Source organism: Lysinibacillus sp. NPDC097868, from assembly GCF_044761135.1.
In the GTDB taxonomy this organism is placed as follows: Bacteria; Bacillota; Bacilli; order Bacillales_A; family Planococcaceae; genus Lysinibacillus.
Genome location: NZ_JBIWBS010000004.1, coordinates 193,050 through 250,720 on the forward strand (window position 1 = coordinate 193,050; position 57,671 = coordinate 250,720).

The 57,671-nt window shown below is 36.3% G+C and carries 56 protein-coding genes (2 of these 56 cut by a window edge); 42 read left to right on the forward strand and 14 right to left on the reverse strand.

What is annotated here, in order from left to right; genetic code table 11:
• The 9 genes from ACIQXJ_RS20030 to ACIQXJ_RS20070 form a co-directional block, all read left to right on the forward strand.
• A protein-coding gene (locus tag ACIQXJ_RS20030) for a M20 peptidase aminoacylase family protein (protein WP_403056887.1) crosses the window boundary here: on the forward strand, positions 1-411 show its 3' end. It extends 717 nt beyond the left edge of the window; the window shows 411 of its 1,128 coding nt (coding positions 718-1,128); the start codon falls outside the window, past its left edge; the stop codon is at positions 409-411.
• Between the two features lie 15 nt (positions 412-426).
• Positions 427-1,251: a GNAT family N-acetyltransferase gene (locus ACIQXJ_RS20035; protein ID WP_403056890.1), complete on the forward strand. Its 825-nt coding sequence runs from the start codon at positions 427-429 to the stop codon at positions 1,249-1,251.
• Positions 1,252-1,272: 21 nt separating this feature from the next.
• Complete coding sequence (gene menC, locus ACIQXJ_RS20040; RefSeq protein ID WP_403056893.1) at positions 1,273-2,382, forward strand: o-succinylbenzoate synthase; 1,110 nt, start codon at positions 1,273-1,275, stop codon at positions 2,380-2,382.
• Positions 2,383-2,455: 73 nt separating this feature from the next.
• Positions 2,456-3,511, forward strand: a complete 1,056-nt coding sequence (locus ACIQXJ_RS20045; protein WP_403056896.1) for a YkvI family membrane protein — start codon at positions 2,456-2,458, stop codon at positions 3,509-3,511.
• A 285-nt stretch (positions 3,512-3,796) separates the two neighbouring features.
• On the forward strand, positions 3,797-4,747 hold the full coding sequence (locus ACIQXJ_RS20050) for an ABC transporter permease (RefSeq protein ID WP_401013068.1): 951 nt from the start codon (positions 3,797-3,799) through the stop codon (positions 4,745-4,747).
• Complete coding sequence (locus ACIQXJ_RS20055) at positions 4,740-5,693, forward strand: iron chelate uptake ABC transporter family permease subunit (RefSeq protein WP_403056899.1); 954 nt, start codon at positions 4,740-4,742, stop codon at positions 5,691-5,693. The genes ACIQXJ_RS20050 and ACIQXJ_RS20055 overlap by 8 nt, the downstream gene beginning before the upstream one ends.
• On the forward strand, positions 5,690-6,451 hold the full coding sequence (locus ACIQXJ_RS20060) for an iron ABC transporter ATP-binding protein (RefSeq protein WP_401013065.1): 762 nt from the start codon (positions 5,690-5,692) through the stop codon (positions 6,449-6,451). The genes ACIQXJ_RS20055 and ACIQXJ_RS20060 overlap by 4 nt, the downstream gene beginning before the upstream one ends.
• Positions 6,452-6,509: 58 nt before the next feature.
• Complete coding sequence (locus tag ACIQXJ_RS20065; RefSeq protein ID WP_403056902.1) at positions 6,510-7,517, forward strand: siderophore ABC transporter substrate-binding protein; 1,008 nt, start codon at positions 6,510-6,512, stop codon at positions 7,515-7,517.
• Position 7,518: 1 nt separating this feature from the next.
• The gene (locus ACIQXJ_RS20070; RefSeq protein WP_403056906.1) at positions 7,519-7,833 is read left to right on the forward strand and encodes an antibiotic biosynthesis monooxygenase family protein; all 315 of its coding nucleotides are present in this window, start codon (positions 7,519-7,521) and stop codon (positions 7,831-7,833) included.
• Between the two features lie 323 nt (positions 7,834-8,156).
• Here ACIQXJ_RS20070 and ACIQXJ_RS20075 read toward each other — a convergent pair whose 3' ends face one another.
• Positions 8,157-8,792 carry a hypothetical protein gene (locus tag ACIQXJ_RS20075; RefSeq protein WP_403056909.1) on the reverse strand — a complete coding sequence of 212 codons (636 nt, stop codon included), beginning with the start codon at positions 8,790-8,792 and terminating at the stop codon, positions 8,157-8,159.
• Positions 8,793-9,168: 376 nt separating this feature from the next.
• Between ACIQXJ_RS20075 and ACIQXJ_RS20080 the strand changes: the two genes are divergently transcribed.
• The 8 genes from ACIQXJ_RS20080 to zupT all read left to right on the forward strand — a co-directional run bounded on the left by ACIQXJ_RS20080 (position 9,169) and on the right by zupT (position 16,508).
• Positions 9,169-10,071, forward strand: coding sequence for a polyprenyl synthetase family protein (locus ACIQXJ_RS20080; RefSeq protein ID WP_403056912.1), 903 nt, complete (start codon positions 9,169-9,171; stop codon positions 10,069-10,071).
• Between the two features lie 11 nt (positions 10,072-10,082).
• Positions 10,083-10,241, forward strand: coding sequence for a competence pheromone ComX (comX, locus tag ACIQXJ_RS20085; RefSeq protein WP_139860011.1), 159 nt, complete (start codon positions 10,083-10,085; stop codon positions 10,239-10,241).
• Between the two features lie 47 nt (positions 10,242-10,288).
• Positions 10,289-12,532, forward strand: a complete 2,244-nt coding sequence (locus ACIQXJ_RS20090) for a sensor histidine kinase (RefSeq protein WP_403057067.1) — start codon at positions 10,289-10,291, stop codon at positions 12,530-12,532.
• On the forward strand, positions 12,516-13,130 hold the full coding sequence (locus ACIQXJ_RS20095; RefSeq protein WP_401013446.1) for a response regulator: 615 nt from the start codon (positions 12,516-12,518) through the stop codon (positions 13,128-13,130). Before ACIQXJ_RS20090 ends, ACIQXJ_RS20095 begins: the two co-directional genes overlap by 17 nt.
• 441 nt (positions 13,131-13,571) lie before the next feature.
• Positions 13,572-14,471, forward strand: coding sequence for a hypothetical protein (locus ACIQXJ_RS20100; RefSeq protein ID WP_403056915.1), 900 nt, complete (start codon positions 13,572-13,574; stop codon positions 14,469-14,471).
• A gap of 37 nt (positions 14,472-14,508) precedes the next feature.
• Entirely contained in the window at positions 14,509-14,643 is a 135-nt protein-coding gene (locus tag ACIQXJ_RS20105; protein ID WP_340821996.1) for a hypothetical protein, read from the forward strand.
• Positions 14,644-14,732: 89 nt separating this feature from the next.
• Positions 14,733-15,338, forward strand: a complete 606-nt coding sequence (locus ACIQXJ_RS20110; RefSeq protein WP_403057070.1) for a phosphatase PAP2 family protein — start codon at positions 14,733-14,735, stop codon at positions 15,336-15,338.
• A 360-nt stretch (positions 15,339-15,698) separates the two neighbouring features.
• On the forward strand, positions 15,699-16,508 hold the full coding sequence (zupT, locus tag ACIQXJ_RS20115) for a zinc transporter ZupT (protein WP_403056918.1): 810 nt from the start codon (positions 15,699-15,701) through the stop codon (positions 16,506-16,508).
• A gap of 56 nt (positions 16,509-16,564) precedes the next feature.
• Here zupT and ACIQXJ_RS20120 read toward each other — a convergent pair whose 3' ends face one another.
• Genes ACIQXJ_RS20120 through thrC form a run of 3 tightly spaced genes read right to left on the reverse strand, consistent with a single transcriptional unit; the run spans position 16,565 to position 19,225 of the window.
• A complete protein-coding gene (locus ACIQXJ_RS20120; protein ID WP_403056921.1) occupies positions 16,565-17,230 on the reverse strand; it encodes a 2-hydroxy-3-keto-5-methylthiopentenyl-1-phosphate phosphatase in 666 nt (221 codons plus the stop codon).
• 52 nt (positions 17,231-17,282) lie between these two features.
• The gene (thrB, locus tag ACIQXJ_RS20125; protein WP_403056924.1) at positions 17,283-18,176 is read right to left on the reverse strand and encodes a homoserine kinase; all 894 of its coding nucleotides are present in this window, start codon (positions 18,174-18,176) and stop codon (positions 17,283-17,285) included.
• Positions 18,173-19,225, reverse strand: a complete 1,053-nt coding sequence (gene thrC, locus ACIQXJ_RS20130) for a threonine synthase (RefSeq protein WP_403056927.1) — start codon at positions 19,223-19,225, stop codon at positions 18,173-18,175. The genes thrB and thrC overlap by 4 nt, the downstream gene beginning before the upstream one ends.
• Before the next feature lie 204 nt (positions 19,226-19,429).
• Here thrC and ACIQXJ_RS20135 point away from each other — a divergent pair, with 204 nt between their 5' ends.
• Together ACIQXJ_RS20135 and ACIQXJ_RS20140 are read left to right on the forward strand one after the other, a co-directional pair.
• Positions 19,430-20,644: an MFS transporter gene (locus ACIQXJ_RS20135; RefSeq protein WP_403056930.1), complete on the forward strand. Its 1,215-nt coding sequence runs from the start codon at positions 19,430-19,432 to the stop codon at positions 20,642-20,644.
• A gap of 357 nt (positions 20,645-21,001) precedes the next feature.
• Positions 21,002-21,868, forward strand: a complete 867-nt coding sequence (locus ACIQXJ_RS20140; protein ID WP_403056932.1) for a MurR/RpiR family transcriptional regulator — start codon at positions 21,002-21,004, stop codon at positions 21,866-21,868.
• Positions 21,869-21,990: 122 nt separating this feature from the next.
• Here the strand turns inward: ACIQXJ_RS20140 and ACIQXJ_RS20145 are convergent, their stop codons facing one another.
• Entirely contained in the window at positions 21,991-22,797 is an 807-nt protein-coding gene (locus ACIQXJ_RS20145; protein WP_403056935.1) for a GNAT family N-acetyltransferase, read from the reverse strand.
• 329 nt (positions 22,798-23,126) lie between these two features.
• Here ACIQXJ_RS20145 and ACIQXJ_RS20150 point away from each other — a divergent pair, with 329 nt between their 5' ends.
• The gene (locus tag ACIQXJ_RS20150) at positions 23,127-24,053 is read left to right on the forward strand and encodes a manganese-dependent inorganic pyrophosphatase (protein ID WP_403056937.1); all 927 of its coding nucleotides are present in this window, start codon (positions 23,127-23,129) and stop codon (positions 24,051-24,053) included.
• 268 nt (positions 24,054-24,321) lie between these two features.
• Here ACIQXJ_RS20150 and ACIQXJ_RS20155 read toward each other — a convergent pair whose 3' ends face one another.
• A complete protein-coding gene (locus ACIQXJ_RS20155; protein WP_403056940.1) occupies positions 24,322-25,701 on the reverse strand; it encodes an FAD-dependent oxidoreductase in 1,380 nt (459 codons plus the stop codon).
• A 127-nt stretch (positions 25,702-25,828) separates the two neighbouring features.
• On the opposite strand from ACIQXJ_RS20155, the gene ACIQXJ_RS20160 reads away from it, so the two are divergent.
• From ACIQXJ_RS20160 to ACIQXJ_RS20170, 3 genes are all read left to right on the forward strand, one after another.
• The gene (locus tag ACIQXJ_RS20160) at positions 25,829-26,539 is read left to right on the forward strand and encodes a DsbA family oxidoreductase (RefSeq protein WP_403056943.1); all 711 of its coding nucleotides are present in this window, start codon (positions 25,829-25,831) and stop codon (positions 26,537-26,539) included.
• Between the two features lie 242 nt (positions 26,540-26,781).
• Positions 26,782-27,408: an FMN-dependent NADH-azoreductase gene (locus ACIQXJ_RS20165; RefSeq protein WP_403056946.1), complete on the forward strand. Its 627-nt coding sequence runs from the start codon at positions 26,782-26,784 to the stop codon at positions 27,406-27,408.
• Between the two features lie 306 nt (positions 27,409-27,714).
• Entirely contained in the window at positions 27,715-30,075 is a 2,361-nt protein-coding gene (locus ACIQXJ_RS20170) for a bifunctional 2',3'-cyclic-nucleotide 2'-phosphodiesterase/3'-nucleotidase (RefSeq protein ID WP_403056949.1), read from the forward strand.
• A gap of 119 nt (positions 30,076-30,194) precedes the next feature.
• Here the strand turns inward: ACIQXJ_RS20170 and ACIQXJ_RS20175 are convergent, their stop codons facing one another.
• Positions 30,195-31,058 (reverse strand): VOC family protein, encoded by an 864-nt coding sequence (locus ACIQXJ_RS20175; RefSeq protein WP_403056952.1) that lies wholly within the window; start codon positions 31,056-31,058, stop codon positions 30,195-30,197.
• A 143-nt stretch (positions 31,059-31,201) separates the two neighbouring features.
• On the opposite strand from ACIQXJ_RS20175, the gene ACIQXJ_RS20180 reads away from it, so the two are divergent.
• The 13 genes from ACIQXJ_RS20180 to ACIQXJ_RS20240 all read left to right on the forward strand — a co-directional run bounded on the left by ACIQXJ_RS20180 (position 31,202) and on the right by ACIQXJ_RS20240 (position 43,669).
• Positions 31,202-31,507, forward strand: coding sequence for a winged helix-turn-helix transcriptional regulator (locus tag ACIQXJ_RS20180; protein WP_173479393.1), 306 nt, complete (start codon positions 31,202-31,204; stop codon positions 31,505-31,507).
• A gap of 286 nt (positions 31,508-31,793) precedes the next feature.
• Positions 31,794-32,708: a UDP-N-acetylmuramate dehydrogenase gene (murB, locus tag ACIQXJ_RS20185; RefSeq protein WP_401013022.1), complete on the forward strand. Its 915-nt coding sequence runs from the start codon at positions 31,794-31,796 to the stop codon at positions 32,706-32,708.
• A gap of 55 nt (positions 32,709-32,763) precedes the next feature.
• On the forward strand, positions 32,764-33,519 hold the full coding sequence (locus ACIQXJ_RS20190) for an exodeoxyribonuclease III (RefSeq protein ID WP_403056955.1): 756 nt from the start codon (positions 32,764-32,766) through the stop codon (positions 33,517-33,519).
• 216 nt (positions 33,520-33,735) lie between these two features.
• Entirely contained in the window at positions 33,736-36,099 is a 2,364-nt protein-coding gene (locus ACIQXJ_RS20195) for a penicillin acylase family protein (RefSeq protein ID WP_403056958.1), read from the forward strand.
• 358 nt (positions 36,100-36,457) lie between these two features.
• Positions 36,458-36,829, forward strand: a complete 372-nt coding sequence (locus ACIQXJ_RS20200) for an ArsR/SmtB family transcription factor (RefSeq protein ID WP_403056961.1) — start codon at positions 36,458-36,460, stop codon at positions 36,827-36,829.
• On the forward strand, positions 36,810-38,933 hold the full coding sequence (locus ACIQXJ_RS20205; protein WP_403056963.1) for a heavy metal translocating P-type ATPase: 2,124 nt from the start codon (positions 36,810-36,812) through the stop codon (positions 38,931-38,933). Before ACIQXJ_RS20200 ends, ACIQXJ_RS20205 begins: the two co-directional genes overlap by 20 nt.
• A gap of 170 nt (positions 38,934-39,103) precedes the next feature.
• On the forward strand, positions 39,104-39,382 hold the full coding sequence (locus tag ACIQXJ_RS20210) for a late competence development ComFB family protein (protein ID WP_403056966.1): 279 nt from the start codon (positions 39,104-39,106) through the stop codon (positions 39,380-39,382).
• Positions 39,383-39,522: 140 nt separating this feature from the next.
• Positions 39,523-39,942: a transcriptional regulator MntR gene (gene mntR, locus ACIQXJ_RS20215; protein ID WP_173479397.1), complete on the forward strand. Its 420-nt coding sequence runs from the start codon at positions 39,523-39,525 to the stop codon at positions 39,940-39,942.
• Between the two features lie 181 nt (positions 39,943-40,123).
• Entirely contained in the window at positions 40,124-40,981 is an 858-nt protein-coding gene (locus ACIQXJ_RS20220; protein WP_403056969.1) for a CvfB family protein, read from the forward strand.
• A 133-nt stretch (positions 40,982-41,114) separates the two neighbouring features.
• Entirely contained in the window at positions 41,115-42,029 is a 915-nt protein-coding gene (locus ACIQXJ_RS20225; protein ID WP_403056971.1) for a DUF1002 domain-containing protein, read from the forward strand.
• 193 nt (positions 42,030-42,222) lie between these two features.
• Entirely contained in the window at positions 42,223-42,504 is a 282-nt protein-coding gene (locus ACIQXJ_RS20230) for a GNAT family N-acetyltransferase (RefSeq protein WP_403056974.1), read from the forward strand.
• Between the two features lie 328 nt (positions 42,505-42,832).
• A complete protein-coding gene (locus ACIQXJ_RS20235) occupies positions 42,833-43,282 on the forward strand; it encodes a GNAT family N-acetyltransferase (RefSeq protein WP_403056976.1) in 450 nt (149 codons plus the stop codon).
• 75 nt (positions 43,283-43,357) lie between these two features.
• Entirely contained in the window at positions 43,358-43,669 is a 312-nt protein-coding gene (locus ACIQXJ_RS20240; protein WP_340822027.1) for a hypothetical protein, read from the forward strand.
• A gap of 204 nt (positions 43,670-43,873) precedes the next feature.
• On the opposite strand, the gene ACIQXJ_RS20245 is transcribed toward ACIQXJ_RS20240, so the two are convergent.
• The 3 genes from ACIQXJ_RS20245 to ACIQXJ_RS20255 all read right to left on the reverse strand — a co-directional run bounded on the left by ACIQXJ_RS20245 (position 43,874) and on the right by ACIQXJ_RS20255 (position 47,600).
• The gene (locus ACIQXJ_RS20245) at positions 43,874-45,025 is read right to left on the reverse strand and encodes an MFS transporter (RefSeq protein WP_403056979.1); all 1,152 of its coding nucleotides are present in this window, start codon (positions 45,023-45,025) and stop codon (positions 43,874-43,876) included.
• A 106-nt stretch (positions 45,026-45,131) separates the two neighbouring features.
• A complete protein-coding gene (gene scpC / locus ACIQXJ_RS20250) occupies positions 45,132-46,652 on the reverse strand; it encodes a succinyl-CoA:acetate CoA-transferase ScpC (RefSeq protein WP_403056982.1) in 1,521 nt (506 codons plus the stop codon).
• A 297-nt stretch (positions 46,653-46,949) separates the two neighbouring features.
• Positions 46,950-47,600, reverse strand: coding sequence for a LytTR family DNA-binding domain-containing protein (locus ACIQXJ_RS20255; RefSeq protein WP_173479405.1), 651 nt, complete (start codon positions 47,598-47,600; stop codon positions 46,950-46,952).
• A 504-nt stretch (positions 47,601-48,104) separates the two neighbouring features.
• Between ACIQXJ_RS20255 and ACIQXJ_RS20260 the strand changes: the two genes are divergently transcribed.
• From ACIQXJ_RS20260 to ACIQXJ_RS20275, 4 genes are all read left to right on the forward strand, one after another.
• Positions 48,105-48,899, forward strand: a complete 795-nt coding sequence (locus tag ACIQXJ_RS20260; protein WP_173479406.1) for a helix-turn-helix transcriptional regulator — start codon at positions 48,105-48,107, stop codon at positions 48,897-48,899.
• Positions 48,900-49,127: 228 nt separating this feature from the next.
• Positions 49,128-49,889, forward strand: a complete 762-nt coding sequence (gene yidC, locus ACIQXJ_RS20265) for a membrane protein insertase YidC (protein ID WP_402890953.1) — start codon at positions 49,128-49,130, stop codon at positions 49,887-49,889.
• A 56-nt stretch (positions 49,890-49,945) separates the two neighbouring features.
• Complete coding sequence (locus ACIQXJ_RS20270) at positions 49,946-50,194, forward strand: hypothetical protein (RefSeq protein WP_340822033.1); 249 nt, start codon at positions 49,946-49,948, stop codon at positions 50,192-50,194.
• Positions 50,195-50,538: 344 nt separating this feature from the next.
• Entirely contained in the window at positions 50,539-51,309 is a 771-nt protein-coding gene (locus tag ACIQXJ_RS20275) for a M15 family metallopeptidase (protein ID WP_403056985.1), read from the forward strand.
• A 313-nt stretch (positions 51,310-51,622) separates the two neighbouring features.
• Here ACIQXJ_RS20275 and cls read toward each other — a convergent pair whose 3' ends face one another.
• The 3 genes from cls to ACIQXJ_RS20290 form a co-directional block, all read right to left on the reverse strand.
• Positions 51,623-53,080 carry a cardiolipin synthase gene (gene cls, locus ACIQXJ_RS20280; protein WP_403056988.1) on the reverse strand — a complete coding sequence of 486 codons (1,458 nt, stop codon included), beginning with the start codon at positions 53,078-53,080 and terminating at the stop codon, positions 51,623-51,625.
• A gap of 295 nt (positions 53,081-53,375) precedes the next feature.
• The gene (locus tag ACIQXJ_RS20285; protein WP_403056991.1) at positions 53,376-54,173 is read right to left on the reverse strand and encodes a YwqG family protein; all 798 of its coding nucleotides are present in this window, start codon (positions 54,171-54,173) and stop codon (positions 53,376-53,378) included.
• Between the two features lie 97 nt (positions 54,174-54,270).
• Positions 54,271-55,431 carry an MFS transporter gene (locus ACIQXJ_RS20290; RefSeq protein WP_401012987.1) on the reverse strand — a complete coding sequence of 387 codons (1,161 nt, stop codon included), beginning with the start codon at positions 55,429-55,431 and terminating at the stop codon, positions 54,271-54,273.
• A gap of 478 nt (positions 55,432-55,909) precedes the next feature.
• On the opposite strand from ACIQXJ_RS20290, the gene ACIQXJ_RS20295 reads away from it, so the two are divergent.
• Positions 55,910-56,047 (forward strand): Lmo0850 family protein, encoded by a 138-nt coding sequence (locus tag ACIQXJ_RS20295; protein ID WP_004232019.1) that lies wholly within the window; start codon positions 55,910-55,912, stop codon positions 56,045-56,047.
• A gap of 69 nt (positions 56,048-56,116) precedes the next feature.
• Here the strand turns inward: ACIQXJ_RS20295 and ACIQXJ_RS20300 are convergent, their stop codons facing one another.
• The gene (locus tag ACIQXJ_RS20300) at positions 56,117-57,304 is read right to left on the reverse strand and encodes an FtsW/RodA/SpoVE family cell cycle protein (RefSeq protein WP_340822040.1); all 1,188 of its coding nucleotides are present in this window, start codon (positions 57,302-57,304) and stop codon (positions 56,117-56,119) included.
• 172 nt (positions 57,305-57,476) lie between these two features.
• On the opposite strand from ACIQXJ_RS20300, the gene ACIQXJ_RS20305 reads away from it, so the two are divergent.
• On the forward strand, positions 57,477-57,671 hold the 5' end (the start) of the coding sequence (locus ACIQXJ_RS20305; RefSeq protein WP_403056994.1) for a hypothetical protein. Its footprint extends 558 nt past the window's final position; 195 of the gene's 753 nt are visible here — the first part of the coding sequence; it begins with the start codon at positions 57,477-57,479; the stop codon falls past the right edge of the window.

Here is a 57,671-nt window from a genome sequence, read left to right on the forward strand (position 1 = left end):
ACGATTGATATAAGAGCACAACGAAATGATGTAATGGATACACTCGCTCAAGGTGTTAAACGTGTAATTGATTCTTCGAAAATTTTGCATAAAGTGCAAATTGAGTTACGTACAGTTGCTAATATTGTGGCAGCGGAGGTAGACACAACTGCTCAATATGTTATGGAGCAAGCCATTGTAAAGGCAGCGGGATTATCTAATTTACGAAAACCTGTGCATACACCAGGAGGAGAAGACTTTCACCATTATGCAGTTCAACGTCCACATTTAAAATCGACGATGCTTGGACTAGGCTGCGGATTAACACCAGGACTACACCATCCGAAAATGAAATTTAAGCAGGCAAGACTTGTAACCGGAGTGGAAATTCTTACAAACGCTGTATTAGGAGCATTAGAACTCGAAACATAAAGGAGGCATCAGATAATGTTAGAAAACGTTTCTATTAAAAAAATGATGACACCTGAGGAAATTGCTGAGGTGCAATTCTTAAATGTTGAAATTTGGGGAAGTCAGGCAATTCCCTCACATCAAATGCTAGCGGCTGTTCAAAATGGCGGATTACTACTTGGTGCGTATTTAGAAGGTCGACTAATTGGGTTTAATTACTGCTTTGTAGGTTACCGCGAAGGAAAAATGTATCTACACTCACACATGATTGGCGTCGAAAAAACATATCGTGAACAAGGTGTAGGAGAGTTATTGAAGCATGCCCAGCAAGAATATGCGCGCGAGAATGGGTTTCAGCTTGTCCGCTGGCTAATTGATCCGTTAGAAGCGCGTTTGGCAAATTTATCATTTTTAAAGCTAGGTGCATTTAGCAATCAGTATGAAATAGATTATTACGGTCCGTTGCAAGATGATTTTAATGATGGACTGCCCTCAGACCGCATTGCAGTAGAGTGGTGGGTTGAGCGCAAGCATGCAGATGATAGTTTGGATGAGCTGGAAGAAGCGGCAGAACAAGTAGTGTCGTGGTCATTGACGGTTGATGGATTACCTGTGCTCGATAAAGATAGTGAGTTTCAAAGTAACCAAAGATTTTATAAGGACGCTTATTTAGTCCCAATTCCACAGTATTTACAAAAGATGAAAGTGGAAAGTCCGAAACTGGCAGAGGACTGGCGTTATAAGATTCGTACAATATTAACTACTTTTTTTGATCAAGAATATGCAATTGTTCGGGTGAAAAAGCAAAAAGAATATATTCATTTTTATCTGTTAGTCAGACGCTCTTTATTGGCTTTATAATAAAGCTAAGGAGTGAATTTTGTGAGAATAGAAGAAATTACAATAAGACATTTAAAAATGCCTATGAAGGCGCCATTCACAACAAGTTTTGGTACTGTGAGTGAAAAAGAGCTATTGCTTTTAGAGGCGAGGGATGCGTCTGGAACGATTGGATGGGGAGAGACAGTTGCTTTTGTAGCACCATGGTACACAGAGGAGACATTAAAGACGACATGGCATATGTTAGAGGACTTTTTAATGCCTACCTTGCTACATAAAGAGCTGTCGCATCCAGATGAGGTTAGTGCCTTGTTTGCTCCTATTCGGCGTAATTGTATGGCCAAAGCATCTATTGAAGGGGCTGTGTGGGACATTTATGCCCAGCAAACGAAACAGTCCCTTGCCCATGCGTTAGGTGGAAGCAAAGATTATATTGATGTAGGAATTAGTTTAGGAATTCAAGCTAGCACTGAAAAACTTTTAGATGTGATAAAGGTCTATGTAGAAAAGGGTTATAAACGAGTAAAGGTAAAGATAAAACCTGGGTACGATGTCGAAGTAATTCGAGCTATCCGTGCTACATTTCCTGATTTGCCATTAATGGCAGATGCAAACTCAGCGTATACATTAAAAGATATAAAAGTGCTACAACAGTTGGATGCATTTAACCTTCTAATGATTGAGCAACCACTTGCAGCTGACGACATAATAGATCATGCTAAGCTTCAAAAGCAGTTGGAAACACCAATATGTTTAGATGAAAGTATTACATCACTTGAAGATGCCCGTAAAGCGATCGAGTTAGGTAGCTGTGGTGTCATTAATATAAAAATTGGGCGTGTAGGTGGTTTAACAGAGGCTAAGAAAATTCATGACTATTGTCAAGAGCATGATATTCCTGTTTGGTGTGGTGGCATGTTGGAAGCGGGAATCGGACGAGCGCATAATATCGCATTAACAGCACTCTCCAATTTTATATTACCTGGTGATACAGCAGGATCAAGCCATTATTGGTATGAGGATATTATTATGCCTGAGGTCGTAGTAGAAGATGGTGTTATTCGTGTGCCTCAGAGCGTTGGCATAGGCTATAAGCCGGATATGACTGTCATTGATAAATTAACAATTAGCAAGAAAGTCTATACAGAGTAGCTTTAACAGATGGAGGCCGCCTTTTCCTCCTTCTGTTTGTCAGTACGGGATAAATAGTCGAGGAGAGAAGTGATTGAAAAAGAGCTTGCAAATCGGCGGTGCTTATGTAGGAATTATCGTCGGTGCTGGGTTTGCATCAGGGCAAGAAATCATTCAGTATTTCACAAGTTATGGCAATAAGGGGATATTAGGTGCTCTTTTAGCGACACTCTGGTTTGCCTTTGTGGGAATGTGTACAGCGCAAATTAGTTCAAGGCTGCGGACAACGTCTCATAAGGATTTGATTTATCAAATTTCAGGTAAAACTATCGGCTTTATAATGGACTTTGTTCTATCGCTTTTTTTGTTTGGTGTGTCGGTCATTATGTTTGCAGGAGCAGGCGCCACCTTCGAGCAAATGTTTGGACTACCAGTATGGCTAGGGAGCATTTGTATGATTGTCCTTACCATGATGACAGTTATGATGAATGTAAAAAGTATTATTAATATTATTGCCATTGCGACGCCTTATTTGTTAGCTGTTGTAACGATTATTGCCGTCTATTCAATAGCTACGATGGATCTATCATTTGCAGAGCAAGCAGTTATTGCTGAACAACAATTACAAACATCCTCAAAAAGCTGGTGGGTAACGGCTTTGCTATATATGTCTTTTAATATCGGCGTTTGCTTCTCTCTCCTCACGGTGATGTGTGGCGCTATTCGTAATGAACGAATTGCAGGCATGGGTGGAATTATCGGGGGACTAATATTAGGCGCGCTCATTTTACTTATACATTTTTCACTTCTCGCTAAAATGAACGTTATTGTTGGAATGGATATTCCAATGCTCGCATTAGCAAATGAAATTCATCCAATAGTAGGTTTATTAATGTCATTTTCATTATTAGGAATGATCTACAATACAGCGGTAGGAATGTTTTATTCTTTTACGGTACGGTTTTTTAAACCAACAAAGCCAAGCTTTAAGGCTGCTGTCATTTTTATGGGCGTTCTAGGCTTTTTTGCTAGCCTAGTGGGCTTTACGACACTCGTATCGAAATTATATTCAGTAATGGGCTATTTAGGCTTTATTTTAGTAGCGTCCATAATTTTTGCATGGCTACGAGGAATAAGAAGAGTAGCTTAATAAGGTGATTGAGAAGGGCAAGCTATGTCATTCTCAATTACCTTTTTATTTTACTAGAAATTTCAGAGGAAATAGAGCACTGCTTTCGAAAGAAAAACATCTCATTTTGTCGGTGTTTTTGTTGAAAAATCATAGTTTTTAAGTATTTCTAAATAAAGCGAGAACAATTCTCAATAGTAGGTTGACTGATAATAAAAAGATGCTTATAATGAGAATCGTGAGTAATGATAATCATTTTCAGCTGATTATTAATTACACTCAATAATGAATCTACCGGGGATTACAATGAAAATAAGATATCTTTTAACAGCAACTGTTGTGTTGTCTATTGTGTCACTATTCATTGGTGTAGTAAACATTAAACCAAGTGACTTATTAGACTTCGGATCAGAAGAAACTAGACTATTTTTAATTAGTCGTATACCAAGACTTGTGGCAATTTTGTTAGCAGGTGCAGGTATGAGTATTGCTGGTTTAATTATGCAAAGCTTAAGTAGGAATAAGTTCGTGTCACCAACTACAGCAGGAACTTTAGATGCTACGAAATTAGGTGTACTAATTTCAATGATGTTTTTTACAAACGTCACGTACTTTCAAAAAATTTCCTTTGCTTTCATATTTGCTTTAGCCGGCACTTTAATATTTATGCAAATATTAAATCGAATAAAGTTCAAAGATGCGATTTTTATACCGCTTATTGGCTTAATGTTCGGAAATATCCTATCTTCTATTACGACATTCTTTGCGTATAAGGCTGATATTATCCAAAACATTTCCGCATGGTTACAAGGAGATTTCTCATTGATAATGAAAGGTCGTTATGAGCTTTTATACATAAGTGTACCTGTTCTAATTTTAGCTTACATTTATGCAAACCGTTTCACAGTGGCTGGAATGGGTGAGGATTTTGCAAAAAATCTTGGTCTTTCCTACAAATTCGTTGTGAATTTAGGTTTAGTGTTAGTAGCACTAGTGACAACTACGGTGGTACTAACAGTGGGTGTGATTCCGTTTCTTGGTTTAATTATTCCAAATATTATATCGCTATTCAAAGGGGATAACCTTGCAAAGACATTACCACACACGGCTTTACTCGGTATGTCGTTCCTATTATTCTGTGATATTTTAGGGCGCGTGTTGATTTTCCCTTATGAAATTCCGATTAGTATGACGGTCGGCGTCATCGGAAGTGCAATCTTTCTAATTATGTTATTTAGGGGGAGAGCATATGCGTAACCGTACCAAAATGTTGATATTAATTGGACTAGCAGTAGTCGCTATGTTACTGTACGTCTTTTATGCACTTAATGGGAACTATCATTATGCATTCCCACGTCGCCTTATTAAAGTAGTAGCGATGACATTAACGGGAATTGCCATTGCATATTCAACAGTAGTTTTCCAAACAATTACACATAATCGTATATTAACACCAAGTGTTATGGGGCTGGATGCTTTATACATGATGGTGCAAACAATTATTTATTACTTCTTTGGCTCGATGTCAATATTTGTTATTAATGCGCAATACAATTTTTTACTAGCTGTTTCAGCAATGGTTATCTTCGCGTTAATATTTTATCGAGTATTGTTTAAAGAAGGTAAACGTCCGATTTACTTCTTGCTGCTAGTCGGTATGATTGTCGGAACGTTTTTGGGAAGTGTCACAACATTCTTCCAAGTATTAATTGATCCTAATGAGTTCTTAAGCTTACAAAGTAAAATGTTTGCAAGCTTTAATAATGTGAATTCAGATTTAGTATGGTTAGCAGGGCTTGTAATTGTAGGTACTTTTATATATGGCTGGCGTCATATGAGTCAACTTGATGTTATGTCACTCGGTCGTGATACAGCGATAAATCTTGGAGTACCTTATGATAAGCTTGTACAACGCATGCTCATATTATCTTCAATATTAATCGCCGTTTCTACAGCTCTTGTTGGTCCAATTACATTCTTTGGCTTAATCGTAGCGAATTTATCGTATCAGTTTTTCAAGACGTACAAGCATTCTGTGTTAATTGCAGGTTCTTGTGTGATGAGTATTGTTGCTTTAGTCGGTGGTCAGTGGATGGTCGAGCGAATTTTCAATTTCGATACAACACTAAGCGTTATTATAAACTTTATAGGTGGTGTGTATTTCATCTACCTATTATTGAAGGAAAGTAGGTCAGCAGGATGATCCAAGTAAAAGAAATTTCTAAGTTTTTTGGGAAAAAGCCGGTCATTCAAGATGTTAGTGTAGACGTTGCGCCAGGTAAAATTACGTCCTTTATTGGACCAAATGGTGCAGGTAAATCAACACTGCTTTCAATGGTAAGCCGTTTACTTAATGCAGACACTGGTGAAGTATTACTCGATAAGTCAGACGTGCGTCGATGGAAATCTGATGACTTTGCAAAACGCGTATCGATTTTAAAGCAGTCAAATTACATGAATGTGCGCCTAACAATACGTGAACTTGTTTCCTTTGGTCGTTTTCCTTATTCAAAAGGAAATCTAAAACCAGAGGACGAGCAAAAAGTAGATGAGGCAATACAATATATGAATTTAGCGGATATTCAGCATAGTTATCTGGATGAATTATCAGGTGGTCAGCGTCAACGGGCATTTATTGCAATGGTCATTGCACAAGATACAGACTATATTTTACTAGACGAGCCACTCAACAATTTAGACATGAAGCATTCCGTGCAAATCATGAAAATACTGCGCAAGTTGGTGGATGAGCTAGGAAAAACGGTTGTCATTGTTTTACATGATATTAACTTTGCATCCGTATATTCTGATCATATCGTCGCTTTAAAAAATGGACGTGTTGTAAAAGACGGTCCTACTAATGACATTATTAACTCAGATGCGCTAAAGGAAATCTATGATATGGATATCCCTGTACAAGAGCAAAATGGTTGTCGCATTTGTGTGTATTTTAACTCTTAGTAACAATAGATAGTCATTACTATCTAAAAATATAAAAACAATTAAAGGAGATTTCACAATGAAAAATTGGAAATTACTTACTGTATTAATGGCAATGATGCTTTTAGTATTAGCTGCTTGTGGTTCTAAAGAAGAATCAAAAGAAGATGATAAAGGTTCAACGGATAATAAGCCTGCTGAAGAGCAAAATGAAGCTGCTTCTGCTTACCCAATTACAATCCCAGGTAGCACATCTGGTGAAAATACTTTTGAAGATGTAACATTAAAAGAACAACCAAAAAATGTTGTTGTATTTGACTATGGTTTCCTTGATACTTTAGATGCTTTAGGCGTTGAAGTTGCAGGGGTTCCACAACAATCAGTACCTAATTATTTAAGCAAATATGCTGACACTACTTACGTAAATGTTGGTTCTTTAAAAGAGCCTGACTTTGAAGCAATCTCTTCTATGAGCCCAGACATCATTTTCATCTCTGGTCGTCAAGCGTCTGCATACGCAGAATTATCTAAAATTGCGCCTACTGTATTCGTTGGTGTAGATAATAATAATTTCATGGAATCATTTAAAACAAATACTGAATTAGCTGGTAAAATTTTTAATAAAGAAAAAGAAGCTGCTGACGCATTCGCTGCATACGAAGCAAAAGTAGAAGAGCTTAAAGCGAAAACTGCTTCATCTGAAGACAAAGCATTAATCGTTTTAGGGAATGAAGGTTCATTATCTGCATATGGTCCGGGTTCACGTTTCGGTGTTATTCATGACGTATTTGGCGTAAAAGCTGCAGATGATAAAATTGAAGCTTCTACACATGGTGCTAACGCTTCATTCGAATATGTACGTGACACAAACCCAGATATTTTATTCGTAGTTGACCGTGACGCTGCCGTTAACCCAGAAGGTGAGTCTGGTACTAAAGCTGCTATTGAAAACGAAATCGTTGGTGCTACTAACGCTGCTAAAAACGGCAAAATTTATTACCTTGATCCAGAATATTGGTACCTATCTGGTGGCGGTTTACAATCAGAAACTGCAAAAGCTGAAGATATTTTAAAGGCGTTTAACTAATATGTTTGTACAAATTAAACGTATGGTCGTAACAGAGGGCAACGGAGATAAGGTTGTTGAACGATTTGGAGCTAAAAAAGACGGCCCATCATTACTTGAACAGCAACCAGGATTTATCGATAAGCAAATCCTTGTAAAAAAAGTACGCCGTGGAGATGAAGAAGTGCTAATTATGGTTCGTTGGGAATCAGAAGAAGCATGGAAAAATTGGGAGAAGAGCCCTGAGCATATTGCTGGTCATAAAGCTAATGCTGGTAAGCCTAAACCTGACTATATCATCGAAAGCGGACAAGATGTTTACTATGTAAAAGGTTAATAAAATCAGAGGTGTCTCACAAGTTAATTGTGGCACCTCTTTTTTTGTTATCTAACTTCTTAAATAGTGCAACATAATGCGATTGGGGTTTGAACAGTTAGGAATTAACTTAGGAGATAGTCGATTGATTGATTAGAAGTCTAAGTATTTTTGTTGGATTGGTGTTAAGGATTATTTTAGGAAATGATGGGACGGAAGGCAAGGAGTTTTTAGTTAAATTGCGCCACACCTCGCCACACATAGAAGGGTGAATTTTGAGGTAAACAATAAATTTCATTTAAATTAAGTAGCACCTAAAGCTGTGCATAACGTAAAATATCTGCTTAATGTTTAATGGAAGCTTTGCTCCAAATATTAAATGCTGAGTTAATGTTGAAGGAGATGCCGCTATTATTAATGAATAATCCTGTAATATTGGTTGGATAGTACTGATAGGCGTCATATTCCTCTGTAACTGTATGAACCATTTTTGAAGAGGTATTATGATTTATATTTTGGAAATCAGTTGGTGAGTCTTTAAAGCTGCTTAATTCAACGACATTACTGCTGTTTTGACCATTCTGCGTTCCTCTAGCATAAACAATGCAGTATTGTGAAGTTTTATAGAGCATCGGTGTATGGATATTCAAACCAGATGTAAAAGGGCTCACTAAAGACAATAATGGTAAATCTTTTTCTGGTACTTTTACAATGTCATGTTGCGCCATATATGTGTCTAGTTTTTGCTGAAAAGTATCTTCAAATCCAGGAATATCACAAATGAAGGAAATAGAAGACTTATGTTTATACTCTGCTAAAGCTTCTTGATAAGCTCGTTGTTCAGCTTGAATGATCAATTGTTCAATAGATTGTTGTTCATTAGAAGGCTTTTTAATAGTAATTTCTTCTGCAGAGACAGAAATTGTACAGGAAAAAGTTTCTGTAAGTATTAACACGTTGTCATTTACTCCATTAGTCATTTCAATCACTCCTTAATGTTGGAGAATATTTTATAGAGAACTTTAAAATATCATAAGGCTTAAATTGGAAATTGAGTCACATACAATACTAATAAATTTTACTTATCTTAAGCGTAACATCAGTCAGGACGCCATTTCAATGGTCAGTTAACGCCAAAAACTGGCGGTCACCTTTGGGACACCGCCATTTTTTTACTATTTCTTAGCAAAAAAATGGCGTGCTATCTATGAATACCGCCATTTTTTGGCGGTATTTATGTATTTATAATAATGATTAATAGAAAATAAGAGTGATTCATTTAACACATAAAGTCTAGAATTAATTCCCATTAATATGTATAATATTTAACAATATGTTTAGGGGAGTAGAGGACTATTGGGTGATATAGATGGACGTATTAATGATTCATTAGACAGTCTGATTGAAAATGATTTGGTGCTAGGTGATGAATTAAAGACAATGCTTAAAAGTTTTAAAGCAGAAAAGAAAGCAATGGGCTATTCATTTGGTAAACTCTGTTTTTGGCATTATGAAGCATTTGTTGATTGTTTGAATGAAGATATATATAAAGTTGCTGCAGCTATCGAACTTCTAATTTTGTCCTATGATATTATTGATGATTTGCAGGATAAGGATACAGACTATATTTGGAGCAAAACACCTGAACTTTCTTTAAATGCAGCACTTGCCTTGCTCGTAATGTCATCTAGAGCAATACATGACACTTCTTTTGAACATAAAGATATAGCCATTCGTTTACTTGAACAATATGCTTTACGTAGTATTAGTGGTCAGCAGTTAGATGTACTTAATGCTTGTCGAGATGAGCAATCCTACTTACAAATGATTGACCAAAAATCAGGGTCACTTACAGCAATGAGTTGTGTCATTGGTGAGGCACTTGCAAAAGGGAGGGTGACTGCTGAAATAGAGGAGTACGGGAAATACATAGGTATTATCCAACAAATTAAAAATGATATTCTAGATTTACAAACTTGGGGACCTAAAAATGATCTTTTAAACAGAAAGTATTCATTGCCAATTATTTATCTAATGGCACAAAAAAATAGTGTATCAAAATCTGTGATAAACTATTATAATAAAGATATAGTTACATTTTTGGATAATAATGTTACAGAAATTGAGTTGACAAATAGTGGTGCAATACGTTATGCGGTTGCAATTAAAAATCTCTATAAGATAAAAGCATTGAATAATCTTGAAAAAGTTGCTATAAACAAGTTAGGTAAAGAATACCTAATAAAACTAATGAAATGAGGAGAGATTTTATGATTAATGTAATTCAGTATCTAGAAGAAAACCCAGCACTAGTACCACTGTTAAAAGAGCAAAAAGTTGCATTAATTGGTGTTTCTGCAATTGAACAACAGGCAATACTTGACTCATTCGAAGATGTACTATGCTTAAGAGACCCTATTTGGAATTAAATTTATATAATCAAAAATGGTTTATGCTTGCTATAAGTGTTTACATAATGCTAGGTGTCTACCTGCTATATGTTCCTTATAGCAAGCCTTATTTGGGTATAGATTTGATAGAGGAAAAGGGAAACTGGGTAATAGAGCATTCACATGATCAAATAGTGGATGGTCAGAAAATATCTGCAGGGGATATTGTATTAAAAGTAGATAATATTGAAATTGAAGATATTTCTTATATTAAGTATGATTTTACAATTAGGGCTGCAAATTCACTAACAATATTAAAGTCTAACGGAGAAATAATTAATATTAAACCAAGTGGTTTAGATTTTTCGGAACGGTTTTATTATATATTGTTAATCCCTGCATGTTACTATTTTCTTACCTTATTTGTTGTATGTTATTTGCATTATAAACAAAAAAACAACTCGCTTTTAAGATTGCTCATTTTATTTATGCTAACTGTTTCCTTGGCATATGTGAGTATTGGTGCATCTGGTAGTCTCGACATCATAGGAATTATGGCCAATCGAGGTAGTATGTTGTTATGTTTAGTGTTACTGTTACATTTTTTAAGAAACTATTATTCATTTTTAAAAGCTAATTGGTTACTTTTTAACAATATTAAATTATTTTATTTATTGCCTATAATGGCGGTGTTACTTAGTTATGTTGGCATTATTAATAATAATTTGCATAACTTTCTTTCTTATGTTGTTTTAGCTACTTTTTTAATTTTACTTATTTTAATACTTATTATTTTATTGTTTAGTTATTTTAAATATAAATCACCTCAGTTAAAAATTTTATTGAATAGTGTAATGATTCCATTTCTTCCATTCCTATTTCTCTATGCACTTCCAAATATTCTTTTTCATCATCCCGTGCTTTCCGCCGAAATCAGTGCTTTATTTTTATTATTGATTCCTTTTAGTTTTATTTTTACACAACTAACGGAACGATTATTTGACATTGAGTATCATATTACAAGGCTTCGTTACTATGTCATATTTTCTGTAATTTTTACTGCATGGTTTACTTTTGGTTTGTATTGGATAGCGGGAAAATTTTTAACTATGACTATTATGTCAGGTGTTTCGTTATTTACTTTTTTATCGTTAATTGTTCTTTTCTACATAAAAGAAAAGGTAGATTATCGCAAGCGAAAAATTTTGTTTTCTACTAAAGGGGATTATATACATCAGTTATATACTGCTGTAGATAGAATTGGTAAGACGATTAAATTAGACGAGCTTCTAGAAAAGTTTGCTCAGGAAGTTTCGCTGCACCTAGAGCTTGAGCATGTATTTGTATTAACCTATGACTATGACACAAATCAGTTTACTTCAATGGTTGAGGGAAAGGTTCCGATAAATCCTATACTAATGGAAGATTTGAAATTAGGAGAAATACGGAAAATTGACAAAGTCTATCTAGCTTTCCTCCATCAAGATGCTCATTACAAAAGAGCCTTAGTATTGGGGCATAATAATTCAATTCATTTAAAAGATGAAGAGCTTTTATGGCTCGAATTGCTCCTGTTATATGTAAATAACTTTATTGAAAATACAAAAATGGTGGAAGAACTGTTAGAGGAACTAAAGCATATGAAGCAAGCAGATGAAGGTCAATTACCTTGGCTAAATAAGCTGTTATGGCTAAGGTTTGAAGAGGAGAAATATCAATTAGCTCAAGAGTTGCATGATACTAATTTACAAGAGCAACTCCATATTGCTCGTGAAGTAGATGTTTTAATAAATGCAAAGGATACTACAGAAATCCAACAAAAACTTGTCAAGATTCATAAACAAATGGTTGCATCTTTACATGATTTAAGAGCATATTGCGAGAATCTAAAGCCCCCATTATTAGACACATTAGGGCTGAATGCTGCATTAGAAAAGCTCATTCGAAAAGTAACAGAAAGAGCTAACTTTTTATTACTTTATACAATAGACCGCCTTTATTTAGAGGATGAACGAATGAATTTAATGATTTATCGTCTATTTCAAGAATTACTCAATAATGCTTTGAAACATTCCTATGCGTCAACAGTTGAAATTTACCTCAAGGAAATGGACAATGGATTTGAAATCATCTATAGGGATGATGGAGTAGGTTGTAATGTTAATGATATTATTGTTGCTGAATCGATGGGAATCCGTGGTATGCAAGAGCGTGTAAAAGCATTTGATGGACACTTTTACATTGATACTCAACTTAATGAAGGGATGTCTATTAGAATTAAAGTAAAAGAAGGAAGTGAAACACTTGATAACGATGCTCATAGTGGATGATCATCCTATTGTGTTAGAGGGAACGAAAAATTTATTTAAAGAGAATGAAGACATTTTAGTTGATACAGAGAGTGATGCAACTTCTGTAATACCAAAAATTAAGGACAAGCCATATGATATTTATCTAATTGATATCAATATGCCTTTAGAAAATGGCATTCATTTAGCGAGAAATATTAAAGCTATACAAATAGATGCTTCGATAATCCTTTATACGGGGGATGACATTACAGATTATTACCCACTAATTTTAGAAAAGAAAATAGAGGGGATTTTAGCCAAGACGGCTTCTAAAGAGCAGATCTTACGGACGGTTCGTGCGATTGCAAATGGAGAAATTGTTTTGCCAAAAAATTTCTTAGACTTTCTAGATAATCGATTTAAATTACAAGATGCTAAGCTCGATATACATTTAAATGAAAAAGAAAAGAAAATTTTGAGATTGATTGCTGAAGGGCATACAAATAAAGCGATAGCTATAGAATTAAACATTCCTCAACGAACAACTGAGAGATATTTAACACAACTGTTTTCCTTGCTAAATGTAGATTCGCGAACAGAAGCAGTAAATCTTGCTGAACGAATGAATTTACTATAGCATAGCTATATGCTAGTATGAAAGTTAATTGTTATATTTTTCTATAAAAGGATAGTATTTAGATGGTGTAAAGACACTATAATATTAATCAGGACAATTTCTTTTTGTTATATAACTAAATGCCTATAAAATCGAATGGACACCGCCACTTTTTGGCGGTGTTTTTTTCGTGACCGCCAAATCACGCCAAAAAAATAGCGAAGTCCGCCAAAAAACTGGCGTAAACCCAACATTGAAATGGTGGTATAAGTACTGGTACGCTTAGATTAATCGAGGTTAAGTAATTTTTTCCATAGTGAGTAATAGTTTAAGAGAATATATCGTTGAAATAAGCAGTTTAACTATTTAATTATATAGTAGAAAATGTAGTAGATTTTTTAAGGATGTTACTAGCTAGACAGCATACTCACGAAAAAACTTTAATAAAGGTAGGCGTATAATTTGAAAGTAGAACTTGAAAATTTAATCTCTATAGATGAATCTAACCAAGATCAAGTCATTAAAGTTTATAATCGCTACGGTATTTATGTAGGTGCGCCTGAAATCAGAAAAAGAAATTTGAAGGCATCTTTTAATCCTATTTTTACTTTAAATGAAGATGTGACGTATGAGCAGGTGGCAGCATTATATAAATCGTTGGAACATGAGTTGGGCATTGTATCTATTGGGGAACGTTTCTATTTTGACTTTTCAGACAGCGAATACGAACAAACGCCATTATTTACGTTAAACTCAACGGGCAACTCGCCAGAAATGTTTTTAGATGATCGAGGCACTTTATTTTCAATAAGTACATATTGTAAGCATTGTGGGCTTATGGAAAAAGAGCAACTTTCACCATTAGTTATTGATACTTCGCAAATGAAAGATCGTCATTTAGTCCATGTGAGTGGATACTGGGTGGCCTCTGAAGAATTAGTAGCATTAATGAAACAAGCAAATATTGAAGGCTATGAACTTCTAGAAGTAATTCATAGTGGATCAGAAGTAGGGAAGCAACCTGCATATCAAATAATACCTACACAAATGCTACCGTTTAGTAATGCTGAAAGAATAAAGCTGTATTTTGCAACTGAGCAGCCACCTTGCAAATGTGGGTTAAGTGGTGTAATTCTAGGCCCTGATATTTACGATGCTAAGGATATTATGAATTTAAATGGAGATGTATTCTATTCTTCAGAGTGGAGTCATGATGGCAGCTATCTTTACAGAAAAACAATATTCAGTAGAAAGTTTAGAGACTTAATTATTAATAATCATATTTCTCGAGAAGTTAGAGGGGAAAAGGATCGAAACTTCGGACCGAAAGATTGGTTATTCGACCCTGTATTATTGAAATAGTGTGAACTATGGAAGAATAAAAGGTGAGGGAGTGTTGATGTTGTTTAGAAAAATACTACCTATCGTTGCTATTTTATTTATCGTAGCATTAGCGCTTTCAAATTACTTTAATAAGCCGAATGAAGAATCCATTATATTAGCTAATATAATTAAGTACATTTTTATGCTATAAATCAGATGTCGTATATTTTCCTCAAGTTCACCTAATTATGGTATGATGTGAAAAAACATTGCATGAATGTGCTTTGAGGTGAAATTTTGATAAAAAAATGGTCATATCCATTAGCGATTTTAACACTTATTGTATTTTTTGCGTTACGCGTAACATACCAGAGTGACATGATTTTAAGTTTCGATAAAAAAGTGGCAGAAATACTGTTTGGCAATCGGTATATAGAGATTTTTCATTATATTGGTGAGCCGAAATTTGTAGTCGGGATCGCTATTATATTAATTTTATATTTAGCATGGAGAGCGAAAAATTACCGAGGCATGTTATTTGTAGTGTTAACATTTGCCGTAGGGAATGTGTTAAACCAAATGTTGAAAAAATGGGTGCAACGTCCGCGCCCTGATATAGAAGATCAATTAATATCATTCAGTTTTCCATCCGGACATGCTATGTCGGGCATACTGTATTTATTTACTGTTGCCTATTTATTATCTGAAAATAACACTAAGGCACGCCAAATACAGCTATGGATAGGTGCAATTGTGCTAACAATTCTTATTGGTCTATCACGAGTAGCAGGAGCGCGTCATTTTGCCTCCGATGTGCTAGCTGGGTGGAGTATAGGTTACACATGGTTCATCATTTGCGTTCTTTGGTATGAACGACGTAAGCGACTGTTTAAACCCAAAAACTAAGTGCCAGTCACCCAAACAATTCTGAATTCTTATAGCATTGCTAGCAGGTTATTTAAATATAGCTAAGATAAAAATCCACGAAGACTCCTGCAGGAACAGCACTAGAAGTAAGACGCAACAGGCACCGCGACAGCGACGGTTGCGTCTTACAAAATGCCCTGCGCGGAAAGCGAAGTGGATTTTTACGCTTTAGATAGCCCACATTATCCATTTGTCTGCAGTACCTATTCAAGGTGCTGCTTTTTTATGAAAATTTTTATGGGACATCCATTAAATATTTTCCTTACAAAAAAGAATTGCTTATAGGAAACTTTTAAGCTAAGATGAGTACAATAAAAAAAAGAGAAAAGGAAGAAGGAATTGGAAGGACAAATTTTATTTGCTTTAGGGTTAACCCTTTTTGCTGGACTTGCAACAGGAGTAGGAAGTTTAATTGCATTTTTTACCTCAAGAACTAATACTAAATTTTTATCAATAGCTCTTGGTTTTTCGGCGGGGGTTATGATTTATGTGTCACTTGTAGAAATTTTTGTGAAAGCAAAGGATGCATTAACCAATGCCTTAGGTACAACTAATGGTTATTGGATGACGATAGCGGGTTTCTTTGGCGGAATGTTATTTATAGCTTTGATTGATAAGTTTATTCCGAAATCGACTAATCCTCATGAAGTAAAGCTTGTGGAAGATGTTAATGCTATTAAACCACAGGTAGATGAAAGCCACTTAATGAAAATGGGCGTATTCACTGCACTTGCAATAGGAATTCACAATTTTCCTGAAGGCATAGCAACATTTATGTCTGCTATGAATGACCCGAATGTCGGTATTGCGATTGCAATTGCTGTAGCCATTCATAATATCCCTGAAGGAATTGCTGTCTCCGTTCCTATTTATTTTGCTACAGGAAATCGTAGAAAAGCATTTAAACTTTCCTTTTTATCGGGGTTAGCAGAGCCTGTTGGTGCGCTAGTAGCTTATTTGCTATTAATGCCGTTTTTATCGGATGTCATGTTCGGTATTGTATTTGCAGGTGTGGCAGGAATAATGGTATTTATATCATTAGATGAGCTACTACCAGCCGCACAGAGGTACGATGAAACACATTTATCAATGTATGGTTTAGTTGCTGGAATGGCAGTGATGGCTGTTAGCTTAGTATTATTAGCGTAAATGCTTAACTTGCTATTTAAAAAAGGAATCTAGTCTTATCGGCTAGATTCCTTTTATTATGCTTCTATTAATTCTTTAACTGTCTCTAAGCAGTCATAAAAAGTGTTAAAAGGCTTATAGGGGATATGTAAATCTTTACAGCGATCAATTAATTGCTCCCTAGCTAATACTAAATCTGCTTGTTTAGCAGCTTCAAAATCGGAAATAGAGTCACCGATAACGATTTTAAATTGATCGTGCTGTGCCATTTCTCGCATGACGGTTGGCTTGCAACAACCACAACTTTGTGTTGAAAATTTTGCACATTGCTCATCGCAGCTATGAGGATAGACAACAGTAATTTGCTCTCCAGAAAAGTCAGCACTATTGCAATAAATTCCTGAGAAGGGGCCGAATCTTTCAAGCAATGGTTGAATGAAAAAATCTACACCGCCACTCACAATGTAAAATGGAATGTCGTGCTCCTGTGCATAGCGGACAAATTCGCTAAAGCCCTCACGGATCACAGCGGTCTCCATCAAATATTGAATGATATCATCTTTTTGGTTAGTCGATAAAAGATCAAACATAGCAGTAATACCTTCTTTAAAGCTAATTGTTTGAGCCATCATTGCCTTTGCAATTTTCTCAGATTGCTCAGGAACGAAATGCGTCATTAGAGAGACAATATTATCTGTTTCTGTAATAGTGCCATCAAAATCGCAGAATATAATGGGTTTCACTGTATTTCCTCCTTCAAGAAAAAACGCCTACTTTGAAGTAGACGTTCTACACTTATTTTACTTGTACACCATGCTCATCGGCCTTCGTTAAGATAATTTGATGTTCTGGGAACATTGATTGCATTGTTGTCACAAAGTTATCAGCAATAGTAGTTGGAATAATGGAAATGAGTGTCGGACCTGCTCCACTTAATGCTGTACCGTATGCACCATGTGCTTTTGCAGCTTCACGGATTTCTGCATATTGAGGTATCAATGTTGAACGGAAAGGTTCATGGAACAAATCCGCTTCCATGTAGTGTCCTGCACGTTTAAAATCTCGTGACATTAAAGATGCAGCTAGCATATTAGCGTTTGCAGAAGCATGTACTGCATATGCTCGATCCAATTGTTTTGGTAAAACGGAGCGAGACTCACTCGTTTTTAGCTCAACATCTGGTACATACACAACAAAAGAAGCATTAATATCATTTACATGGAATGTATCTACTATTCCGTTTTCATCCATTGAGGAAATCGTCAAGCCGCCGAGTACCGAGGCAGTCGCATTATCAGGATGCCCTTCAATTTGAGAAGATAAATTTAGTTTATCCTGTATAGTTAACTTTAAATCGCATAATTGGTTGGCTAGCTCAATACCCGCTACAATGACAGCAGCGCTACTTCCTAAACCACGAGCTAATGGTAGTTCACTTGCCATTTTAATACGGCAAGCAGGTAAATGTTTATTATACTGATCAGCAATTTTTTTGGCGATAATGTATAGTAAATGTTGTTCTAGCTCAAATTCACTAGGACCGTTGTCATCGAGATGTATAATCTCCCAACTATCCTGAAGGGAAACATCTAATTTCAAATAAAGAGACAAGCCGAGTCCGATAGAATCAAAGCCAGGACCTAAATTGGCTGTGCTCCCAGGAACGGTAATTTGCCACTTTTTACTCATAGTACACCCTCGATATATTTACGAATTTCTTCTTCATCATTTTTAAGAGATACGACGTCTACTGTTGAAACATTCATTGCAGTATCTGGATCTTTTAGCCCGTTACCAGTAAATACAGTCACGACTTTTGAGCCTTTAGCAATTTTACCGTTTTCAACAGATTTAATAACACCTGCTAATGATGCAGCTGAACCGGGCTCAACAAAAATCCCTTCAGTTCCTGCGATTAGCTTGTAAGCTGCTATAATTTCTTCGTCTGTTACAGAATCAATAATACCGCCAGACTCATCACGAGCTGCTTCAGCAAATTGCCAGCTGGCAGGGTTACCAATACGGATAGCTGTTGCAATGGTTTCTGGGTTAGGGATTGCTTCACCTTTTACAATTGCTGCGGCTCCTTCTGCTTCAAAGCCGTACATCTTTGGTAAACCTGAAGCTTTCACATCGTTATATTCTTTAAAGCCTTTCCAGTAAGCAGTGATGTTTCCTGCGTTCCCAACTGGAATGCATAAATAGTCTGGAGCAGATCCTAAAGCGTCCACAATTTCAAATGAAGCTGTTTTTTGCCCTTCAATACGGTATGGGTTAACTGAATTGACAAGTGCTACTGGCGTCGTTTCACTTACTTGGCGAACAATATTTAAAGCATCATCGAAATTGCCATCGATTTCAATAATTTTTGCACCGTACATTGTCGCTTGTGCTAGTTTACCAAGGGCTACTTTCCCTTTAGGAATAACTACAATCGACTGAATACCTGCGCGAGTTGCGTAAGCTGCAGCTGCAGCGGAAGTATTTCCTGTTGAGGCACAAATTACACATTTACTACCGTCCTCAATAGCCTTTGCTACCGCAAATACCATACCACGGTCCTTAAAAGAGCCGGTTGGATTTGCGCCTTCTATTTTACCATAAAGCTCGATACCAAGCTGTTTTGATAGATTAACTAAATGTATAAGAGGCGTATTGCCTTCGTTTAATGTTAGAGCAGGTGTATTTTCTGTTACGGGTAAAAATTGTTTATATTCTTCAATAAGGCCTTTCCACATAACGTAACGATCTCCTTTTGTTCTCATAGAAAGAACAGTTGTTTTTGTATAAGAGACATTTTAACGCAAATGACTATATATTTTCAATAGCAATTATTAAATTGTCTAAACAATTCGGTCATTTGAATTTTACTTGTCACTTTCTCGAAACAACTGTATAGTAAACTCGTAATGTAAAGTCATGTGTAAAGACAGGTGGTTGTTATGACAACAATAAAGACAGAACAATCTATTTCACGTAACAAGCTCTTAGGTGTTGCTGGAGTTGGCTGGCTCTTTGATGCGATGGACGTCGGTATTTTATCTTTCGTTATTACAGCGCTAGCAGTAGATTGGGATTTAACAAAAAGTCAAATGGGCTGGATTGGTAGCATCAATTCTATTGGTATGGCAGTAGGAGCACTTGCATTTGGGATTTTTGCCGATAAAGTTGGGCGTAAGCAAGTTTTTATGTGGACACTAATTCTATTTTCCGTAGCAAGCGGCATTTCCGCATTTACGACAACATTAGTAGCATTTATGGCATTACGTTTTTTAGTAGGGATGGGACTCGGCGGAGAACTACCAGTAGCATCTACACTTGTTTCTGAGAGTGTAGAGGCGAAGGAACGTGGAAGAGTAGTCGTATTGTTGGAAAGTTTTTGGGCAGCAGGTTGGCTAATTGCAGCACTCATATCTTATTTTGTCATACCTACATGGGGATGGCGAGTAGCTTTATTATTAACAGCCATTCCTGCTGTGTACGCTATTTACCTTCGTTGGCATTTGCCAGATTCACCGCAATTTACTGCAAAGGCTGAATCTAAAAAGCGCAGTGTCTTTCTCAATATGCGGGAAGTATGGTCGAAAAAATATGCACGTTCGACATTAATGTTATGGGTGCTTTGGTTCACTGTTGTATTCTCGTATTACGGAATGTTCTTATGGTTGCCGAGCGTAATGGTAGGAAAAGGTTTTGATATGATTACTAGCTTTAAGTATGTACTGATTATGACGTTAGCACAGTTGCCAGGATACTTTACAGCTGCATGGTTTATCGAAAAGTTTGGACGGAAATTTGTACTTGTTTCCTATTTAATTGGAACGGCTGTAAGTGCTTTCATTTTTGGTAATGCAGAAACGATGGCAGTGCTTTTAATATCGGGTATGTTTTTATCTTTCTTTAACTTAGGTGCATGGGGCGCACTATACGCTTACACACCGGAACAGTATCCAGCAGTTATTCGCGGTACAGGTGCAGGCATGGCAGCAGCGGTTGGAAGAATTGGCGGTATTTTTGGGCCGTTATTAGTAGGATCCTTATTAACAGCAGGCTATGATATCGGCTTTATTTTTGCGATTTTCTGTGGTGCAATAATTATCGGGGTCATTGGCGTTATATTTTTAGGGACAGAAACAAAACAAATTGAATTAGAGTAAAAAAGAAAGTCTTGGATTCTAACTGAATCCAAGACTTTTTCAAATGCTCATCATTTAAAAAATAAAATAAGAGTTTATTTTTATACAAATTTTTCTGAAATATGTTAAAATTTCGAATTGAATATTGTATACAATTATATTATCAAGTTAATAAAAATATTTTCAATGTTGCGAATACATAAATTATATGTCAATTTATTACGAACTACCACATTAGTGTATTAATGTGTTAAAGATTTTTCTGAAAAGTCATTGTATTCAAATTGTAATCGTGATACTGTATTTTTAATCGAATTTAGAATCAGTAGGGAATAATCTCCATTCGTGATAATTTCTTTGAAAGAAAGGTTGTTAGGAATGAGTATAAAAGAAGATATAAAGAAAAGGTATGTAAGGCTGTCAAAAGGACAACGTAAAGTCGCGCAATTTGTTATGAGTAATCCAGCGGTTGTGATTGCCAATGGGGCGGCTGAAGTGGGTAGACAAGCGAATGTAAGTGAATCAACCGTTATTCGTTTTTGTTATGCAATGGATTTGTCAGGTTATGTCGAGTTGCAGGAGGAATTAAGAAGTTATTTAAACTCTCAAAATGAGGGAACGCCTCTTCAATCCACATATATGACGAGCAAGCAGAGGACTTCCAGCTTTGGTAAGGTAATGCAACGCGACATGCAAAACATTCAAGATACAATACATCTAATTAACGATAATATGCTTCAGAAAAGCTCCAAATGGATGCATGAAGCAGATACTATTTATATTTTAGGTGCACGCCAAGATGCTTCCGTTGCAAATTGGTTATCGTATACGTTGAAAACTTTACGAACAAATATAAAGCAGTTGCGTACAGATTCCGATGATCTTGTTCAACAAATAAATAGTATGAGCGAACGTACTACGTTAATCGTCTTTTCATGTGATAAACAATCCAATGATGTAAAAACAATTGTTGAAATTGCTAAAATGAAAAAGGTGAAAATCATTGCTATTACAGGTTCGGCGTTGTCTCCAATAAGGGATTATGCAAGTGCTTTGTTTGCATTAGGCTTGAAAAATCAATCTTCTTTGGACATTGTGCCTGTACTGTTTTCTTTTATGCATGCATTGATTGAGGAAATGATAAGCCAAGATAAAGAGCGGTATGAGCAATATCAACAATCGTATGAACAAGTAGAAAATAATTTATTGTTTTTAGATATTGCAAGAGAGAAGCAAGTATTTTAATAAAATACAGCGTATAGATTGGGGTACAACTGCTAATCTATACGTTTTTTGCGCTAGGTGATTTCGAATTAGAAGTAAAAAAAGATGTCCAAATAAGGCATTAGACATCCTTGGGAAATAATTTATAAAATTTTGCTAAAGCTATATTCGGCCTTAAAGGTATCTTTTAGTTTAATAGCATTGGCGCGGGTTCCTTCTTGCTGAAACCCATGTTTTTTAAATAACTGTAACGCAGCATCATTATGCTCCATAACGGATAATTCTAAGCGGGAAATATCTCTTTTGCTAGCCCAGTCTTCCACTGCATTCATAAGTGCTGAACCGATACCTTTTCGTTGGTGTTCTTTCTTTACGGCCATGTGAATTGATGCAACGTGTTTAGCTTTAGAATGCTTATAACCATGGATAACAGCATAGCCCGCAAATGTGCCATTTAAAATGCAAAGTAAAATCGTGCGGTTTTTTAATTGCTTCCAATAAGTTAGGTCTTTTCTTAGCTGCTGTACGGTTAGCTCTAACTCATTTTCTACATTATACAAAAAGTCAGTTTGCTGAAGGATTTCTTCTTGTAAAAGAATAAATGCTCTAGCATCTGTTGCTTCAATCGCTCGGATTATGTACGCAGAAGTATTTTCGTTATTTTCAGAAATATTGTCCGAAGGTATTTTCTCTTGTGTGCGAGAGAAAGTGACACTCGTGCCCAATTTGACATCAATGACATAATAACCTGCATTTGTCCAAGATAAAAAGTGCGTAAGAGGGGGCTTTGTTTTTTTCCACCAGCTCTTATTCAAGTATGCAGCATTGGGTAAAGCTTGTCCCATAATGTTTTCTAATGCGCTAAAGGATAATGTAATCTCATTTTGCGAAGCTACGTCAAAATAGCTTGCTAAAGGAATATACTTTTTTTCCATCTTCTTTGTCATCATAATCCCCATTCCTGTAATTCCTAAAAAATTTTGACTACATGATAATAGCATAAAATTATCGTTTCTTGTATAAAAATCACAACTATATATCTATCTAAAATAAGGAAATTTATACGTAACATAGAAAAAGTAAAATACTCCATGGTAAAAAATAGATAAACTATAAAATGAAGGGGAATGCTTTTATTATAGTACAGCGCAGCGTGAATGAACAAGAAGATAGTTAACGAAAATGCAGGATGATGAAAGTTATACTTTATATCATGTTCTGTCATAAATTATGTTAAAATAAATGAAAATGTAGAAGCCATTTAGGAGGAAAAGTATTAATGAGTAAAGTTTTAGTTTTCGGACATAAAAATCCAGATACAGATACGATTACATCTGCAATTGTATATGCATATTTAAAACAACAAATTGGAGTAGATACTGAAGCAGTACGTCTTGGTGAAGTAAATAACGAAACAAAATATGCCCTAGAGAAATTTGGCTTTGAGGCACCTCGTTTAATTACTTCCGTAGTAGGGGAAGCGGAAAAAGTTATTCTTGTAGACCATAATGAATTCCAACAATCGGCTGATGGAATTGAAGAAGTACAAGTTACAGAGGTAATTGACCACCACCGTATTGCAAATTTCCAAACAGCAGACCCATTGTATTATCGTGCAGAGCCAGTTGGTTGTACGGCAACTATTTTAAATAAAATTTTTAAAGAAAATGATGTTGAAGTACCATCAAATATTGCTGGTTTAATGTTATCTGCTATTATTTCTGATACATTATTATTCAAATCGCCCACTTGTACAGAACAGGATGTAAAAGCTGCACAAGAGCTAGCAACAATCGCAGGAGTTGACGCTGCTGACTATGGGTTAGCAATGTTGAAAGCAGGCGCTGATCTTTCAGATAAATCATTAGAAGATCTTTTATCATTAGATGCTAAAGAGTTCCAATTCGGTGAATATAAATCAGTAGTGGCTCAAGTAAATGCTGTCGATATTAATGACGTACTTGGTAGACAAGAGGAATTAGAAATTCTTTTAAACAAAAATGTTGCTGAAAATGGCTTAGACTTATTCTTCTTTGTCGTAACAGATATTTTAAACAATGATTCAACAGCTGTTGCAATTGGACAAGTTGCAGAAGCTGCAGCAAAAGCATTTGGTGCTGAGCTTACAAACAGTCGTGTTGTATTACCAGGTGTTGTTTCTCGTAAAAAGCAAATCGTACCTGTGTTAACTGAAGCATTAAAATAAGATAGGGGATGACCCTAACTTAAGAATGAGGTTGGGGCAAAACTTTAAATTTAAAAAAATATGGACAAAATTTTTTGTGAATTTTCATGAAGTACGTAAAAGTTAAAATAGAGTACTAGTTGATGTTAGTGGCCATCAACAGCAATGCAAAAAAGTGTTAGATTGACTGTAGTTAATCTAACACTTTTTCTGTTGTCCCAGCCTTCTGCAGTCTGAACTAGCATGCTGGAGGTAATGCTTTTAGTACGTTGTTCTTGGGTTATCCTTTTTAGTCAAGCTTCAGTGGTTGTACTGCTGGTCCCTCGAGCACTTCACCTTGGGAATTAAAACGAGAGCCGTGACATGGGCAATCCCACGTTTCGTCGGCTTCATTCCATTTAGTTTTACAGCCTAAATGTGTACAAGTTGGCGCGTTTCCATTTTTAATATGGCCTGAGACAAATTCCTTTGCCACGAAGCCTCCAACCTTAAGCATTTGCATAAATTGTGCACCAAATTTCGTGCGTGCTGGCGAATAGAGTGCACTTGCATCGTTGTCATTTGTAGTCCCGGTAATAAGTGATGACAGTAAATCCCCAGCAACGAACGAATTAGAAATCCCCCATTTACGATACCCTGTTGCTATAAAGACATTAGGTAAGGATTTTGTAATTCTACCGACATAAGGTACCATGTCTGGTGTTTCAATATCCTGTGCCGACCATCTATAAAGTGGCTCCTGCCCAAAATGCGCTTTCATTTCATTTTGAATGGCGTCATAATAGGGCTCGGTTTTTGCCGTTTCACCGGCTATATGATTAGCCCCACCGAGAAGTAAGTAATGTTCATCATTTATTGTTGTCGTACGAATAGAACGGGAAGGGAAATCAACCGATAAGTATTGTCCTTGGAACGTCTCAGTTATTTTACTAGCGACCATATAAGAGCGATTATTCGAAAGCTTTAAAAGTTGTAGCCCTTTGAAGGCTTCAATTGGATAATGTGTGCACAAAATTAACTTGTTATATTGCACCGATATATTTTTTTCGGTATGTAAGTTATTTTGCGCAATTTGCAGTTGCTGAACACGGGTATTCGCATATAGTTTTGCACCCATTGATAACGCCTCTTTAATAAGAAAATTGCTAACCATTACGGGATTTATTTGCGCCTGTTGTGATATACTGAGCGCTTTCGTAACGGGGAATGGGAGCTCTGTGTCAGAGGTGATCTTAGATTTTATATTTAATACTTTATAGGCGTTCCACTCTTTTAATAATTGCGAGTAGCCTTCTTTTGTTTGACAATAAAGTAATGAATCCACTTGCTGAATGGACTCTTTAGGTAGTAACTGTAATGCTTTCTCTATAGCAAGCTGATTCAATTGATAGTATAGCCGAGCATCATCTACAGAAAGCTTTTCGATAAGATTCGCATAAACTAAGCCATGCTGGGCAGTTAATTTTCCTGTTGAATGACCAGTCGTACCATGACTAAGCTTAGCATTTGCCTCAAGCAGTACAACATCAACACCTGCTTTTGCTAAAACATAGGCAGTATATAGTCCAGTCAACCCCCCTCCAATAATACAAACATCACATTTAGTTGAAGCCGTCAAAGATGGCAAGGAATCAGAGTCGGTCGTTGCTAGCCAAAGAGATTGTGTCATAGATAACCCTCACAGTGTTTTTATGCTTAGTATGGTGATTGGTTTGAAAATTTATGCAATGAAGCATAAAAATTGCTTCAAGAGAACTGGTGTCGTTACAATGTAGCAAAAGGAGCGTGTTTAATAAATGAAAATTGAAATTTGGTCAGATTATGTTTGTCCATTTTGCTATATTGGCAAAAAGCAATTAGAGAAGGCTATTCAGGATACAGGCTTTGAGGGACAGGTGGAACTTGTTTATAAAAGCTATCAGCTTGATCCAACAACACCAGAAGATACGAATGAGTCAGTCTATGAATCTTTGGCAAAAAAATATAGTATGACATTAGAAAAAGCGAAAGAAATGACGCAAGGTGTGACTGCGCGCGCAAAAGAAGTCGGTTTAAACTATAACTTCGATAAAATGAAGACAGAAAATACATTAAAAGCACATCGACTTGTGAAATGGGCTGAACAACAACAAGGGGACGCTACAGCACTTGTTGAGGCACTGTTACACGGCCATTTCATAGAAGCAAAGCGCATTAGTCATGATGATGTGTTGGTGAGCATAGCAGAAAAAGTAGGCATGAACCGTGATGATGTTCTAAAGGTTCTAGCTAGCAATGAGTTTAAAGCTGATGTAGAAGCAGATATACAAGAAGGGCTTCAACTTGGTGTGAAAGGCGTTCCGTTTTTTGTGCTAAATCGTAAATACGGTATTTCAGGAGCACAACCTCAAGAGGTGTTTGAAAATACATTACGCAAAGTAGCAGAGGAAGAAGGTTTGCAACCTGCTTTAAAAATGGAAGGCTCTGGTGATGCAGGTGTATGTACAGATGAGAGCTGTGAATTTTAATTTAATTTAATACAGCAGGACTTAAGCCCCGGCTGCTGTCTCAAGTTTTTAGAGGAGTTTTTCAAGCAGGCTCGAAAAAAATCTGGACGTCATTACGTTGCAACGGTTTGGGGCTCATACTAAAATTATTCAGTCAAAAGTCTTAGGTTAGGAACATTGACTTTTTATCCTGATTTTTTTATTATAAGTATATATCTTGAATTCGAGATATTAAACTAAGATATTTAAGGGAGATTTATATAATGAACGTATTAGTAGTAAAAGCTAACAACCGTCCAGACGGAATTTCAACAAAAATGTATGACACTTTCATGGAAAGCGTACAAGATGTAAACGTAACAACATTCGATGTGTATGCTGAAGATATGCCATACTTCGGTCAAGATCTTTTCAACGCATTTGGTAAAGTTCAAAGCGGTGAAGAATTATCTGATATCGAATCACGTCTTTTAGCTGCAAAACAAAAAGCTATGGATGCTTTAACTGCAGCAGATGTTGTTGTATTTGCTTTCCCATTATGGAACTTAACAATCCCAGCTACATTACAAACTTTCATTGACTATGTTTACCAAGCTGGTTTTACTTTTAAATATGATGAAAACGGTCAATTAGTTAGCTTAATGACTGATAAAAAAGCTGTCATCCTAAATGCTCGTGGTGGTTATTATTCAGCACCAGAAGCTCAACCTATGGAAATGTCAGTAAACTACATTAAAAACGTAGTTGGTGGCGTATTCGGTATGGAAATTATCAATGAAGTTATCATTGAAGGTCATAATGCTACACCAGATAAAGCACAAGAAATTATTGCAAACGGTCTAGAAGCTGTTAAAGAAGTAGCAAAATCTCTACAAGCTGTAAAAGCATAAATAACTTTTTTTTACTAAAAGTCCTCTCATTATTGAGAGGATTTTTTTTATTGTTTTTATAGAGGTATGGTAGAGGTATAAAGGTCTGACATATTGGTATTGTGCATTTATTAAACATTTACATAAAATAACATACTATAAATAACGATAATTAAGAAATGATAATAATATATGATTTACTTAAAAAGTGTTCTGCTATTAGTTAAAAAGTACATACAATTAGGACTAAGTATTCAGTTAAATTGATGATTAGTATAATATAATAGAAAACGAAGGAAAATATTATATTTATAGGGAGGTAATTGCTTGAATAAGAAAATAATAACTAAAATGTTAGCCGCGTTACTTGTTCTATTTGCTGTATTACCATTTGGCTTTTCAGCGAATGCTGCATCTAATGATGTAACACGTGGAGATTACGTGAAGGAACTAGTAGAAAGCTTGAATGTCGAGCTTGGTGACGGGTCTTCACTTGGTTTTACGGATGTCCCTAAGGATTTAGCACCTTATGTGGAAAAAGCGGTAGAACTAAAGTTAATTAAAGGTAAAACAGCAACTTTATTTGGCCCAAATGATAAATTAACTCGCCAACAGGCATTTGTTATTTCGGCCCGTGGATTAGTAACAAACAATGCTTCACTTAGTGAATTAGACAAATTCAAAGATGCTGATCAAGTTGCTGAGACACATAAGCAAGATTTAGCAAATGCTGTAGCAGCGAATATTTTACAAGGATACGAAGATAATACAATTCGTCCGCGTGACTATGTGACAGCAGATCAAATGCAAAGTATTGTTGAACGTTTTGTAGCTGAATACAAAGTACCTACATCTGCGACAACAGTAGATCTTCAAATTTTAGGTACTACTGATATTCATACTAACTTAGCAAACTATAACTACTATTTAGATGCAGAATCTGCTGATGTTGGACTAGCAAACACTGCGTCACTTATTGAGCAAGCACGTACAGAAAACCCTAATACATTATTATTTGATAATGGAGATTTGATTCAAGGAACACCACTAGGTTCTTATAAAGCGTTAGAAAATGTGTTAAAACCAGGTGAAACTCATCCAGCGATTGCTGCTCTAAATGCACTGAAATATGATGGCGGCACTTTAGGAAATCATGAATTCAACTATGGTTTAGAATTTTTAACAGAAGTACTAAATGATGCGCAATATCCAGTCGTGAATGCGAACACTTACGATGCAAAAACAAAAGAACATATGTATACACCATTTGTAATTATCGATAAAGAGGTTGTGGACAATACAGGAAAAAAACATACACTAAAAGTGGGTGTAACAGGTATTGTACCAACTAAAATTGTTGAATGGGATGCTATTCATTTAGAAGGTAAAGTTGAAATGCAGGAGCCTGTAGAGGCAATTAAAGAAGTTGTACCGGAAATGCAAAAAGCAGGTGCAGATGTTATCGTTGTACTTTCTCATTCTGGTATCGGTGAAGATACGAATGTAAAAGGCGCTGAAAATGTTGGATACCAAATTTCGGAAATAGAAGGTATTGATGCTTTAATTACAGGTCACTCGCATTTAACATTCCCAGGTGACTATAAAGACCTTAAAAATGTTGATCAAGAAAAAGGTACAATTAATGGAGTTCCAACAGTTATGGCAGGTAGCTATGGTAGCCACCTTGGTGTAATTGATTTGAAATTACAACAACAAGGTTCTGAATGGGTTGTTGTAAATGGACAAGGTTCAATCCGTTCTATTAAACAAGAAGGATTACAACCATCGCAAACAGTGTTAAACGCTATTAAAGAAGCACATGAAGGTACATTAACGTATATTCGCCAAGCTGTTGGTGAAACGACTGCACCTATTCACAGCTACTTCTCAATGGTTCAAGATGATCCATCTATTCAAATCGTAACACAAGCTCAAAAATGGTTTATTGAAAAGGAACTAAAAGGGACTGCTGATGAAAACACACCAATACTTTCTGCTGGTGCTCCTTTCAAAGCGGGCTCTCGTAACAACCCTGCGGACTTCACAAACATTCCTGTAGGTCCACTTGCTATTAAAAATATGGCGGACATCTATCATTACGATAATACTGTCGCAACGATAAAAGTTACAGGTGCACAAGCTATCGAATGGTTAGAGATGGCTGCTGGTATTTTCGCAACAATCGATCCGACGAAAACCGAGGAACAAAATATTATTGATGCTGAAGCACGTTCTTACAACTTTGATGTTTTAGATGGCTTAACATATCAAATTGATGTAACATCTCCGGCAAAATATGATCGTCGTGGTATTCTTGTCGATGAAAAAGCGAACCGTATTAAAAATGTACAATACAATGGTAAGCCAATTGATCTAGAGCAAGAATTCATTATCATAACAAATAATTACCGTGTTGGTGGTTCTTATGGAGCAACCTTTAAAAATGCGGAAGGCACAAATGTAACAAACTATGCTTATGAAAATCGTCAAGCGGTAGTTGACTACATTATGGCAAACAAAACAATTAATCCTGCTGCGGATAACAACTGGTCATTTGTACCGTTCCCAGCTAATACAAAGATTATTTACCATTCTGCTAAGGATGCACAAAAAGTCATCCCAGCAGGTAGCAATATCGAGTATCTTGGTGATACAGAAGGCGGCTTCGGTAAATATTTAATTAAATAATGCAGTATATAAAAAAGGAGAGCACGATTAGTCATCGTAGCTCTCCTTTTTATGACGTACAAAAGCTTTGTAACACAAGCAATTATTCCAGAAATTACAAACCGTTTTTCTTTTATAAATTAACGAACGTAAAAAATCATTGCATCATCATTGAAATCTACAACTACTAACTGATCGTTTTCGAATGTATACGGAATTTGCTTTTCCTTTAAATTATTCAGTAGCCTTTGTAGTTCTTCATGTGAAGAAAGGGCGAATGTATAGCTGAGTAAACCCGTAGTTTGTTTTGGTGGAACGGGAGCACCTACCCCTTGCCATATATTTACCGCGATATGATGGTGATAACCACCAGCAGAAATGAAGAGTGCGCTATCGTGGAAGTTAGTCATAATATCAAAACCGAGTGCATCTATATAGAAGTAAGTTGTTGCTTCATTTATAACGCTCACATTTAAATGGATGTGACCTAATACTGTTCCTTTAGGGAAACCTCCCCAAGGGCGCTGACGGTCATATAATGCCATCACGCTTTCTATATCCACTGCCTCTGTACCAGTTACAAGCCCACCATGTCCATCGCTAATCCATTCAGTACGAGGGCGATCATGATAGATTTCTATACCGTTACCTTCAGGATCGTTTAAGTAAAAGGCTTCTGAATAAATATGATCACCAGCCCCTGTTATAGATACGCCTGTGTTTAATAAATTGCCAATCACATATGCTAAATCCTCTCGAGAAGGAACTAAAATAGCAAAGTGGAATAAACCAGTCGTACGAGGTGGACGAATCGCTACACCTTTTTCTGTTGATAATACTAAAATGGGCTTCGTATTGCCTGGGATTGAAAATGTCACTTGGGATGTTGTTTGGTTGAGGACTTGAAGTCCAAGCTTTTTATAAAAACTAGTCATGGTTTCTAGTGACTGTACGAGTAAATGTAAATGCTCAAGCTCTAAATTTGCATCAATTTTAAATGTCATAGCTAATAAACCCTCCAAATATACAAGTTACTTTTTGTAATTAAATATAAAATAGTAAACACATTACGTCAAGTAAATAAGTTACTTTAAATTTACTTTTACTAAATTAATCGTTACAATAGAATACATAAGAGGTGAAAAATATGAATGAGACAACTTTATGTCCTCGTTTAGCTAAGGCAATGGATTTAATCGGAAAACGCTGGACTGGGCTAATTTTATATCAATTATTAGACGGATCGCAGCGTTTCAATGAAATTGAATCAGCATTGCCTGTAAGTGGCCGTTTATTATCTGAACGTTTAAAGGAACTTGAAAAAGAGGGGCTTGTTGAGCGCAAAGTATTTTCAGAGGTGCCTGTGCGTGTAGAATATTCTTTAACGGATAAAGGTCGAGCATTAGAAGGTGCTATTCGTAATATTGAATCATGGGCAACTAACTGGCTCTAGTATTCGAAACTATTATTTGTGATAATTCAGCGGTTAATAATGTCAGTGTGAAAGCGCGATATAGTTTAAACTTCATCAAGTGAAAGCCATTTTACTGAGATGATTAGTTGAACAAATCGGGCAGTTATAAAGTCCCGGATGTTCTGAAAAATACAGAGTATAACTGAAAAGGACAATAAACTGCCCGTTAAAGCGCGAAAAATACCCTTCATTTTACTTGTCAAATCGAGGTTCTAAATCCATACTAGTGTAGAGTAAGAAGGACGTTAGAAAGGAATTAGCTCTCATGACAAAAGAACAATGGGCTGCGGATTTAGCACAAAACATAAATCCGGCCAATATTAAGTTAGATGAATTATTACAGCAATATACAATGACAAAATTAGGTGGTAAAGCGGATGTTTTTGTTCTTCCTGAAACAGAGGAAGAAGCAATTGCCGTTATTCGCTATGCACATTTAAATAATATTCCATTATTAATGTTAGGAAATGGATCTAACATGGTTGTCCGAGATGGAGGCATGCGTGGGATTGTTGTGACATTCGCACACTTAGATGAAATTCATATTAATGGCGAGCATGTCTATGCACAAAGTGGCGCACTCATTAAAGATGTATCAAAGCTTGCAGCTGCTGCATCTCTTACAGGTTTTGAATTTGCGTGTGGTATCCCTGGCTCTATTGGTGGAGCGATGGCAATGAATGCTGGTGCTTATGGTGGCGAAATAAAAGATATTATTATTTCTTCGAAAGTTTTAACAAAAGAAGGGGAAATTTTAATTTTATCAAAAGAAGAGCTAGAATTAGGTTACCGTCAAAGTAGTATAGCCAAAAAGGGTTATTATGTACTGTCTTCTGAGTTTCAATTAGCTCCAGGAGTACAGGCAGAAATTGATGCAAAAATTGCTGATTTAACGTTTCAACGTGAATCAAAGCAACCACTAGAGTATCCTTCAGCTGGTAGCGTTTTTAAACGCCCGCCAGGACACTTTGCAGGCAAGCTTATTCAGGATAGCGGCCTACAAGGAAAAGGGGTAGGTGGAGCGGAAGTTTCTACAAAACATGCTGGTTTTATTGTCAATAAAGGAAATGCTACGGCGACTGACTATATTGCAACTATTAAAATGGTACAACGAGTTGTGAAAGAAAAGTATGATATTGATTTGGAAACAGAAGTGAAAATAGTCGGTGACGACCTATAAAAACAATGCCGCTCTTCGCTTTGGCGAAGGGCGTTTTTTTGAGGAGTGGGAATGAATGAAATTTATTTCATGGAATGTGAATGGTATACGAGCTTGTTTGGGGAAAGGTTTTTTAGATTTTTTTAATAGTGTAAATGCAGATTTCTTTTGTATTCAGGAATCAAAATGCCAATCAGGGCAAGTTGAGCTTGCATTACAAGGGTATGAGCAATATTGGAATTACGCTCAGAAGAAAGGCTATTCAGGTACAGCAATTTTTACAAAGCATACCCCTCTTTCTGTGCACTACGGTGTGGGTGAGGATGAGTCGCAGGATGAAGGAAGAATTATTACATTAGAATATGGAAACTTTTATTTGGTCAATGTTTATACGCCAAATGCGCAACGGGATTTAGCAAGATTACCTTTTCGATTAGACTGGGAGGATCGATTAGCGTTGTATTTAAAAGAACTTGATGCTAAAAAACCAGTCATTTATTGTGGAGATTTGAATGTTGCACATGCTGATATTGATTTAAAAAATGCAAAATCAAATATTGGTAATTCAGGTTTTACATATGAAGAACGAGCTAAAATGACAGATTTATTAGCAAGTGGGTTTGTGGATTCTTTCCGCTACAAGCATCCAGATGTGACCGATCATTATACGTGGTGGTCTTATATGAATAAAGTTCGTGAACGAAATATTGGATGGCGCATTGATTATTTTATTGTGTCTGAGCGTTTAAAGGAACAAATTGATGTAGCTACAATACATCCACATATAATGGGCAGTGATCATTGCCCAATTGAACTTCGACTGAATGTGTAGCCTTTTTTTGAATTGTTTGAGTGCCTGGCACTTTTGTTGAACCGTATTATCCATTAGGAAATACGGTTTTTTGTGTGTATAAAAAATTGCTTAAATCGATGTAGAAAAAAAGTGCGTAATACAGCAAAATTCGATAAAATTTGAGGTTATTCTGAGTATAGAAAAGGATTTGAGAAGACAAATAAAGAATATATTGCTTATAGAGGGGGTTGTAAGGTGAGAAAGTTTAAGTGGAAAAAGTGGTTATTGGCAATCGCTGGTGTGTTGGCGGTAGTCGCAATAACATCTGTTATTGTCTTTACATGGTTTATGAATAAATCAAAACCGATTATTGATGGAGAGCTCGCTGTTAGCATGCTCGATCAAGATGTGACTGTGACGAGGGATGACAAAGGGGTTCCTCATATCTTTGCCGAGACAGATGCGGATTTGTATCGCGCACAAGGCTATGTACAGGCGCAGGATCGTCTGTTTCAAATGGATTTAGCACGTAGACAGGCTAGTGGCCGCCTGTCAGAAATCATTGGCGAGGCGACGATTGAGACAGATAAGCATTTTCGTACATTTAGTCTTCGTAATGCTGCTGAAAAATCATTAGCAGCGTATGATCCAGCTAGCAAGCAAGTTCTTGAATGGTTTGCAGAGGGAGTAAACGCCTTTATGGAAGAGGCAAAGAGTACGAATACGTTAAGCTATGAATTTGCGTTACTAGGTTACGAGCCAGAAGAATGGACTGTTGTAGACTCTTTAACAATCGGAAAATATATGGCCTATGATTTAGGTGGAAATTGGAATACGCTTGCCTTCCGCCATTGGGCTTTACAAAACTTTGATGAAGAAAAGGCAAAGGAATTATTTATTACGTATCCTGAAAATGCATCATCGATTATCGAGGCAAATAAAGAAAATCCAGTGTCTGTGGTAGGGCAGTTTAATGCTGAGTTATTGCCCAATGAATTTAATGGCAGTAATAACTGGGTTGTATCTGGCGATAAAACAAAGTCAGGAAAGCCAATTTTAGCTGATGACCCTCACTTAGGGTTAAGTACACCATCTATTTGGTATCAAATGCATTTACAATCACCAGATCAAAATGTAAGTGGTGTAATATTTGCGGGAATTCCAGGCATTATTTTAGGTCATAACGAAGAAATTGCATGGGGGGTAACGAATGTAGGCCCTGATGTACAGGATTTATATATTGAAATTCCGAATCCAGATAATCCAACACAATTCCGTTATGACGGTGAGTGGGAACAAGCAGAGGTACGTGACGAGTCAATAAAGGTAAAGGATGGAGAAACGGTAGACTTTGAAGTAATTGTTACACGCCATGGGCCAATTATGACAGATTTAGTGTTTAAGGAAACTGAGCCCTCAGCCCAATTTTCAATGCAGTGGACAGCACTTCAACCAACTGCTGAATTACGAGCAGTGCTTGGTTTTAATAAGTCGAAATCTTGGAATGAGTTTGAGAAGGCTTTAGAAGATTTTAAAGCCCCCGCACAAAACTTTGTTTTTGCATCTAAGGATGGCACGATAGCTTATAAAGCTAACGGCCAAATTCCACTGCGAAAGCAAGGGGATGGACAATTACCAGTACCTGGTGACTCAAGTGATTATGGCTGGGAAGGCTTTATTCCTTGGGATGAGTTACCGACTGTTGTCAATCCAGAAGAAGGATTTATTGCAACAGCAAATAATGAGGTTATTGGCGACGAATATCCATATCATATTACAGATTTTTGGGCGCAGCCTTACCGCTTTGAACGGATTAAGGAAGTGCTAGAAGCGAATGATTCAATAACAGTTGAGGATATGATGAATCTGCAAATGGATCAGCATAATCTATATGCACGTGAATTTTTACCGGATTTATTATCGTCTATTAAAAAGATGGATAACGATGGGAAGTATACGGAAGTCATTACATTGTTAGAGGACTGGAACATGGTGGATGCCAAAGATTTAGGAGCTCCATTAGTGTTCCATACGTTAATGGTGCAATTACAAGAAGTATTGTTTAAAGAACAGATGCCAGAAGATATGTATAAAATGATGTACGGTAAATTTAATATTACTGATCAGCTTCTACGTAAAGCATATGCAGGCGAGAGAAGTATTTGGATGGAAGAGCAAGGTGGTGTAGATGCCACAGTATTTGAGGCGTTAGAGCGCACTGTTACACAAATTGAAAATCAGTTCGGGAAAAATGTATCGAAATGGCAATGGGGTGACTTCCACCAACTAACGTTTGATCATACATTAGGCAGTGCTTCGCCGATACTTGCTGCATACTTTAATGCTAAGAAAGTTCCGGTTGGTGGCTCGAAGGTGACGGTGCAGGCAGCCGATAATGATTTAGCGGGCAACGTTAATCACGGTGCATCATGGCGTTTTGTTGCTGATGTAAGTGATTTAAGCTCTGCTTACCATATTGTAGGACCTGGCCAAAGCGGTCATGTGAAATCGGATTGGTATCAAGATCAAGTAATAGACTGGGCAAATGGTAATTATCACGAAACGTTTGTTAAAAAGGATGAAATTAAAGGTAAAACTGTATTATTAAAATCTCAATAATAGAATCGATCAGCGCATGTTTTTATGCGCTGATTTTTTGTTGAGCGGAAGGTGCCAGGCACACAAACAATTTACCATGTTAATCAATCTTGTGATTATCGGCGTAAAAATCCACGTAGACTCCTGCGGGAACGCACGTAGCGTAAGACGCAACAATCCGCGCGTTAGCGAGGGTTGCAGCTTACGTCGTGCCCGCGGAAAGCGAAGTGGATTTTTACGATTGTAAAGTGCCAGGCACGCAAACAATTTAATTTGCTTTCGTGATAGTAATCATATACATTCAAATGTCTGTTTGAATATGATGGAATATTATGCTATATTAAAAACAATCAAACGAATATTTGAATGAGGTGAGGAAATGACGAAAGAAGTATGTGAAGTGACGCATATTAATGAACAAGCGGTCACAAAGGTACAGCAGCAAATGCCAGACTTATCAGGTGTAGCCAAATTTTTAAAGGCATTATCTGATGAAACAAGACTCAAAATAGCGTATGCCTTAACGGTAGAGGATGAATTGTGTGTTTGTGATGTTGCGACAATAATAGGTTCATCTGTAGCGACAGCATCACATCATTTACGATATTTAAAAGAACATAGTTTAGCGAAATCGCATCGTAAGGGGAAGCAAATGTATTACGCTTTAGCCGACGAGCATGTATACCAAATTGTAACGATTGCCTATGAACATGCGAAAGAAGGGATTGCCAATGGCAGTGATACCAAGTAAGCAAGAGTATCGTCTACAAAACTTATCCTGTGCTAGCTGTGCAGCTAAATTCGAAAAAAATGTAAAAGCTCTTCCTGACGTTCAAGATGCACAAGTGAACTTTGGAGCTTCTAAAATAATGATTGTAGGAGCAGTTAGTGTTGATCAAATTGAAGCAGCAGGGGCATTTGATGGCATTAAAGTTTCACAATCTGCGACAAAAGCAAGTGAAGAAACAATTCCTTTTTATAAGAAAGTGGAGAACATATTAGCTAGTGTCTCACTGCTATTCGTTGTAGTTGGCTATCTATTATCTTCTGTTCGTGGAGAAGAAGATTTGTTGACGATTGCTATGTTTATTATTGCGATTATTGTTGGAGGCGTAAAGATTTTTAAAACAGGCTTCCGCAATCTTGCGCGACTAGAATTTGATATGAAAACGCTTATGACCATTGCAATAATTGGCGCTGCAATAATTGGTGAGTGGGAAGAAGCGGCCGTTGTTGTCTTTTTATTCGCAGTGAGTGAGGCACTTGAAGCATATTCAATGGATAAGGCGCGTCAATCAATTCGTCAGCTAATGGATATTGCTCCGCCAACTGCCACTATTAAACGAGCGCATGGTGAGCACTTCCACGAGATGGAATTGGCAACAGAACAAATTGAAATTGGCGATATTTTAATGGTGAAGCCTGGTCAAAAAATTGCAATGGATGGCATTGTAATCGCGGGGTTATCTGCAGTTAATCAGGCAGCCATTACAGGTGAATCAATTCCTGTCAATAAATCAGTCGGTGACGAGGTATTTGCAGGAACGTTGAATGAAGAAGGCGCATTAGAGGTACGTGTAACGAAACGTGTAGAGGATACAACGATTGCGAAGATTATTCATTTAGTGGAAGAGGCACAGGCAGAAAAGGCCCCATCACAACAATTTGTTGATCGTTTTGCTAAATACTATACACCAGCAATAATGCTTGTGGCGCTTCTTGTAGCAATCGTTCCACCTTTATTTGTAGGGGATTGGCAACACTGGATTTATCAAGGATTGGCAGTCCTTGTTGTTGGTTGCCCATGTGCGCTTGTTGTTTCCACACCAGTGGCAATCGTAACTGCTATCGGGAATGCTGCAAGACAGGGCGTTCTTATAAAAGGTGGTATCCATTTAGAGCAATTAGGTCATATAGATGCAGTTGCATTTGATAAAACAGGGACATTAACAAAAGGAACGCCTGTCGTAACAGATATTGTTACACATAAGGGATTGCTAGAGAATGATGTATTACAGCTTGTAGCAGCTGTTGAAAAGCAATCACAGCATCCATTAGCAAAAGCTATATCGAAGGCGTTACATGATAAAGAGCTGACAGAGCTTGTTCCGACAGATTTTCAATCCGTAACTGGTAAGGGTGCATATGCAACGGTAGATGGTCAGAAAGTTTACGTGGGTAGTATGAATTGGATTTTATCGTTAGCGACAGTTGATGACACGATAAAGGAACAGGTTAATAAACTTCAAAAACAGGGTAAGACTGTAGTAGCAGCTGTTAGTGATGGTCAGTTTATAGGATTAATAGCCATTGCTGATCAATTGCGTGCGGAAAGTAAGGATGTGCTAGAAAAGTTAAGTGCTTTAAAGGTGAAGCATACTGTGATGCTAACAGGAGATGCCAAATCAACTGCTGAAGCGATTGCCTCTACATTAGGTATGAGCGATGTGAGAGCAGGGTTACTTCCAGCCGAAAAACTCTCTGCTATTAAAGAATTACGTACGAAATACGGAGCTGTCGCAATGGTCGGAGATGGTGTGAATGATGCGCCAGCACTGGCTTCGGCTAATGTAGGGATTGCAATGGGTGGTGCAGGTACAGATGCCGCATTGGAGACAGCTGATATTGCATTAATGGGTGACGATTTAACAAAATTACCGTATACGATAGCTTTAAGCAGAAAAACATTACGAATTATTAAAGAAAACATTATATTTGCACTAGCTTTAAAGTTAATTGCCCTATTACTCGTTATCCCAGGGTGGTTAACATTATGGATTGCCATTTTTGCAGATATGGGTGCAACATTACTTGTTGTTTTCAATTCATTAAGGCTTATTAAGACAAGGAAATAATAGGTATAAGGATGTGCGCGATTTTTCTCTGTAGGTAAATAATCGTTCCAATATTTATTTATTATTGTTGTATAGATGCTACTAGCGATTCTTGAAAAGTGTTAAAATTCACGTTATTATTAATGAAGGAAAAATGTAACAATACATTATAAATGAGGCGAAAGTTTTATATGTCAGAACCTATTTTGGTAAATGTTACAGAGGAAATTGTGCGTGGTTTAGTAAGTTTTCTACTTCGGGGACCAGAATATCAAACATTTTGTAAATGTCAAAACTGCGAATTTGATACAGTGGCACTTGCATTAAATGCTTTGGCTAGTAAGTATGTTACATCTATGGAAGCGCGAGATGAAGCATTTAAAGCGTTGAATACTCCTGAAAATATCGAGTTGATTAACAGAGAAATTATTCATGCATTACATGTGGTAAATAAGTATCCTCGACATTAAAAAGAGCCCACTTCTATCGTGAAGTAGGCTTTTTTTATGTTTCAAAAAAGTGTTTATCTTGGATATGTATTTTCAGTTAACTTTTAAGGCAAGCTTGTAGTAAACTAGAGAGTAAGAATAGGAAAGAGAGGGAATAAGATATGCCAACACCTAGTATGGAGGACCACATCGAACAAATATATTTATTGATCGCTAATAAAGGTTATGCTCGAGTGTCTGACATTGCTGAAGCATTATCTGTTCTTCCTTCTTCTGTTACTAAGATGGTTCAAAAATTAGATAAAGACGGTTATTTAGTTTATGAAAAATATCGTGGACTTACATTGACGCCAAGAGGAGAACAACTTGGGAAACGTCTTGTGCAGCGACATGAACTGCTAGAACAATTTTTGCGAATCATTGGTGTAGATGAAGAGCGTATTTACAATGATGTAGAAGGAATTGAGCATCATTTGAGTTGGAATTCAATTGATCGTATTGCGGAACTTGTGCAAGTAATGGAAGAAAATCCAGACATCGCGAAAAAACTAGAAGCATCAAGAAAACAGCACAATCTATAAGATAACACATTCATCTTTGGCGGTTACTTCGACTGCTAAGGAGAATTTAATCTCCATGTTAGAGACGATGCTTATATGACCAATATTGGGTAAACTTGTGCTCGTTGCTTTGAAGTATAAGCATTTAGGTACGGAATTATATATTTTGCGAAATTGATGGTATGAAGGAAAGGAAGACATTATGAACGAATTAAAATCAGGTGAAGTTGTTACTTTAACAGTGTTAGAGCAACAAGCATCGAAATGGATCTTAACAAATGGGGTAGTTGAACTGCCATTAAATGCTTCTGAGGTAACAGAACCACTAGCTGTAGGGGATCGTCTTGAAGTGTTTTTATTTGCGGATCGACGTGGCGATTTAGCAGCTACTACTGCTATTCCAGCATTTGCACAGGGCGAATACGGCTGGGCTCGAGTTCTTCGTGTTGTAGAGCATGAAGGTGCTTTTGTAGATATTGGTACTTCGCGTGAAGTGCTTGTTAAAGCAGAGGATTTACCTGCTGTTAAAGAAGTATGGCCAGAACCAGGTGACCATGTATTTATGACATTACGAACAGATCGAAATGGAGATTTATTTGGTCGTTTAGTAACGGAAGAAAAGATTTTGGAGCTATTTGAAGGTGCATTTGAAGATATGCACAATAAAAATATTACAGCTCGTCCATATCGTTTATTACCTGTAGGCACATTTTTACTAGGGGTAGATCAACCATATCGTATTTTCGTGCATGAAACAGAACGCTATGAGGAACCACGTCTTGGACAAGATGTAGAGGTACGTATTATTGATATAAAAGATGATGGCTCAATGAATGGGTCTCTTTTACCTCGAAAACACGAGCGCATCACAGGAGATGCACAGCAAATTTTAAGCTACTTGCAAGATGTCGGTGGTAAAATGCCATTTAGTGATAAGTCTTCACCAGATGAAATTAAAGAAATGTTTAATATGAGTAAAGCAGCATTTAAACGTGCACTCGGTACACTTATGAAGGCTGGTAAAGTGAAACAGCAAAATGGCTGGACAGAAGAAATTTAATTTCTTTAAAATATTTATAGAAATGACGAGAACCATGCCTGAAACCTTCTCGTCATTTTTTCGTACTAATAATTGTATAATGACATACATTATACAGGCTAAATGATTTTTCTAGCGAAAGGGGTCACACAATTTGAAAAAAATATGGGGGAAAATACTAGTAGCAACGATGCTAGTATTTGGTGTGCTGGCACCAACAACGGGATTTGCAGCAGACAATACACCACCGAAAGCAATCGATGAAAAATTAGGTGTACCAATTGTCGTATATGGTGCAAACCTATCTGAAGCCGAAAAAGAATCTGTAAAAAAATCGTTAAAAGTAAATGAAGATCCTGAAGTTGAGGAAATAACAGTATCAGGGAATGACTTAGCTAAATACATTAAAGATAGTAATTCAAGCTCACGTATGTATTCTTCTGCAAAAATTACGCGTAAGGATGCTGGAAAAGGCTTAGTTATCGAAATTGTCACACCATCAAACATTACACAAGTAACTTCAGAAATGTATGCAAATGCAATGCTGACAGCGGGTATTGAGGATGCAACGGTTCAAGTAGCAGCACCAAAGCCTGTAACAGGCCACTCTGCGCTTGTAGGTATTTATAAAGCCTATGAGGTAACAACAGGCGAAACGTTAGATATAGACCGTACAGACGTTGCCAATGAAGAACTATCAGTAGCAACTAAACTAGCTGATTCTGCTGGTGTAGATGATGCAAAGGTTGCGGAATTACTAACAGAAATAAAAAAACAAATAGCTGAAGTAAAGCCGGAAACACGTGAAGATGTTGAAAAAATTGTTCAAGAGCAGCTAGATAAGCTAGAAGTAAATTTAAGCGAAAAAGATCGTCAGCTATTAGTTGACCTGATGGACAAAATTAGTAACCTAGATATTGATTTTAGTAAATGGTCCGATCAACTAAATGATATTAGTAATACATTGCAAGAGAAGTTTGGAGCATTGATGGAAGATGAAGGCTTCTGGACGAGCGTAAAAAATTTCTTTGCAAATTTAAAGGATACAATTTCAACATGGTTTAACTAAACGAAAGAGCGCTTTGCCATTAGGTAGAAGTGCTTCAGACTGTAGACAAAGTCAAAAATATTTGGCTTTGTTTACAGTCTTTTTTAATATAAACAATATGATGTTCCGTCAGTGCGTGAATACGAAACGATATCTACTATTTTTGTAAAAATGCAAATAGCTATGGTACTATGAAAAAAAGGAGTGGTGAGAAATGGAATTCCAATTACAAAATGTAACGGAAAACAAACTGGCTTTTGTTTATAAGCAGGATGGGGAACAGTTAGCGGAAATTACATGGAAACAGGAAGGTCAAGTAATGGTCATGAATCACACCTACGTTTCAGATAAGCTTCGTGGTCAAGGGGTAGCAAAAAAATTATTAGATCGTGCTGCAGATTATGCTCGTGAAAATAATTATAAAATGGTGGCTGTTTGTTCATATGTAGTCGCGGCATTTGAAAAATCGGATGCTTATAACGATGTAAAACAATAAAAAATAAAGCAATCTGCTACATAGCCTCTAGCTATAATGCGGATTGCTTTTTAGGTTGAATATAGAAATTTTTCATTGCACATATTATAAAAAAAGGACACTGTAAATAAGTACTGTTAAGAAACCTGCTCCCCCAACTAACGAAGCCATATCTACCCAATCATAAACTAAATCTAAATCTTTCATAAAAGACATCCTCCTATCGTTTGTATTATTGTATTATTTCCCTCATATTGTCAGTACTAATCATATATAAGTACAAAATAATAAAGAATTACGAAAAAATATTAGAATTATGTGATAATAACGAGTAGGAGTGTGATTGCGAATGTCTTGGAAAATACAGACGTACGATGAATTAACGACGGAAGAACTGTATAAAATTATTCAGCTACGAGTAAATGTTTTTATTGTTGAGCAACAAACATGTTATGAGGATTTGGATAACCATGATCAAAACTCTATACATATATCATATGTTGAGAATGGAAAATTATGCGCATATTCGCGTATATTGCCCCCAGGTGAAAAATTTGAAATGGCCTCAATTGGGCGAGTTATTACTAGTCAGGAGATGCGTGGGACAGGGCTAGGTAAAGAAATGATTCAATTAGCATTAGAAACAATCGAGCAGCGATGGCCAGGTTCTGAAATATTTATTCAGGCACAGGAATACTTAAAAAATTTTTATGGTTCCTTTGGCTTTCAACAAGTCTCAGAGCAGTATATTTACGATAGCTTGCCACATTTAGATATGCTATATCAAGCAAAAAAATAATGTTTAGTCCTCTCCGAATAGGGAATAGCTATAGTATAAGGCTAGTTTCTATATTATTTTTAGGAGGGATTTATTATGGCAAAGCGTAAAGGAACAGGTGTTGTGCTTGCTGGATTAGCAGGATTTGCAGCATCTTATTTAAGTAAAAAAGAAAACCGTGATAAAGCATGTGAAATGTTCAACAGTGCAAAATCCAAACTTGAATCTTTTCTGAATACATCGAATGTAAATATGGATGATAGAATTGCGGAACGTGTAACTGCTGAAGTAGCAACAGAAGCAGGGACAGCGCCTACAAAGCTAGCTTCAAACGAGATGGTTTCTGAAGGCGGAGGACATACAGGTGTTCATTTCTACAATGAAGAAATACAAGAAAAAGAAAAATAATAAAAAACCTTCTCATTTAGCTTTGAGAAGGTTTTTTAAAGTGCCAGGCACTTAAACAATTCTGAATTTAAAAATCCACGTAGACTCCTGCAAACATTACAGAACGTAAAACGCAACAAGCCGCGCTATTGTGAGGGATGCGGTTTACACTGCACCCACGGAAGCGAAGTGGGCTTTTACGAAATAGGTAGTCCAATAGTTTGCTTATAGCGAACTAAGGGGTTGCCCCTTTTTATTGGGAATAAGGGTGACACCAGCGAACGTGATTAACACAATTCCTGTGAAGATGAATCCGCTGACTACACCAAGTGATAACCATCCGAGTAATGAGGAGCCTAACACTACTCCTAATGAGAAGAAGGCATAAAAATAACCGTATGCTTTCCCACGGATTTCAACAGTCGTAGAGTCAATTAGTAGTGAATTCACAGACGGGAATAATAAACCGAAGCCAATGCCGTAACAAGCCATTGCTATATAAAGTAACGTACTCGAATCAGCCTGACTAATTAGTATTTGACTTAAGCCCATTAAAGCAATACCAAGCGATAATGTTTTAACGGGCGCTACTTTATCAAAAATGCGATTACTCGGCAAAATAAATACAAGTACAGCAACAATACCGAAAGCACTCATTAAAGTACCGCTTAAACGTGAATCAAAACCTAAAGATTGAACCTTTAAAGGTAGTAAATAGGCAATGACACCTTGTGAAAACATTAAAAAGAATGCGCCTGTGAAAGCCTTTAACGTACCTACATTATTAAAAAATACACTAATTGGGATATAGGTTTTAGAAGAAGACTTTTCTTTTTTTACTTTATTAGAGTTAAGTAAAAAGAAAGAAAGGATTCCTAACAGTAGCATAAAACTTGCAGTAATATTAAAGACAAAAGGTACACTAGTACGACTTGCTAGGATACCACTAAAAGCTGGACCGATAATGGCTGCAATTCCTACAAATGCTCCGGAAATGGCACTGCCTTTGCCCCGTTTCTCTTGCTCGGTAGCATTAGCTAAAAATGTAAAAGCAGCAGGGACAATAAAACCAGCAACTAGTCCATGAATAAAACGGACTATTAATAAGGCAAGTGGTGCTTCTACTAAGTTATATAATGTTAGCGAGAGTCCTGTTGTTAAAAGTCCGATAATTAAAATGATAAAGGGTCCCTTACGATCGGTTAAAAAACCAGAAATAATATTTCCGAACGTATTAGAAAGAGAATACATACCAACGGCAAGGCCGGTTAAAAAGGCAGATGCACCTAAAGATTCTGCATATGTACTCATTACAGGAAGCTGAGTAAATAGGTCAAAAAATGAAAAGAATATAATCAAATAGATAAACTTTTTCATAACTCCTCCACTACAAATTACGACATAGTGGGTTTATTATACCATTTTCGACAAAAAAAGAATGCCTAATAAGTGGAACTTATTAGACATTCGAGAATTGATAATATTAAGCTTTAGCAATTTCTTTTTTCATTGTTTTGTTTTTCGCAAGGTTTACGTGCCAAGAAAGAGCCTCTTCTAAAATATGAGGAGTTTGATGGTTACCTGTTGCTTCGATAGCACGGTTGTAGTAATCCCATAATTGTTCTTTGTAATCTGGGTGTGCACAGTTTTCAATAATTAAAGGTACACGTTCTTTAGGTGCTAAACCACGTAAGTCAGCAATACCTTGCTCAGTGATAATTACATCTACATCATGCTCAGTATGGTCTACGTGAGAAACCATTGGTACGATTGAAGAAATCGCTCCGCCTTTTGCATAAGATTTTGTTACGAAAATACCAAGACGCGCATTACGTGCGAAGTCTCCCGAACCACCGATACCATTCATCATACGAGTACCTGATACGTGAGTTGAGTTTACGTTACCGTAGATATCTAACTCAAGAGCAGTGTTGATTGAAATTAATCCCAATCGACGGATAAGCTCAGGGTGGTTAGAAATTTCTTGTGGACGTAAGCAAATTTTATCAGCATATTTTTCTAAATTGCCGTATACTTTTTTCTGTAATTCTTCAGTAAGTGTAATTGAAGTAGCAGCTGCGAATTTAACTTTACCAGCGTCGATTAAGTTAAATACAGCGTCTTGAAGCACTTCTGAAGCAACTACTAAATCTTCGAATTCAGAATCTGCAAAGCCATCAAGTACAGCATTTGCTACAGAACCTACGCCAGATTGTAATGGCATTAATTGTTTTGTTAAACGACCCGCTTTAATTTCATCACGGAAGAAGTCTAATAGAATGTTAGCCATTGTTTGTGTTTCTTCATCTGGTGGTACGATTAATGAAGGCGCATCTGGCTCTTCAGAAATAACAATTGCTTTAATTTTAGCTGGATCAACTTTGATACCGATTTCACCAATGCGTTGCATAGCATCTGTCATTGGAATTGCTTCACGATTACCTTGTTCTCCAGGAACGTAAATATCATGGATACCTACTAAAGCTTCAGGATGAGAAATGTTTAACTCAATAATAATATTTTCTGCGTATTGAGCAAAGATTGGTGAGTTACCTACAGAGTTTGTTGGGATAATATAACCATCTTCTGTAATAGCAACCGCTTCAAGAATTAGATATTTAATTGGCCCGATAATTCCTTGACGCACTAACTCAGCATTATGAGAAAGGTGAGCGTCTACATATAGGACATCGCCAGAGTTAATTAAGTTACGGATACCAGAGTCTCCTTGGAATGGTCCGCGTTTACGAATTGCACCAGCTTCAGCTAAGTATTTATCTACTTCTGGCCCTAATGATGCACCTGTGTATACATCAATTTTAAATTCTTCATTTTTTGCACGCTCAACTAATGCCATTGGAACTACTTTTGCATCCCCAGCACGAGTAAAACCACTCATACCAACTACATCACCGTTAGAAATAAGTGCTGCTGCTGCTTCAGCAGTAACAATTTTACTTTCAAGTTCTTTTAAACCTAGGCGTTTTTGAATATTTGCATCCATAAAAAAATCCTCCCCTAAATCATTTTGATGGAAACCGATTACAAAACTAGAAAAAACCTGTATGAATTTTCTGTTTATTCAGTTGTAGTATGACTCCAACCATTTGATTAATACTATCACCAATTTGTCACAAAAACTTTATAATTAGCATTAAATTAAGTAAACAAAGAAAAAACGAGCGGAAGGTTGATTTTTCGACAGAGAAAACGTTTTATTGTAGAGCTGAGGTTTCAAGCATTAAATAAAAAAGTACAGCAAGCTATCTTAAAGAAGAGATACTTGCTGTACTAGAGAAAATTAGAAGCCTAAAGAACGACGGAAATAACTTGCGTAACGTTGACTAACAGGGATACGCGTACCATCTTTCATTATTAATAAGAAAGTTGAGTGTGAATCTGGTTGAATTTCATCAATGTAATCAATGTTTACAATATAAGAACGGTGACATCTAATAAATGAGTCAGGTGCTAAAAATAGCTCAAGATCACTTAAATTTAAACGGTGATAGCCTTCTCGTCCCATTGTTTTAACAAATGTTTTACGAAGCTGTGTTTCAAGATAAATGACTTGATCATGCTTAATTGGATACCAACAATCATCGATTTTAATCGTGATATAGTTTGTTAAAAATGCAGATGGCTTTTGCGGGAAGATGGCTGTGATAGCACCTTTTGTTTCGCCTTCTTCCATTAAAGGAATACTCATACCATAGTAAGCAACACCAAATACATCAGGTTCGATATACGTGCTGATTTTTTGATTATAGCTTAAAGCCTTATGTGCAGCTGAACCTTCTTTAATCGGATCACCTGGCTTAATTTTTAAATCAACCTTTTTGCTCGGTTGGTAGTACAAGTATTCATTTGTATCAGAAATTGCGATTGAAGTATTCTCAGGGAAAAACTCCTTAATAATCTCCATGATTTCTTCTATTTGTTTTGGATCCACTATTAGCACCTCGTTTTAACTTTTAAAAATAGTATTATCATCTATTTTACTACATATTCGTATAAATTATATAGAGAAGATTTCGGAATAAAATAGAGATATGTCGATTGCTAAAATAAAAAGCAGGATAAATGCTTACATAATATTCATTATAGAGTAATTAATTACTAATTAATTTTATTATGTATATGGTAAAATTTAAATGTCTATTAATAAGTTTACAAGGTTTCAACTATCTTTATATGATAAATAAGAACTAGAATGATGTGCAAAATGTGGTTGAAAGGAAATCGCAGAATATGGTAAAATTCACTGTAAAGTATATTTTTTTTAATAATGGTGTTTAAGATGGGTTATTTTTAAGCTATATTCAATATATAATTGTGTAATAGGACTCAATTCATACGATAAATAAGTAAATACTTTTTTCTTATTTAGAAATTGTAATTCGATGTCAAATATTGTAAGGTAATTCGTGCACTCTGAGGAAAGATGGGGAAGATTATGCAACTACATCAACATTCTATGTCCGAAACGATATCAAAAAGATACTTCCAAGAAATCGATAATATTAACCAATATGTCGGTGTAGAAGAATTTTTTAATATTGAGTCAAAGTTAATATTTGAAATTTATCATTTAGAATCTGCGAAGGCAAAAAAATCTTTGCATGAATTAATTGATATTCTTTCTATACGTTTTGGCAAGCAAGTCATTAAAATTGTGAGAGGTTATTTTTCTGTGTTAGCGTCGATTGTTGCTCGTAAATTGCTAGACAATCAAGTACCTTCAAAGAAAGCCTTTGCTTTTAATATTGCTTGTAATGATATGATTGAAAACCAAATGAAAGACGCTGAATTTTTGCAATTTGCTGATGATTTAATTGATTTCTTTGTTTATTTTATCGCAGATAGAAAACAACCGACTTTCCGTCATCAGACAGTCAACAAAGTGATTATGTATATAAATGATGAGTTAGAAAATGATCTGACAGTAGAAAGTATCGCGAATAACTTCCATATTAGTACTAGTCACTTATCACGGATTTTTAGAGAACATGTGGGCATAACATTGGTTGAATATTTAAATGTTCGTCGAGTAGAAGAATCACAATATTACTTACGACATACAAATAAAAGCATTACGTCAATCTCAGACCAATTCCATTTTTGTAATCAGAGCTACTTTACACGTATTTTTAAAAAATACACAGGTGTAACACCTAAGCATTTCCGTGATGAGTTACACCATGAATTTTACCGTTTTGAAATGAACGAGACTGAGATGCAAAACGTATAATTTTAATCTTGGACATTGAATGACTGGCGCTAAAGATAAAAACATACTGTAAGATGCGATCGTATTAGCGATGCTAAAGCGCGCATCTTTTTTGTATGAAATGATCGCCATAGTTCCAAGCTTACAATAACACCTAGGAAGAATTGATAAGTAGCGCTTGCTATTTGATAAAGGTAGTCTTTATAAGGTATACTTCACATTAGTTGAAAAATAATAGTAGGTGGAAAAATGAAAAATTTGAAGCTATTATCAATGCTTGGTCTTGTTGTTTTTGTATTAAGCGGCTGTCAAGCAGTTGAGAACAAAGAAGGCTTTTTCTATAGTGTTTTTGTAAAACCTATGGAATTTTTACTGGAGTTTTTCGGAAATGATATTTTTTCAGGTAGCTATGGTTTAGCGATTATCGCCATTACGGTCCTTATCCGTTTAGTCTTAATGCCGATTATGTTGAAAAACTATCGTCAGCAACAATTGATGAAATCGAAAATGGATGCCTTCAAACCTGAAATGGAAGCCGTTCAGAAAAAAATGAAGGAAGCAAAGACAAAAGAAGAACAAATGCAATATCAACAAGAAATGATGGCATTGTACTCAAAACACGGTGTGAATCCATTGAATATGGGTTGTTTACCAATGTTAATTCAAATGCCAATCATTATGGGGCTTTACTTCTCAATTTTATATTCTGCCGATGTGAAATCACATGAGTTTTTATGGTTTAGCTTAGGTTCACCAGACATTGTTATGACAATTATTGCAGGGATTGTTTATTTAGTACAAGCACGTGTATCTTTATGGACTGTACCTGAGCAACAAAAAAAGCAAATGAAAATGTTTATTTACATTTCGCCAATTATGATTGTCTTTATTTCTATGTCCTCTATGGCAGCTCTACCTCTTTACTGGTCTGTCAGCGGTGCATTATTAATTCTTCAAACATATATTGGTAGAAAATATTATTCGGAGCATCCCGAAAAAGCAAAATCATAAAAGAAATTATGTCGAGGCGCTTGTGTAGCCTCGATTTTTTTTAGGAGGAAAACAGAATGAACACAAAATGGATATCATCAATTCTTGTGGCAATTTTTAGTATCGCGGCAATTGTATGCATCATTTTAGGAAACTTCAATTTTGCTGTACTAGCGATGACAATAATGTTTGCCATGTCTAATGGTTTCAGAGCGAAAAGCTTTAAAGAGCAGGGATATATAAAAGAGGCAAAATGGATGAAGTATATGTCTATCTTTTTCTCTATAGCTTCAATTGTTGTTCTTATTATCATTTTTACAGAATAATAGTGAAAAGTTTCACTTAAAAATGTGAACAGTGATAAAATAAAACTATCAAAATAAAATGTTTTAACTTGCTTCAGCAGAAGACTCCACTTCAATAAGTGGGGGATGAATGCCGAATATTGAGTGAAATCTATGGGAGTTCAAACCCTTGCTGAACCAAGTTAAAAGTCCCGGCGGATGTCACAGATTTTTTAGATTTGCTTTTCGAGCAGGCTCGAAAAAAATCTGAACGCCATTACGCCGAGGCGTAATTGATTAAAGGTCTTAGGGTTGCTCAAACTCCCGATGAAACGACCTGTCTGGTAGTTTAGCAACCCTGTATCTGTACAAAAGGGGCAAAAAAAGTGAAAAAAAGTCGTTTACCACTTATTATTGGCGCTGTTATTTCAGTGGCATTGATCGTTTCTATTTTTGTAGTTATAAACTATAAAAATAGCCAAGTAAATGTAGCATCTGATGAGGAACAACCAGTAGCACAAAAAGGCAAAGAAGATGAGCCAACAAAAGAGCAACCAAAAACACCTGATAATACACCTGAGCCTCAAGAACAGCCGGATGAAAACGGCTATTACCCAAATCAAACTATCCCAACAGAGCCTACTTATATTGATGGTATTTTATTAGCAAATAAAAGATATCCACTACCATCAACATTTGCTCCTGGTGAAAGTCCAGAGGCTCGTCAAGCGTTAAATAAGATGATAGCAGAAGCGAAGCAACAGGGTTTTAACTTAGTAGCGTTTAGTGGATATCGTTCATACGAATATCAAACAACGTTGTATAACAACTATGTTAAACGTGATGGTCAGGCTGCAGCAGACCGCTATAGTGCGCGACCAGGTTTTTCTGAGCATCAAACAGGCTTAGCATTTGATATTGGTGAAGTTGGCAAAGATGATTTATGGCTGACTGAGGAATTTGGAGAAACTCCAGCTGGGCAATGGTTATTTGATAATGCTTCGCAATTTGGTTTCATTTTACGATTCCCTCAAAACAAAGAACACATTACAGGTTACATGTATGAATCATGGCATTACCGTTACGTTGGAGTCGACATTGCGAAAAAAATTAAAGAACAAAACCTAACTTTAGAAGAATATTTAGGCGTGAAATAAAAGTAGAAGACTACTATCGTTGATTTCCACTACAGGAGGGCGCTTTCCGCGGGCACACCGAAAGCCGCAACCCTCGTAAAGCGCGGTCTGTTGCGTCTTACTATGCGTCCGTTCCCGCAGGAGTCGCCCGACTTCCTCTCCAATCAACTGACCGTGTTGAAAGGGAATCCTGTTTTATTATCCATAAAATATGGGAGGATTGTTTAAAAGCACCGTAGCGGAAATCAACAATATAGAAAAAGTGTTAGATTGATTGAAGTCAATCTAACACTTTTTTCTTTTGTCTCTGCATCTATTGAACATAATTAAGTAGCTACAATACTGGTGTTAGTAAACGTGAAATAGATTCCTTAAACTTTATCATGTTCGAACGATTTTGATACATTTCCCAAGTTAATTCTGTGCAGTCAAAAATATCTTTTTCAAATAGCTCCGCTAACTGATGTGAAATCGTTGAATCATAAATAAAAGCATTTACTTCGAAGTTTAAACTGAAACTTCGTACATCGATATTGGCAGTTCCGACTGTAGAAGCCTCGTCGTCGATAATAATGGCTTTAGCATGAATAAATCCTTTTTCATAAATATAAACTTTTGCCCCAGCGCGCAGTAATTGCCCCACATAAGAGTATGTAGCCCAATAAACAAACATGTGGTCCGGTTTATTTGGAATCATTATACGAACATCAATACCTGAAAGCGTAGCAATTTTAATGGCGTCTAAAAAGCTGACATCTGGAATGAAATAAGGGGTTTGAATATAAATATATCTCTTCGCCATATTAATAAGCTTTAAATAACCAATTTTAATTTGTTCCCACTCAGAGTCTGGCCCGCTCGAAACAATTTGTAAGCCTACATTACCTTTTTTCGGAATAGCAGGGAAGTAGCGATCCGAATAGCCCATTTTTTGCTGTGCACAAGCTTGATTCCAATCTAGCAGAAAGCGTGTTTGCAACGGATGGACGGCACTACCTTCGATACGTAAATGTGTATCTCTCCAATAGCCAAATTTCTTTTGAAGTCCAAGGTATTCATCTCCTACATTAAAGCCTCCAATATAACCAATACGACCATCAATTACTACGATTTTACGGTGATTTCTGAAATTCAGACGTGGATTAAGTAGTGGGAATATTGAAGGGAAGAACACTTCAACCTCACCGCCCGCTTCAAGAAGTTCTTTGAAATGTCTTCTTTTAACATTACGTGAGCCCATTTCATCGTACAAGAGCCTCACTTTAACTCCTTGTTTTGCCTTTTTAATCATTGCGTCGACGAGACGCGTACCTAAATTGTCTAAACGAAAGATATAATATTGAATGTGGATATGATCTTTTGCTGCTTCGATATCTTTTATAAGCTGTTCAAATTTGTCTGCCCCATCATCGAAAATAGAAATATGGTTGTCTTGTGTTAATACGGAATTATTCGTTTTTAAATGCATGTAAATCATCTCTTTATAATTTTCAGCATTTTCAATACGGAACTCAAATGTATCATCTCGAATCGTATCAATTTGATAGCTAATCAGATTATCAATCCCAATATCCTTGCGCCCTTCCCAACGAAACAAATGTTTCTTCCGCAGTTGCCTGCCGACTAGTAAATATAAAATAAATCCAACTAATGGCAAGAAAAATAGGACAAGAATCCATGCCCATGTAGAAGTGGCATCTTTACGCTCTAAAAAAATTATGGTCATCGCTGATAAGATGTTAAAGATTAATACTAAAGGTACTAGATATTCTACATCTGTAAAAATGCTCATTCCTGCACCCCTCTACTATTTTTCATATAATACTTAGTATAGCTTACTTTTCGGGTGGAAAGAAAGAAGAGTCCGCTATTTGTTGTCACCATAGAAAAGATTACCCCAAAATAGGAAGAGGTAATCCGTAGCGCTTCTATAAATGAAAGTGTATAAATAAACGATGCTTAAATTCGTGCTGGATGGACAGTGGGCAAACTATAACGTAAAACCGGCAAGCCTCCCCTGTGGTATGGCTTGCCGGTTTGACTACTGTAGATAAGCCCCTCAAAAGAGAAGGGGGCATCTTACTAGCTTATGAATAACATTCCCATTGAAATAGTATATCGGAAAAATCTTGTTGTAGAAGCTTTTCACGATTGATAAAAAACTTCCCAACGCCACTATCCGCCCACATAATACCGAACTCATCATTAGAATCAATTTGTAGTAAAAGTACATCATATCTTTGTAAAAGTTGAGACGCATGTCGAATGTCCTCTTCTAAAAAATATGCATATCCACCTATCTTCGCCCCCGCTCCTAAAAAATGCTGTAAATAAATTTCATACAAATTAACATCATAATTTAGTGTTGCTATTAGGCTAGGTAAATGATGCACAGCACGATAATCTAATGCAGAAACAGGCTCTTGCGTGTAGTGGAATTGTAATGCTAATTCCTCATTAATAGGAAACCAATCATTTGAGAATTGGGATAGGTTATTTTGTGTTGGCATCGTTATTTTGGATTCTACTGTCGGGTAAAATCGTACCTTATAAAACTGTTGGAAAATGTCTTCTTTATAATGCGCTGCATTGGCAAAAATATTAGATGATATAAAAAATTGTAAAATACCTTGTGTAGGGAAACCTTGTATGAGCGGTATTTCTGCAAAATTTATTTGAGCTAATAAACGCATAGATTCACCAGTAATGTCTTTTGGAACTGTTTGATAATATGGTAAATAAGGTTCACCGGCAAATTTACTTTCTGTTAATGAAGTTGCTCGTTTAGATGGCGAAATAATAATCGCTGGAAGAAGCGAATCTTCAATTTCAGAACGTAATGGGTAGAGCTCTTTAGGTAGTGATAAATTTATCGTTTTGTTCATGCAGTGCCCTCCGAGTTTACACTTTCAAACATTGATGTCTTTAACTAACACAATCAAAAACGTCTGTTACTATAAGGTACGACATTTTGTAAGTAAATTATTCAAGGCGTAAAGTTTTATTTGATGCTTTATAAATAAATATTAAACTAATTGAGATAATGGCGATTGCTGCAGCAATGTAGTAGCCAAGATTCGATTCCATTGTGAATAACCATGTGAAGAATAGAGGACCGAGAATACGTCCTAAATTGTCCATAGAATAAGAAAGACCTGCTGCTGTTCCGTATTGGCCACCAGATTCTTTGGAGGATAGTGATACAACGCATGTTCTTGCAAGGGCATTTCCAGCTGTGAATACGCAAAGAGCAAATCCTGCCATCAATAGATTGCCTGTTAAAGTAAATAAAAGCATACCAAGTGCAGTAACGATTTGAGCTCCAATAAGCCAAGAAGTTTCCGTACCATTTTTAATACGACGAACAACACCGCCTTGTATTGCTGCATCCACAAAACCACTAAACATAAATAAATAACCAATTTGCAATGGTGTTATTTGAATGCGATCAATTTGGAAAAGCTGGAATGTTGCTTCTACTCCTGCGAGCATAAAAGTGACTAAAAAAGAGAACATAAATAAATAACGAACTCGGTATTGAAGCATTTTGCCAACACCTTTTGGTACAATTGCTCGTTTTGTTACATCTTTTCGTTTTTCTGGTTCTTTTAAGACGAAAATTGCATAAATAAATAATAGCGCAATTAAAACTGCTGATGCGATAAATGGTAGTTGCAAGCTATAATGACCTAGCATGCCACCAATTGCAGGACCGAAGATAAAACCTAGACCGATGGACATGCCCATTAAACCCATGTATTTATTACGATCTTCCTCGCTCGACATGTCACCGATAAAGCCTGTTACCGCAGTATACAGTGCACCTGAGAATAAGCCGCCAACTAAACGTGATACGTATAGCATCGTTAAATTATCAATAAACATTGAAAAGATAACGAAGCTGAGACTGAATCCAACCAATCCCGTTAAAATAAGCTGCTTTCGTCCGACTTTATCGGATAGCTTTCCCCAAAGTGGTGCAGTAAAAAAACTTGCAAGTGAATACACTGTCAGTAATCCGCCTACATGAATGTTTTGCCAGTCGTGTTGCACGATGACTTCTGGTAAGACTGGAATAATAATTCCGAAGCCTAAGTAGACGAGAAATTGTACTGACATTAAGAGTAAAATTGGTTTTATCATTTAATTTCCTGCTTTCTTACAATATTTCAGTATGTATATTCTACCTCTCTTGTTCTTGCTATTACAAGGAAACGTAGGTAAAGCATTTTATTGGGAACTGTAAAAAGATTTTTTAGATTGATTTTTATTTCGCTTAGCGGTTATTCCACAATATTTATTTCTTCTTCCATTCCCTCCATTGGTAGAGGTTTTAACAGGTGTCCAAATATCCATATTGAATGTCAAAAAAAATGAGGAACTACGAATAGAAGCAGTGAGATATGTAAAGAATATAGTTATATCAAATCAGTTTATTTTTTGCCGTAAAAATTGGTCATTAAACATAATTTACATTGTAACAAAATTGAAAAATATTAAAGGCGAGTTAAATGGTATGATAGATAAAGATAAACTTGTCTGACATCTATAACATAGAAAATTGAAACTTTTTTGGAAATAAAACGTTATATAAAATCGAGGAAAGATTGAGGTGGAATGTATGACAAAGGAAGTAGATTTGAAAAAGATTGTTTCGAATTTATCGAAGTTGGGTGTGACTGCCACTGTAACGAAGTCTCGACTTGAACTTTTAAAAGTGCTCACACCACCAACGCAAACTCCGCAAGTTCAAGCTTAACTCGTTTTACAAAAAAAGAATGGATAGTCTTTGAAAATAAGACTATCCATTCTTTTTTTATTCAAGTTTTTAATCATCTTCATCATATGTTGTAAACATGTAAGTACGATAATGGAAACGCATGCTAAAGACCAGTCCGATGGCAAGTGCATTCCCCATTAATGAACTTCCTCCATAACTAATGAACGGAAGCGGAATACCTGTAATTGGTAGTAATTGAATTGTCATACCGATATTTTCGAATACGTGGAACGTAATCATAGCAATAATTCCTGCACATACATAAGTTGAAAAAGGATCTTTTAACAATAGTGTTGTTTTCGTTAAATGATAGATTAACAAAAAGAAAATACAGATGACGATACTTGCGCCAATAAATCCCCATTCCTCACCAATGACAGTAAATATGAAGTCCGTATGATTTTCTGCTACGTACACTTCGCGACCACGGAAACCTTTACCGAAAATTTCACCCGAACCTATGGCGTTTAATGAAGTGATTAAATGGTAGCCATCACTAGATGAATAAGAATAAGGATCTAGCCAAGAATAAATTCTGGCAAACTGGTAAGCTTTAAATCCAAATGTTTTTTCTAAAAAGTCCTGCATATAAAGCGCCATCCAAAGGAGACTTCCTCCGATCGCTGCGCCACCTAAAAAAGTAGGTAATATAATCTTCCAGGAAATTCCCGCTACAATAACGAGTGCTGCAGTAATCGCAAAGAAAACAAGTGCAGAACCAAGGTCTGGCTGTTTCATAATAATACCAAGTGGTATAATCAACGTTATAGCGATTTTGCCTAGTAAAATGAAGTCGGATTTTATGGATCTTAAAGAATAGACTTCGTGATGCTTACTAATAAGTCGGGCAAGTGCTAAAATATAAAAAGTTTTCATAAATTCGGAGGGCTGGATATTGCCGAGTGGTGTATGGAACCAGCTTTTTGCTCCATTTACAGGCTCACCAATCTGACCTTTTCCTTCCGGCATGAAAATAAGTAATACTAAAAGGGCGATCCCAGCTCCATACATATACCAAGCCATTTTTTTATATTGATCGGGTTCGAAAAACATAATGACACCGATAATAACTGCACCAATTACATACCACTGTAACTGCTTTGGCACGTAGTTGATACCGTATTGTCCAGAAGTTTGCGCAGATGCAATAGCTAACAAACTAATGACAAGAAAAGTGAAAAGTATAAAAGCGAGCGTCCAGTCAAAACGGTTCACGAAATTTCGTTTATTTTCCATAAAAGCCACCTAAAATAAAATAGTTTAAAGAGATGCGTATATACGCATGTTGAACATTAACATTATAACGCAAAAAACAATTTTACGCCTGAGTATATTGTTCTGACGACAAATAGCATAAAATGTTTCAAAAAATGATGATTAGTTTTATAATGAAGTGAAGAATGGGGTGATGGATGTGGCTAAGAAATTAAAGTCAGCTGAAGATTTTATGTATCATATATATGTTCATATGAACGATGTCGATAAATTTGTTATTTTTAGCGGGCTTAAGCTCTCGCAATTTGTGGCTGCTTTAGATCCACTGCATCACTTACTTTTACTTAAGCATTCCTATGAAGATGGATCATTTAATATGCATACACAG

Bases quoted from the DNA above. Each gene is read 5' to 3' on its own strand.
- thrC (WP_403056927.1), bottom strand. From the start codon at position 19,225: ATGTGGAAAGGCCTTATTGAAGAATATAAACAATTTTTACCCGTAACA.
- ACIQXJ_RS20180 (WP_173479393.1), top strand. From the start codon at position 31,202: ATGAATGAGACAACTTTATGTCCTCGTTTAGCTAAGGCAATGGATTTA.
- ACIQXJ_RS20300 (WP_340822040.1), bottom strand. From the start codon at position 57,304: ATGGAAAATAAACGAAATTTCGTGAACCGTTTTGACTGGACGCTCGCT.
- ACIQXJ_RS20165 (WP_403056946.1), top strand. From the start codon at position 26,782: ATGAACGTATTAGTAGTAAAAGCTAACAACCGTCCAGACGGAATTTCA.
- ACIQXJ_RS20200 (WP_403056961.1), top strand. From the start codon at position 36,458: ATGACGAAAGAAGTATGTGAAGTGACGCATATTAATGAACAAGCGGTC.
- ACIQXJ_RS20050 (WP_401013068.1), top strand. From the start codon at position 3,797: ATGAAAATAAGATATCTTTTAACAGCAACTGTTGTGTTGTCTATTGTG.
- ACIQXJ_RS20270 (WP_340822033.1), top strand. From the start codon at position 49,946: ATGAACACAAAATGGATATCATCAATTCTTGTGGCAATTTTTAGTATC.
- yidC (WP_402890953.1), top strand. From the start codon at position 49,128: ATGAAAAATTTGAAGCTATTATCAATGCTTGGTCTTGTTGTTTTTGTA.
- ACIQXJ_RS20135 (WP_403056930.1), top strand. From the start codon at position 19,430: ATGACAACAATAAAGACAGAACAATCTATTTCACGTAACAAGCTCTTA.
- ACIQXJ_RS20105 (WP_340821996.1), top strand. From the start codon at position 14,509: ATGTTGTTTAGAAAAATACTACCTATCGTTGCTATTTTATTTATCGTA.
- mntR (WP_173479397.1), top strand. From the start codon at position 39,523: ATGCCAACACCTAGTATGGAGGACCACATCGAACAAATATATTTATTG.
- ACIQXJ_RS20205 (WP_403056963.1), top strand. From the start codon at position 36,810: ATGGCAGTGATACCAAGTAAGCAAGAGTATCGTCTACAAAACTTATCC.
- ACIQXJ_RS20190 (WP_403056955.1), top strand. From the start codon at position 32,764: ATGAAATTTATTTCATGGAATGTGAATGGTATACGAGCTTGTTTGGGG.
- ACIQXJ_RS20285 (WP_403056991.1), bottom strand. From the start codon at position 54,173: ATGAACAAAACGATAAATTTATCACTACCTAAAGAGCTCTACCCATTA.
- ACIQXJ_RS20055 (WP_403056899.1), top strand. From the start codon at position 4,740: ATGCGTAACCGTACCAAAATGTTGATATTAATTGGACTAGCAGTAGTC.
- ACIQXJ_RS20240 (WP_340822027.1), top strand. From the start codon at position 43,358: ATGGCAAAGCGTAAAGGAACAGGTGTTGTGCTTGCTGGATTAGCAGGA.
- ACIQXJ_RS20090 (WP_403057067.1), top strand. From the start codon at position 10,289: ATGCTAGGTGTCTACCTGCTATATGTTCCTTATAGCAAGCCTTATTTG.
- murB (WP_401013022.1), top strand. From the start codon at position 31,794: ATGACAAAAGAACAATGGGCTGCGGATTTAGCACAAAACATAAATCCG.
- ACIQXJ_RS20150 (WP_403056937.1), top strand. From the start codon at position 23,127: ATGAGTAAAGTTTTAGTTTTCGGACATAAAAATCCAGATACAGATACG.
- ACIQXJ_RS20140 (WP_403056932.1), top strand. From the start codon at position 21,002: ATGAGTATAAAAGAAGATATAAAGAAAAGGTATGTAAGGCTGTCAAAA.
- ACIQXJ_RS20220 (WP_403056969.1), top strand. From the start codon at position 40,124: ATGAACGAATTAAAATCAGGTGAAGTTGTTACTTTAACAGTGTTAGAG.
- ACIQXJ_RS20235 (WP_403056976.1), top strand. From the start codon at position 42,833: ATGTCTTGGAAAATACAGACGTACGATGAATTAACGACGGAAGAACTG.
- ACIQXJ_RS20260 (WP_173479406.1), top strand. From the start codon at position 48,105: ATGCAACTACATCAACATTCTATGTCCGAAACGATATCAAAAAGATAC.
- ACIQXJ_RS20145 (WP_403056935.1), bottom strand. From the start codon at position 22,797: ATGATGACAAAGAAGATGGAAAAAAAGTATATTCCTTTAGCAAGCTAT.
- ACIQXJ_RS20060 (WP_401013065.1), top strand. From the start codon at position 5,690: ATGATCCAAGTAAAAGAAATTTCTAAGTTTTTTGGGAAAAAGCCGGTC.
- ACIQXJ_RS20155 (WP_403056940.1), bottom strand. From the start codon at position 25,701: ATGACACAATCTCTTTGGCTAGCAACGACCGACTCTGATTCCTTGCCA.
- ACIQXJ_RS20070 (WP_403056906.1), top strand. From the start codon at position 7,519: ATGTTTGTACAAATTAAACGTATGGTCGTAACAGAGGGCAACGGAGAT.
- scpC (WP_403056982.1), bottom strand. From the start codon at position 46,652: ATGGATGCAAATATTCAAAAACGCCTAGGTTTAAAAGAACTTGAAAGT.
- thrB (WP_403056924.1), bottom strand. From the start codon at position 18,176: ATGAGTAAAAAGTGGCAAATTACCGTTCCTGGGAGCACAGCCAATTTA.
- ACIQXJ_RS20075 (WP_403056909.1), bottom strand. From the start codon at position 8,792: ATGACTAATGGAGTAAATGACAACGTGTTAATACTTACAGAAACTTTT.
- ACIQXJ_RS20175 (WP_403056952.1), bottom strand. From the start codon at position 31,058: ATGACATTTAAAATTGATGCAAATTTAGAGCTTGAGCATTTACATTTA.
- ACIQXJ_RS20210 (WP_403056966.1), top strand. From the start codon at position 39,104: ATGTCAGAACCTATTTTGGTAAATGTTACAGAGGAAATTGTGCGTGGT.
- ACIQXJ_RS20160 (WP_403056943.1), top strand. From the start codon at position 25,829: ATGAAAATTGAAATTTGGTCAGATTATGTTTGTCCATTTTGCTATATT.
- ACIQXJ_RS20230 (WP_403056974.1), top strand. From the start codon at position 42,223: ATGGAATTCCAATTACAAAATGTAACGGAAAACAAACTGGCTTTTGTT.
- ACIQXJ_RS20295 (WP_004232019.1), top strand. From the start codon at position 55,910: ATGACAAAGGAAGTAGATTTGAAAAAGATTGTTTCGAATTTATCGAAG.
- ACIQXJ_RS20095 (WP_401013446.1), top strand. From the start codon at position 12,516: ATGCTCATAGTGGATGATCATCCTATTGTGTTAGAGGGAACGAAAAAT.
- ACIQXJ_RS20035 (WP_403056890.1), top strand. From the start codon at position 427: ATGTTAGAAAACGTTTCTATTAAAAAAATGATGACACCTGAGGAAATT.
- ACIQXJ_RS20290 (WP_401012987.1), bottom strand. From the start codon at position 55,431: ATGATAAAACCAATTTTACTCTTAATGTCAGTACAATTTCTCGTCTAC.
- ACIQXJ_RS20245 (WP_403056979.1), bottom strand. From the start codon at position 45,025: ATGAAAAAGTTTATCTATTTGATTATATTCTTTTCATTTTTTGACCTA.
- ACIQXJ_RS20065 (WP_403056902.1), top strand. From the start codon at position 6,510: ATGAAAAATTGGAAATTACTTACTGTATTAATGGCAATGATGCTTTTA.
- comX (WP_139860011.1), top strand. From the start codon at position 10,083: ATGATTAATGTAATTCAGTATCTAGAAGAAAACCCAGCACTAGTACCA.
- cls (WP_403056988.1), bottom strand. From the start codon at position 53,080: ATGAGCATTTTTACAGATGTAGAATATCTAGTACCTTTAGTATTAATC.